Below are 55,902 nucleotides of genomic sequence, written 5' to 3'. Positions count from 1 at the left end.
GGCGGTGCCATCGCTCAGCAGCTTGCGCGGGTCGCGCGTGGTCAACGGCACCACACGCAGTGAAAGGCCAGGCGCTTCGCTTTGCAGCTGCCGTGCGAGCCCGCCCATCAGTTCGGCGGCCGTGGCATCAGCCATGGCCAACACGAAGGTGCTGGTCGCTTCGTGCGGCACGAATGGGCTGGGCACGATGGCCTCTTGCAACTGGCGCAGCGCTTCGCGCACGCTGGGCCACAGTGCCAGCGCGTGCGGGGTGGGCTCAATGCCGTGGCCGTGGCGTCGGACCAGTTCGTCGTCCAAGGCATCGCGCAAACGGCGCAAAGCATTGCTCACGGCGGGTTGGGTGAGCGACAGGTTGTGGGCGGCCCGGGTCAGGCTGCGCTCGGCCATGACTTCGTCAAAAACCCGAAGCAGGTTCAAGTCGAGGGTGCGAAAAGAGGCAGGGATGGAGGGATTCATTCAAACAGCCGATATGTATCACCATTGTGAATGATAAATATCATGAATATAAAGTTGAATAGCATCAGTGAAAACCCTATGATTGCGACATGATTTTGATGATTTGGGTTGCCAAAGCATACAAAATCAATTCAAGGGAACACAAAATGAACACCGCTATCAAATCCATTCTGGGCCAGATGCCCCACAACGCTGCTTCGGCAGCAGCCTCCGCCACGTCCACCAAAACGTTGGCCTCCCTCATGCTGGCCGCAGGTGTGGCTGCGCTGGTGGTCGTCACCGACCAAATGATCGACAGCTGGGCGGAGTCCCATGTGGTGGCCGCATGGCTGGCCTTGTGGGCCGTGGCCGCTGTGGCCATTGGCGTGCTGCGCGGCGTGACCCGTGCATTGGCTCAAAACCTGATGGGCGGCCTGGACGCCTGGTCTGCCCACGTGGCGCGCCGCCGTGCCGACGAACGTCTTTGGGCCATGGCCCAAACCGACAGCCGCTTGATGTGCGAATTGCAAACCGCCATGGACCGCGCCGGTAACGACGCACAGCCAGCGAATGACATCACCACACTGATGACCCGCCGCACCGCCCGCATGCTGCAAAGCCGCATGTACTACATCTGATCTTCAGGCGCTCTCTGGGGCTCGCTCCTTGAACCACAAGGCCTCCTTCGGGAGGCCTTTTGCTTGCTGGCGCCCAGTTCAGGCTTCGGGTGTTGGCGTGGTTTTGCGCGAGGCCAGGTAAATGCCCGGCAAGATCAGCATGGCGCCCATCACATGGTGCCAGCCCAAGGACTCACCCAACACCAGCCAAGCCGTCAAGCCGCCATACAGCGGACCCATGTACAGGCTGGCCGCCACCCGGCTGGCACCCAGCACTTTCTGGCAAAAGCCATAAGCCCAGTAAGCCCCAATGCCGGGCACCAAACCCGCACTCAGCACCAACCAGGTGGCGTGCAGACTCCAGTGCGGGGTGTCAGTTTGCAAGTATTCCCATGTTGCAAACGGCAAAAGCACCAGCACGCCGCCCATGCAGATGGCCGCCAGCCGAGCGGTGGCGCTCAAGGGGCTGGCCCATTTTTTTTGCAGCAAGGCATACCCGGCCCAGGCAGCCATGGCCAGCACAATCCAGCCGTCTCCGGCCACCCATTGCACTTGGTTCAACGACGCCCATTGGCCTTTGACCACCACATGGAACACCCCCGACAAAGCCACGACCACACCCAAGGCCTGACGCCCGGAAAACCGCTCGCCCAGCCAAAGCACGGCACCCAGGGCGATCAGTACCGGCGATGCCGCGTAAATCAGCGCAATGTTCATGGCGGTCGTGGTCCGCGCACCTTGGTAGACCCAAGCACCACAAACCAGCATGCCCAATGCGCCCAGTGCCAGGTATTGCCACGCCACCTTGATGAGGCCATGGCGTTCATGCCAAAGCTCCTTGCGAGCAACCCAACTCAAGACGAAGCCCGCCAAAGCCCAACGGCCCAGCGCCAACATGTGCGGCTCCACCACGCCGGGCGCGGTGCGCGCCACGATGTAATTGACGGACCACAGGGCAGGCGTGATCCAGAGCAGCCAGAGGGCTCGGCGTTCGCGGGATTCGGGGGTGGCTATCGAGAACATGAACCGATTGTGCAGGCAATAAAAAACCGCCCCGGATTGTGACCGAGGCGGTTTGAACCTCAGGCGCCGCTTGGGCGCAGAACCCGATATTTACGCAGCCAAGCGCGCTTCCAGTGCAGCCTTGGTGTCCAGTAGCGCTTTGGGCAGATGGAACGCCAGTTGGGCAAAGTGCTCGTCGTGCAGCTTGAATTCGGCTTGCCAGGCGGCTTTGTCGATGCTGGTGACCGACTTGAACTGCTCGGCGCTGAAGTCCAGGCCGGTCCATGTGATTTCGCCGTACGTGGGGGCCACGCCGAACATGGTTTGTTCGCCTTGGGCTTTGCCTTCCAGGCGGTCAATCATCCACTTGAGCACGCGCATGTTGTCGCCGTAGCCAGGCCAGACAAACGAGCCGTCTTCGCCCTTGCGGAACCAGTTCACGCAGTACATGGCGGGCAGCTTGTGGCCAGCGGCTTCGGCCTTGGCGCCGGTGTCGAGCCAGTGCTGGAAGTAGTCGCTCATGTTGTAGCCGCAGAAAGGCAGCATCGCGAACGGGTCGCGGCGAACCACGCCTTGCGCGCCAAAGGCGGCAGCGGTGGTCTCGGAGCCCATGGTCGCGGCCATGTAAACGCCTTCGGTCCAGCTGCGCGCTTCAGTGACGAGTGGCACGGTGGTCGAGCGGCGGCCACCGAACATGAAGGCGTCGATCGGCACGCCCGCAGCGTCGTCCCATGCAGGGTCGAGTGCGGGGTTGTTGGCAGCGGCCACGGTGAAGCGGGCGTTGGGGTGAGCGGCTTTGGCGCCGGTCTCTTTGGCGATCTGGGGGGTCCAGTCCTTGCCTTGCCAGTCGATCAAATGGTCGGGCAAAGAGCCGGTGTCTTTTTCCATGCCTTCCCACCACACGTCGCCGTCGTCTGTCAGGGCCACGTTGGTGAAGATCACGTCCTTGTGCAGGCTCAGCATGCAGTTGGGGTTGGTCTTCATGTTGGTGCCGGGAGCCACGCCAAAGTAACCGGCTTCGGGGTTGATGGCGTACATCTTGCCGTCGGTGTGCGGCTTGACCCAGGCGATGTCGTCACCAATGGTGGTCACGCTCCAGCCTTCAAAGGCCTTGGGTGGCACCAGCATCGAGAAGTTGGTTTTGCCGCAGGCGCTGGGGAAAGCCGCTGCGACATGGTACTTTTTGCCTTCGGGGTTGGTCACGCCCAAGATGAGCATGTGCTCGGCCAGCCAGCCTTGGTCTTTGCCCATGTTGGAGGCAATGCGCAGCGCAAAGCACTTCTTGCCCAGCAGCGCGTTGCCGCCGTAGCCCGAACCGTAAGACCAGATCTCGCGGGTCTCGGGGAAGTGCACGATGTATTTGGTGGTGGGGTTGCAAGGCCAGCTGGTGGTGTCCTTTTGGCCAGCGGCCAAAGGTGCGCCCACGGTGTGCATGCAAGGCACGAAGTCGCCGTTGGTCCCAAGCACGTCAAACACGGCTTTGCCCATGCGGGTCATGATCTTCTGGTTGACGGCCACATAAGCGCTGTCGGTCAGCTCAATGCCGATGTGGCTGATGTGCGAACCCAGCGGGCCCATCGAGAAAGGCACCACATACATCGTGCGGCCAGCCATGCAACCGTCAAACAGCGGGTTCAGTGTGGCGCGCATTTGCGCGGGTTCCATCCAGTTGTTGGTGGGGCCGGCGTTTTCTTTTTGGGCCGAGCAGATGTAAGTGCGGTCTTCCACGCGGGCCACGTCCGACGGGTCAGAGCAAGCCAGGAAAGAGTTGGGGCGCTTGGCGGGGTTGAGCTTTTTGAAGGTGCCTGCAGCCACCAGTTCGGCGCACAGGCGGTCGTATTCTTCTTGCGAGCCGTCACACCAGTAGATGTTGGCGGGCTTGCACAGGGCGGCCATTTCGGCGACCCAGGCGATCAGTTTCGCGTTCTTGACGTAAGACGGTGTGTTCAGGTTCAGGCCCTGCATCACGGGTGAGTTCATGACTAGCTCCAAGTTTAAAAATCGTTTTTTCAAAACCTCTGCGCAGGTGCTTTGAAAAAACGGCTCTGTGGCTGAGATACTGGCGGTGTTGTGGGCATCCCATCGTGTGCCGTAACCGCTTGGTAACTTGGGGTTTCGATTTTAGGGAGCCTGCCCGGTTCGTGCCTGTCATTTGCGCTCAAAACCCTTTTAAATCTATGCAAAAAACGCATGACGTTATGCCGGTCTTTTGGCCTTCGGTTTTGCCTTGGGGCCGCCGACAGTGGCTGATCGCGGTTTTGGCGCTGCCACAGCAGGCCAAAGCGCAGGCGTCAGCCCGCATCAAGATCGCCGCTGCAAGCAATCTGAAGTTTGTGCTGGCTGACTTGACAAGCCAATACAGGCAACAAACAGGTGTGCAGGTCGAAGTCAGTTTGGGCGCTTCGGGCAACTTGGCGCGGCAAATTTTGCAAGGCCTGCCGGTCGAACAATTCATCTCGGCAGACGAAGACCGGGTGCTTGAATTGGTCAAAGCGGGGCGCACGCTGGATGCCGGACAGCGTTATGCCACGGGTCGGTTGGCGCTGATTTTGCCTAAAAATTCAGCACTTCCCTTGGCACAGGGGCTGGCCGCCGTGGTGCGTGCTTTGAAGCCCGGCGACAAATTGGCCCTGGCCAATCCAGCTCTGGCCCCTTACGGCATGGCGGCGCAGGAGGCCTTGTTGCGTTCGGGCGCGGGCCCACTGCAGGCCGGGCAGAAAGTCCTGGGCGACAACATCGGCCAGGCCACGCAGTTTGTGGCCACTGGGGCTGCACAAGCGGGCATCACGGCACTGGCGCTGGCCATTGCACCCGAGCTGGCTCCGGCTTTGCAGGCATTGCCTTTGCCGGAGTCCTTGCATGCTCCCTTGCACCAGCGAATGGTTTTGCTGCAGGGGGCCAGTCCAGCTGCCATGGCATGGCATCGATTTCTGCTCAGTCCGCCAGCGCAGGCGATTTTTTTGCGGCATGGCTACGCCTTGCCACAATAATCAAGGCCTCACTGAACGATCAACGACCCTGCAAACAGACCCATGGATTGGCCCGCTCTGACCGTATCGCTGACCCTGGCGACCTTGACCACCTTGGTCCTGTTGCCGCTGGGTTTGGCCCTGGCCCGCTGGCTGGCCGTGACCCCTTGGGTGGGCCGTCCCTTCATCGAAGCCTTGTTGCTGTTGCCTTTGCTGTTACCGCCCACGGTGATCGGTTTTTACTTTCTGGTGGCCCTGGGTCAAGGCAGTCCCTTGGGTGCTTGGCTGGTGGCATCGGGCATTCGGCTGGTGTTCACGCTGGAGGGCTTGCTGTTGGTGAGTGTGTTGGTCAATTTGCCGTTCATGGTGCAACCCATCCAGCGCGCATTTGCCGCCGTACCCCACAGCCTGCGTGAAGCGGCCTGGGTCTCGGGACTGTCCACTTGGCAAACGTTTTGGCGCATTGAGTTGCCCCTGGCCTGGCCTGGCTTGCTGGCGGGCATGGCGCTGACGGTGGCGCACACGCTGGGCGAGTTTGGTGTGGTGCTCATGGTGGGCGGCAACATTGAAGGCGAAACCCGCACCTTGTCGGTGTCGCTCTACGACAAGGTGCAGGGCATGGACTTGCAATCAGCCCATGTCATGGCGTTGGTGCTGGTGGGTGTGTCCTTGCTGGCGCTGACCCTGGTCCTGGCATTTGACCGGGTAGGCCAGCGCGGCCGAGCACTGCAGGAGCGTTGATGTCGGGCTTGCAAGTTCAGCTCTACTCGAGCAGTCCGATTCGCTTGCAGGCCGAGTTTGACTGCGGCGCAGGCGAACTGGTGGCCTTGGTTGGTCCTTCGGGCAGCGGCAAGACCAGCATGCTGCGGGCGATTGCCGGTTTGTGGACACCTGCCGATGTGCAGGGGTGCATCCGGGTGGATGGGCAAAGCTGGCTCGACACGGCCGCTGGCGTGCACCTGAGTCCGCAGCAGCGCCGTGCGGGCCTGGTGTTTCAGCATTACGCCTTGTTCCCGCACATGACCGCCCATGCCAATGTCGCGCTCGCCGCAGGACCCGGCTGGTCGACCGCCGACGTGCAGGCTTTGCTCAAGCGCATGGGCTTGGATGCACTCACCCAGCGCAGGCCGGCGCAACTTTCTGGCGGGCAACAACAGCGCGTGGCCTTGGCGCGGGCCTTGGTGCGTGTCATGCCAACACCATCTTCTGCAAAGGCGTCGCCAACGCCACCCGCTGTGCCGGGCGTGCTGCTGCTGGACGAGCCTTTTTCCGCCGTGGATGCGCCCACACGTCAAACCCTTTACCGCGAACTGGCGGCGTTGCGCCAACAGGTGTCGGTGCCCATGGTGCTGGTCACGCACGATCTGGCCGAGGCCCGTCGCCTGGCCGATCGGGTGGTGATTGTGGACGCGGGTCAGACCCTGCAAACGGGCCAACCTTCACGGGTGTTTGCCAGTCCCCGCAACGCACGTGTGGCGGAGTTGGTGGGTATCCAAAACCACTTTGACGGCCGCTTCTACAAAGACAAGCCAGGCTGGGCGCGCTTGCGTTGGACGCAAGCGGGGGGCGGACCTGAAGCCATCGATTTGACGGTGGTGGACAAAAACAAGATCGACGATGACACGCCTGTGACCTGGGTGCTCAATGGCGAACAGGTCGACGTGTTGGCCGATGCCAGCACGCCTGCTTTGGGTGATGCAGGGGCCACCCGGCTGCGCTGCCGCTTGGTCGAGGTGCTGGCCTTGGGCGAAATAAGTTTGTGCACACTCACACCGGAAGCATTGCCGGCGCAGTCCATTACCCTGAACCTGACCACCCGTTTGCTGGAACGGCTTCAGGTCGATGCGGGTGGATGGGTGCAGCTGCTGATTGCGCCCGGCGCACTGCACATCATGCCCGTGCGCGAAACCTTGGCCTGAGTGCAGGCAGGGGGATCACCCAAAACAAAACCCGCAAAGCCGAAGCTGTTGCGGGTTGCAGTGGGTGCTGCCTTCAAAGGCCAACACTTCGGGGTGCAAAAACCTCAGGCCATGAACACGGCAATGAAGGCCAGCAAGAAAATCAACACGGCGCCAGCGGCCGGAATGACCACGGGAATGTGCTTGACCACGTTTTCCACGGGATCGTCAGATGTGTGTGTGTCGTTGTGAGCAGACATGGGGAACCTCAAAACAAGAATGGGCGTATTGTAGCCAAGCCCGGCCAGCGCTTGTCTTACATCAGGGCGTAGGTCGTGCTGGCTTTGAAAACGCTCTTGCCGTCATCGGCCCCGGCCAGGTCGATCTCGCCAAAAGCCATGGCCTTGCCCGCCCGCAGCACCCGGGCGGTGACCAGGGCATCCTGCCCAGACAGCGGCCTCATGAAGGTGCTGGACAGCTGCACCGTGCTGCAAGGCCGGAATGCGCCGAAGTGGTTGATCAGGGCCAACACCATGGCCGTGTCGGCGGCGGCCATCATGGCCTGGCCGCACAACATGCCGCCCACCCGCGAAAGCTGATCGCTTTGGGGCAAACGCAGGGTCACACTGTCGGCGGCAACATGCTCGACTTTCAGATTCAGGGCCTGCACCCAAGGGGCGAACAGGTCGGACAAGGCTTGTTGGAGGGGGTAGCTGGTCATGGTGTGGTGGTCTCGTCAAAGACCCGTGAGCGCAAAACCCCATTTTGCAGCCCAACGGCAGCTGGGGTTGGACGTGAGCGCGATGCCCAAACGCCTTTAGGATGGATGCCGGGCGTGTTGCGCGGCACGCGGTTCTGCACTTTTTTCTTGCTTTCAGGAATTCACCATGTATTACGAACCCGGTGTCACACCCCATGGCTTGCCCCATGACCCCTTCAAATCCTGCGTGGTGCCGCGCCCCATTGGCTGGATCTCTACTGTGGACAGCCACGGCCGTCACAACCTGGCGCCTTACAGCCAGTTTCAAAACGTGACGTTCAACCCGCCCATCGTCATGTTCTCGGCCAACCAGAACACGGGCGGTCAACGCAAGGACTCGGTGCGCAACGCCGAAGAAACCGGCGAATTCGTCTGGAACATGGCGACCTACGCGCTGCGCGATGCGGTCAACAAGTCGGCCGAGGAATTGCCGCATGGTGTCGATGAATTCGAGCATGCCGGGCTCGTCAAGCTGCCCTCGCGCAAGGTCAAACCCATGCGGGTGGCGGGCTCCCCCATCCAGTTTGAGTGCGTTTACCTCAATACCCTGCGTTTTCCGGGCGTGCCCCCCATGGGCACCGCCGATGTGGTGTTCGGCAGGGTGGTGGCCATCCACATCGACGACGAGGTCATCGACGGCCAAGGCATGCTCGACATCCTCAAGATCCAGCCGCTGGCGCGCATGGGTTACTTTGACTACACCTTTGTGGACAACAAATTCGAGATGGTGATCGGCGGTAACAACAGCGCCTTGCTGGCGGGGCTGGAAGGCTCACCTGACAAGGCCAAGGCCGCAGCCCAGCGCTGATTCGGTCTTGCCGCCATTGGCGGTTTGTGTGTTCGGGCTTAGGGGTTTGCACGGTGGAAGGATTAATTGCATTACGCCCATAATGCAATTTTGATACCTACATTCCGACGCCCACAGCATGAGCCGCACACTGCATCAGATCAAAAGCGAACAGACGCGAGAGCGTTTGCTGGATGCCGCTTTGGGGCTGATGCACACCAAGGGTCACGGCCAAGTGTCGGTGCACGAAGTCGCCCGTGCCGCAGGCATGACCGCAGGCGCGGTGCAGCACCACTTCACGTCCAAGGCCGCTTTGATGCTGGAGGTGATCACACGCCTGATCACGCAGCTCGAAGAGGCCAGCGATTTCTGGCCGCCCGCGCACTGGGCCCTGAAGCGACGCGCCGACCATTTTGTGCAACAGGCCTGGGTCACCTTGTATGGTCAGCCGCGTTTTACCGTGGCCTGGTCGGCTTATCTGGCCGCGCGTGATGACGAACTGATGGTGGCCCACATCATCGAGCGTCGCGGTTGGTTGACGGCCAGCCTGCACCAGCGCATGGCGCAAAGTTTTCCCGAAATGTGCCAAGGGCCCCAGGCCGTGGCGCGCGTTCAGTTTGTCTTGTCTGCTTTGCGCGGCATGGGCCTGGTCGCACCGTTTTCCCCTGCAGCGGCCATGCCAGCGCAGCTGCAGGTTTTGTCGCAATACCTTCAATCCTTTCAGTCCCAGGAGACCTGACATGAAAAAGACCCTGTTGGCCGCAGCACTGTGCGGCGTTCATTTTTTGGCGCAAGCGGCGTTTCCGGACAAGCCGATCACCTTGATCGTGCCCTACCCACCCGGCGGGGCCACCGACATCCTGGCGCGCAAGCTGGCAGGTCCCTTGGGACAGCGCTTGGGGCAAACGGTCATTGTTGAAAACAAGGCCGGTGCAGGCACAGCCATTGGTGCCACGGCCGTGGCCAAGTCGGCACCCGACGGCTACACCTTGTTGATTTCGTCCAACACCACCTTCACCGTCAATGCCGCGCTGAAGAAAAATTTGCCCTACGACCCGCAAAAGGATTTCGAATCGATTGGCCTGATCGGCAGTTCGCCATTGGTGCTGTTGGCCCACCCCAAAGTGCCCGCCAACAACGTGAAAGAACTGTTGGCGCTGGCCAAAGCGGACCCCAAGGGTTTGAATTTTGGCTCGTTCGGTGTGGGCACATCGGCCCACCTGGCGGGCGAGATGTTCAAGGTCATGACCGGGGCCAACATGGTGCATGTGGCTTACCGTGGCAGTGCGCCCGCCATGACAGACCTGATAGGCGGGCAGATTCCTTTGAGCTTTGACACCAGCGTGGCGGCCATGCCACAAATGGCCACTGGCAAGGTCAAGGCGATTGCCGTGACCACACGACAGCGCTCACCCCAGATGCCGCAGGTGCCCACCGTGGCGGAGGCTGGTTTCCCCGACTACGAGATGGTGCCCTGGATTGGTTTTGTGGGGCGCCGCGGCATGCCTGCCGAGGTCAGTGGCAAATTGACCAAAGCCCTGAAAGACAGTCTGAACGATCCTGCCGTCAAGGCGGATTTGCAAAAAGTGGGCCTGGATGTGCTGTTCCAGCCCGGCAGCGTGTACGACACCAAGGTGGCGCAAGAGCTGCCCTTGCTGCGGGCCTATGTGCACCGCGCCAACATCCCGGTGGAGTGAGCTCCATGGCGTTGGTGGAACACAGTGCGGTTGAACTGCGCCGCCAGATCGGCGAAAGAGAAATCTCGCCCGTCGAGCTGATGCAGTCCTGCATCGACCAGATTGAAAAATACAACCCGGCCGTGAACGCCATTTGTGCGACCGACTACGAACGCGCATTGGCCTCGGCCCGCGAAGCCGAAGTCCAGGTCATGCGCGGTGATGCTCTGCCTGCACTGCACGGTCTGCCGCTGGGCGTGAAAGACCTGCAGGCCACGGCCGGGCTGCTGACCACCAGCGGCAATGTGCGGCTGCGCGGGCATGTGCCCGAGCGCGATGTGTCTTATGTGGCGCGCATGCGTGCGGCTGGTGCCATCGTCACGGCCAAGACCAACACGCCCGACATGGGCGCAGGCGCCAACAGCCGCAACCCGGTGTGGGGCGCGACGGGCAACCCGTTCAATCCGGCACTCAACGCGGGCGGTTCATCCGGTGGCTCTGCTGCGGCGCTGGCCTGCGACATGCTGCCGCTGTGCACAGGCTCCGATACAGGCGGCTCACTGCGCATCCCGTCGGCTTTGTGCGGCGTGGTGGGCTTGCGGCCATCGCCAGGGTTGATTGCCAACGACATGCGCCCGCTGGGCTGGTCTGCCATTTCGGTGCTGGGCCCGATGGGGCGTGACGTGGCCGACACCGCTTTCATGATGCAGGCCAGCGTGGGCCCGCACCCGATGGACCCGCTCAGCCTGGGCGTGCAGCACGAAGCGTTTTGGCCCGTTCAGCCTGTTGATTTGCGGCCACTGCGCGTGGCCTACACCGAAGACTTTGGCGCTTGTGCGGTGGACCCGATGATCCGCCGTGCATTTCGCGAAAGGGTGCAGGCCTTGTCGCGTGAGGTGGCCGTGTGCGAACCGCTCGATTGGGACCTGGGCGACGGTCACCGCTGCTTTGATGTGATCCGTGCCGAGAGTTTTTATGCCGCCTTTGAAGAGGTCTACCGCACCCAACCCGACACGCTGGGGCCCAATGTGCGGGCCAATGTGGAGATGGCCGCCAGCATCACGCTGGCCGACCGCGCCTGGGCGCACTTGGCGCAGACCCGCATCAATCGGCAATTCCAAGCGGCGTTTGAGCACTATGACCTGATCCTGTCGCCCGTCACGCCGCTGTCGCCCTTCCCTTGGACACAGCTGTACGCCGAGGTGGTCGACGGCCAGAAGCAGCGCAACTACTACGAGTGGCTGAGCCTGACCTACATGGTCACGCTGGCCACCAACCCGGCCTTGTCTTTGCCGCTGGGCTGCGACGAAGCGGGCATGCCGTTTGGGCTGCAGATGATCGGGCCGCTGCACCGCGATGCGCACCTGCTGCGCATGGCGGCGGCGCTGGAGCAATGGGGCAAAACGCAAACAGGTTTGCACAGACCCCGGCCTGACATGGCGGCGTTGCAGCAGCCGCGGCCTGAACTCAAAAGCATCGTGACGCACCCGCCTGTTCTGGCCGGTGGTGCTATGGTGGACAGCCGTAACGCTGTTTGAAATGCCATGACTTCCTCTATCTTTGTTCTCGGCGCTGGCATGGTCGGCACTTGCACCGCCTTGCATTTGCAGCAACGCGGTTTCGATGTGGTGCTGGTGGACCGGCGCGAGCCCGGCCAGGAGACCTCGTTTGGCAATGCTGGCCTGATCCAGCAAGAGGCGGTTGAGCCCTATGCCTTTCCGCGTGAGCCGGGTTTCTTGTTGAACGTGGCCTTGGGGCGAGGGGCCGAGGTCCATTGGCATGCGCGGGGTTTGTGGCAAATGGCCGGGTCGCTGTTGCGCTATTTGCGCCATTCACACCCCAAGCGCCATGCGCTAGCGACAAAAGCCTACAGCCGCCTGATCGCCCACGCCACCCATGAACACGATCTGTTGATGGCTGCTGCGGGTGCGCAAGATCTGGTGGCGCGTGAAGGCTTTCGCTTTGTGTTTCGCACGCCAGAGGCATTCGATGAGGCGGCGCAGCGGGCGTCGGCTTTGCAAGACCGTTTTGGCGTGCGTTACCAAGCCGAAAACACCACCCAGCTTGCGCAGGCCGAACCCGCTTTGCAAAGGTCCATGGCGGGTGCCGTGCATTGGCTGGACCCGTGGGCGGTGAACAACCCCGGTGCCTTGGTGCAGCGCTATGCCGACTTGTTTGTGGCGCGGGGCGGGCGCGTGTTGACCGGCGACGCCGCCAGCCTGCAACCCCAAGGTGCTGGCTGGTCGGTGCAAACCACCGAGGGCCGTGTGGATGCCGAGCAAGCGGTGTTGGCTTTGGGCCCTTGGGCCGACGGTTTGATCCGCACACTGGGCTATCGTTTTCCGCTGTTCATCAAACGGGGCTACCACCAGCACTACACCTCGCCCGCACAGGTGCGGCAACCGCTGCTCGATGCCGAGCGCGGCTATGTGCTGGCCCCCATGCAACGCGGCCTGCGCCTGACCACGGGTGCCGAATTTGCGCCCATCGATGCCCCGCCCACGCCGGTGCAACTGGCCAAGGCTGAGGCGCTGGCGCGTGAATTGGTGGACCTGGGCCAGCCCTTGCCCGAGCCGCCCTGGCTGGGCGCTCGCCCTTGCACCGCGGACATGCTGCCCGTGATGGGTCCAGCGCCGCGCTATAAAGGCCTGTGGTTTAACTTCGGCCACGCGCACCAAGGCTTCACGTTGGGGCCGGTGGCAGGGCGCTTGCTGGCCGAGATGGTGCATGGTCAGCCAACTTGGGTGGACCCGACGCCATATTTGCCCGCACGCTTTGTTTGAAGGCTGATCAGTCCATTAACCAAGATAGGGCCGTTTAAACTGCCGTCAGATTCAGTTGCCGGACCCCCCATGCTTTCCACCCAAGACAAAACCCGCATCGACGACACCCGCATTGCGTCGGTGCGCCCCCTCATGACGCCGGCCTTGCTCGAAGAGCGGCTGCCCGCATCGCCCGCGCACTTGGCGCTGGTGGAGCGTTCGCGCCAGGACATCTCGAACGTGTTGCAAGGCCAAGACGACCGCCTCGTCATGGTGGTCGGGCCGTGCTCGATCCATGACCACGATCAGGCCATTGCCTACGCCAAGCTGCTCAAGGCCGAAGCCGACAAGCACGCCAAAGATTTGCAGATCGTGATGCGCGTGTATTTTGAAAAACCCCGCACCACCGTGGGCTGGAAGGGCTACATCAACGACCCGCACTTGGATGGCAGCTTTGCCATGAACCAGGGCCTGGAGATGGCGCGCAAGTTGTTGCTGGACATTATCGATCTGGGCCTGCCCGTGGCCACCGAGTTTCTGGATTTGCTCAGCCCACAATACATCAGCGATCTGGTGACTTGGGGCGCGATCGGTGCCCGCACCACCGAAAGCCAGAGCCACCGCCAACTGGCCAGCGGCCTGTCCTGCCCGGTGGGTTTCAAGAACGGCACGGACGGCGGCGTCAAGGTCGCAGCCGATGCGGTGGTGGCGTCCAAGGCCCCGCACGCTTTCATGGGCATGACCAAAATGGGCCAGGCCGCGATCTTCGAGACGCGCGGCAATCAGGACGTGCACATCATCCTGCGCGGCGGCAAAGTGCCCAACTATTCGGTCGCTGACGTGGATGCCGCCTGCAAGGCGCTAGAGGCTTCGGGCATCGCGCCGCAGGTCATGGTGGACGTGTCGCACGCCAACAGCAGCAAGCAGCACAGCAAGCAAATCGAGGTGGCGCACGACGTGGCCGCGCAGGTGGCAGGCGGTGACCGCCGCATCATGGGCCTGATGATCGAAAGCCATTTGCAAGAAGGCCGACAAGACCAAAAGCCCGGTCAGCCCTTGCAACATGGTGTGTCCATCACCGACGCCTGCATCAGCTTTGCGCAAACCGTGCCGGTGCTGCAGGCGCTGGCGCAGGCGGTGCAACAGCGCCGCAGCCGTGCGTGATGGCACGGCAAAACATGTAACAGTGCCTTGACCGCCATCGCCGGTCGGGCTTGTCATTTTGGGGGCGGTTTTGACCGCTGTACCTGCTTCGAGGCGTTCTCGTATCCTGCTGCCAATGCCCATCAAGGCTCGTGCTGCGCCAGGTACATGCCCTCAGGCTGTTCGCCGGGAGTGAACATGGGTGAGGTTCTGGCACTTTCCATGTCGATCCCGACGCGCAGCGCTTCGGAAAGCCCGTTCAATTCATCGGCGATGCTGACCAGTAAATCGTCAACGGACAGCAGGCCCATGAGGCGCCCACCGGGTTCGGTCACGAAAACACGCCGCACGCCGTGTTGGTGCATGGCTTGCACGCCTTCGTAAACGCTCGAAGTGCCAGGCACCCGGATCAAATGCACGCTGCTGAAAGCACCCACATTTTGTTCTTCCGGTGAACAGCCTTGTGCCAGCAAATTGACCACCAGATCCCGGTCGGTCACCACGCCCATCACCCGTGTCGGGTCTTCAGGATCGGTCAGTGCCAGAGCCCCGACATGGTGAACGCGCATCAGCTCGGCGGCTTTGTGTACCGAGGCTTCCGCGCTGACAGAGATGATTTCGCGCCGACACAGGCTGGCCAGATTCATGGATCGCTCCCCCCAAAAAAAGATCAACCCACCTTAATCGGCCGGTCGGATCTTTTCTGTGCGCCAATGCACCGCTTCAATTTTGGGGTGATTTGATCCAGTTGCCAATCAGCTGGACGGCCTCTTTTTCATGGTTGATGAAGCCGTGCCAGTGCAGTGCATCGCAGGGGTCTCCTACGGGATCTGAGCCGCCTTCGACCATGATGAATTTCTTGATGGGTGCCGACTTGAGGCCGTCAGTGATGCGGGCCGCTTCGTGGGGTAAGCAGATCTTGCAGGCATCTTGCTTGTGGTGAACAACCAACGTGGGCACCGCAATTTTGTCAATGGCTTGCGTGGCAATGGCGCCAACCTTGTTGGATGTCACGCTGGAGGTGAGGACCAGACCTTGTACCGTGCCTTGGGGCCAGGCAATCGTGGCCGCCGTGCCGGACACTGTGCCTCGGCTGGTGCCCACAAGCCACACGGGCGAATCGCTCAGTTGTTTGGCATGGCGCACCACCGCGGCCAGCTCTTGAATGTGCGTTGGACTGACGCGGTAGTCGTAGTCCAGGCGTTGCAAATCAGAAGCTCTGAAGACCACGATCACGTTGAACTGCTGGGCTGCAAACAGTGTGCGACTGCGCACCAGGAAGTTCTTGCTGGTCGGTTGGCCATCGACGATCTTGCCTGTGTTGGCATCGCCGCCGGGCAGCAGCACCAAGGTGGCCTTTGCCTGCGGCTGTGTCATCACATAAATCGGCAAATGGCCATCGGCTCGACCGATGTCGAGCTTGACCATTTTTTCTTCGGCATAGGCACTCAAGCCGCTCAAGCACAAAAGCAGGCACACCAACAAACGTTTCATCAGATGACTCCGGGTGGGTGTGAATTATTTTGCCTCAGTGCAATGAGGACAAAAACTGCTGCAGTTCAGACGTCTTCGGGTTGGCAAAAAGTTCGGCCGGTGCGCCTTGCTCATGCACCAAGCCTTGGTGCATGAAGACCACCCGGTCACTCACCTTGCGGGCAAAGTTCATCTCGTGCGTGACCATCAAGAGCGTCATGCCCTCTTGCGCCAGCGACTCCACCACGGCCAGCACTTCGCCCACCAGCTCGGGGTCGAGCGCCGAGGTGATTTCGTCGCACAGCAAGATGCCCGGTGACATGGCCAGTGCCCGGGCAATCGCCACGCGTTGCTGCTGCCCGCCCGAGAGTTGATCGGGAAAGGCGTCGAACTTTTCGGCCAAACCCACACGGGCCAGAAGACGGCGTGCCGTGGCTTCGGTCTCGGCGGCAGGCAGCTGCTTGACCAGACCGGGCGCGAGCTGGATGTTTTTGCCCACAGTGAGGTGCGGAAACAGGTTGAAGGACTGGAAGATCATGCCCACTTGCTGGCGTAAGGTCCGCATGGCCGCAGGGTCGTCGTACACCAAGGGCTGGCCTTGCACGGTCAGACTGCCGTGCTGAAAGGTCTCCAGCCCGTTGATGCAGCGCAGCAGGGTGCTTTTGCCCGAGCCGCTTTTGCCGATGATGGCGATCACCTCACCCGGTTGCACGTTCAGGTCGATGCCTTTGAGGACTTCGTTGTTGCCATAAGACTTGCGCAGCCCCGTGATGGCGACGGCGGCGGTAGATGCGTTAGCGTTGGACATGGAATCGACCTTCGAGAGAGCGTGCATACAGGCTGATCGGGTAGCAGATCAGAAAATACAAAACAGCCACACAGCTGTAGACCACAAAGGGTTTGAAGGTGGCGTTGGTGATCATGGTGCCGGCCTTGGTCAGCTCGACAAAGCCAATGACCGAAGCCAGCGCTGTGCCCTTGACCACCTGCACCAAAAAGCCCACGGTGGGTGCGACCGCAATGCGTGCGGCTTGCGGAAAGATGACGTAGCGCAGTTGCTCGCCAAAGTTCAGTGCCAGGCTTTGCGCCGCCTCCCACTGGCCTTTGCCAATCGATTTGACGCAGCCGTGCCAGATCTCGGCGAGGAAGGCGCTGCTGTACAGCGTCAGGGCCACGGCCGCTGCCGTCCAGGCGGACGTCTCTACGCCCAGCATGGCCATGCCGAAGTAGGCCAGAAACAGCTGCATCAGCAAAGGCGTGCCCTGAAAGACTTGCACATACACGGCCACCGCTTGTTGCAAGCTGCGGTTGTGCGTGGTGCGGGCCACCAGCAGGGCCAGGCCCACCAGGCCGCCGCCCACAAAAGCGATCAGCGAGAGCACCAGCGTCCAGCGTGCGGCCAGCAAGAGGTTGCTGACGATGTCCCAAAGAGAAAATTCAACCACGGCGGCCTCCGAACAAGAAGCGTTGGCCGAACCAGTTCAGCGTGGCGCGGGTGGCGATCGACAGCAACAGGTAAATGGCGGTGGCGACGATGAAGGCTTCAAAGGCGCGGAAGTTGCGGCTCTGGATCAGGTTGGCGGCAAAGCTCAACTCTTCGGTCGAGATTTGTCCGCACACCGCCGAGCCCAACATCACGATGATGATCTGGCTGACCAGCGCAGGCCACACGCGCTGCAGTGCAGGCGGCAGCACCACATGGATGAAGGTCTGCATGCGCGAGAGCGCCAGGCTCATGGCCGCTTCGATCTGCCCTGCAGGCGTGGTCTGGATGCCTGCCCGCACGATCTCGGCCGAATAGGCCCCCAGGTTGATCACCATGGCGATCACCGACGACCATTCGGGGCTCAGGCGCACACCCATGGCCGGCAAGCCAAAGAACAGGAAAAAGAGCTGAACGATGAAAGGCGTGTTGCGGATCAGCTCCACATAGGCGGCCACGCCAGGGCGGCTCCAGCTCGGCCCCTGGGTGCGCACCCAAGCGCAGCCAATGCCCAGCAGCACGCCCAGCACCGCGGACACGGCCGTGAGGCCGAGTGTCCACGCCACACCTTTGACCAGCAAAGGCCACTCGGTCAAAACCGCCGCAAAGTCCAGCTCAATCGCCATGGCGTCAGCCTTTCAAGTGCTTATTCGGGCAACTGGCCAGCAGGGCGGCCCAGCCACTTTTGCGCCATCTTGTCGATGTCGCCCGACTTTTTGGCCTCGGCAATGATGGCGTTGACCTTGGTGCGCAGCGCGTCTTCGCCCTTGCCCACACCGATGAAGTTGGGGCTGTCTTTGAGCAACAACTTGTATTCGGTGTTGAGTTGGGGGTTCTTTTGCATCATCACGCCTGCGACCGACACGCCCGTGGCCAGCAATTGGGTTTGGCCCGCGACGAAAGCGGACACGGTGGCGTTGTTGTCTTCAAAGCGTTTGATTTCTGTGCCCGCCGGGGCCACCTTGGTCAATTCTTGATCTTCCAAAGCGCCACGAGTGGCCGCCACGGTCTTGCCCGCCAAATCGGCCATGGATTTCACGTTGATGGTTTTGGGGCCATAAATGCCCTGGAAAAATGGCGAGTAAGCCGAGGTGAAGTCGATGACTTTTTCACGCTCGGGGTTCTTCCCCAGGGTGGAGATGACCAGATCGGCCTTCTTGGTCTGCAGGTAGGCGATGCGGTTGGCGCTGGTCACGGGCATCAGCTCGATCTTCACGCCCATTTTGGTGGCGATGTAGTTGGCCATGTCGATGTCCAGGCCTTGGGGTTTGAGGTCGATGCCCACAAAGCCATAAGGCGGAAAGTCGGTCGGGATGGCGATCTTGATCAGCTTGGCTTTCTGGATGTTGTCCAGCGCGGCTTGGGCGTGGCTGGCACCTGTCAAAGTCAACAGGCTGGCGGCGACGGCAACAGACAGCACAAGGCGTTTCGAGAGTTTCATAGCAAGGCTCCTAGGTAGGTGGAAGGTGAGGTGGATGAAGAGGGTTTGCTGGCTGCGCTCTTGGCCTGTTTTTTGGCCATGGTGCTGGCGGGGTTCATGGGTGCCAGTGCCAAACGCAACTCGGCCAGCGGGTCTGCGGGTGTGGCGTTGATCTGCAATGCCGATTGCACCTGGCCAATGTGCTCGGCCATGAGCCGCTCGGCCGTTTCCTTGTCGCCGCGCTCCAGCGCTTGCACGATGTCGATGTGTTCCTGGCAGGACTTCACCGCGTCGTGGCTCGACTGGTAGAGCATGGCGATCAGCGTGGTGCGCGCCGTGAAGTCGCGCAGCGTGTCGGCCAGCAGCTGGTTGCCCAGGCACTCGGCCAGGCACACATGAAAATCACCGAGCAAAAAGCTGCGGCGCCCCACGTCGTCTTGTTTGAGCGCGGTTTTCTCTTGCTGGATGTGTTGTTTCAGGCGCTTGAGCGTGGTTTTGTCCATGGCTCCGGCGCTGCGGATCAGGCCGGTTTCAATCACTTTGCGGGCTTCAAAGGCTTCGCGGGCTTCGGTCTTGGAGGGCTGCACCACAAACCAGCCCCGGCGCGAGCTGACCTGCACGATGCCGCGTGCGGCCAGTTGCATCAGCGCTTCGCGCACCAGAGTGCGGCTGCAGTCAAACAGCATGGACAAAGCCTGCTCGCCCAGGCGTGCGCCGGGCATCAGCTTTTGGGCCAGGATCGCTTCCACGATCCGGTCGGCAATGTCTTTGGAGTTCACAACCAGGGATTCCTTTGCTTGAACCTCTAGCGAATACCGTGCCACTTGTTTTGGCATCTTGTATGCAAGATTTGTGCATCATAGGTGTGCGCAAATCATTTTTGACTCATGGATTTCCCTTGCTTGGTGCGTGGGTGTGCACCAATTTGCGTTGCGTCGAAAAACTGTGGCCCAGAAAAAAGGGCCTGGCAGGTCAACACCTGTCAGGCCCTTGTCGGGGGGGGCTTGCTTAACCCGCCAGCCCCACAAACACGTTTTGCACGTCGTCGTTGTTGTCAATGGCACCCAAGAAGGCTTCAACCTCTTCCAATTGTTCTGGGCTCAGGTTGACCGGGTCGACCGGGTTCTTGGGTTTGTAGCCCAGTTTGGCCGACACCACGGTGAAACCGAAGTTGGGCAGAGCGCGGCTGACCAGGTCCAGGTCGGTCGCTTCGGTGATGAACACGGTCACGCCGTCTTCATCGGCGGGCTCAAAGTCCTGCGCACCGGCTTCGATGGCGGCCAGTTCGGCGTCCGCACCGGCTTGGGCAGGTTCCGCCTCGATCATGCCCACATGGTCAAAGTCCCACGAGACCGAGCCCGAGGTGCCTTGCTGGCCTTTGCGGAACAACACACGCATTTCAGACGCCGTGCGGTTCACGTTGTCGGTCAGCACTTCGATCATCACCGGCACTTGGTGCGGCGCGAAACCTTCGTAAATCACGCGGTCAAAGCTCACGGCATCGCCCAAAAGGCCAGCGCCCTTCTTGATGGCGCGTTCCAGCGTTTCTTTGGGCATGGACACTTTGCGGGCCTGCTCGACCACCAGACGCAGGCGCGAGTTGGCGGCCGGGTCGGCACCGTTGCGGGCTGCGATCATGATGTCCTTGGCCAGACGGCCAAACAATTTGCCTCTGGCGTCTGCGGCTTGTGCTTTGCCTTTGGCTTTCCATTGCGCGCCCATGGGTGTATTCCTAGGTTGGGGGCCGCGCTCAAGGGGCGCTGGCCGGGTAAGGGGACGCCAAGTCCGGTGATTTGGCGTGTGTCTAAAGGGGTGTCAGTTTAATCGCCTGGCTGTTTGCCTCCCAAGTTGGCCTGTGCGCAGGCGTTGGCTGCGGCACCACGTAAGCAAAACAGGGGTGCATTTGAGATAAAGTCACGGGTTAAACCACCTTAAAAGGGCGGTTTCCGAATCCGTTCGACGTACCGCCGGACGACGTATTCCTTTTTCCACATCCCTGATAACGAGAGTACCCATGGCTGCAGACAAATCCAAGATCATTTACACCCTGACAGACGAAGCCCCTTTGCTGGCCACAGCCTCGTTCTTGCCGATCATCCGCACGTTTGCAGCCCCTGCTGGCATCGAAGTGGCCGAGAGCGACATTTCTGTGGCTGCCCGTATCCTGGGTGAATTTTCTGATTTGCTGCCTCCTGAGCAGCGTGCGCCAAACAACCTGGCCGAGCTGGGCAAACTGACGCTGAACCCTTCTGCCAACATCATCAAGTTGCCCAACATCAGCGCTTCCGTGGGTCAGCTGGTCGCCGCCATCAAGGAACTGCAGTCCAAGGGCTACGCCTTGCCCGACTACCCTGAGAACGCCAAGACCGACGAAGAAAAGGCCTTGAAGGCACGCTACAACAAGTGCACCGGCTCGGCCGTGAACCCTGTTTTGCGCGAAGGCAACTCGGACCGCCGCGCGCCCCGCGCCGTGAAAGAGTTTGCCCGCAAGAACCCGCACAGCATGGCCGAGTGGAGCCAGGCCTCGCGCTCGCACGTCTCGCACATGCACGCTGGCGACTTCTACCACGGTGAAAAGTCCATGACGCTGGACCGCGCCCGTGACGTGAAGATGGAGCTGATCACCAAGAGCGGCAAGGCCATCATCCTCAAACCCAAAGTCTCTTTGCTCGACCGTGAAGTCATCGACAGCATGTTCATGAGCAAGAAAGCGCTGGAAGCTTTCTACGAGCAGGAAATCGAAGACGCACACAAAACCGGCGTGATGTTCTCGCTGCACGTCAAAGCCACCATGATGAAGGTCTCGCACCCCATCGTGTTCGGTCATTGCGTCAAGATCTTTTACAAAGAAGCGTTTGCCAAGCACGCCAAATTGTTCGAAGAACTGGGCGTGAACGTGAACAACGGCATGGCCGATCTGTACAGCAAGATCGCCACGCTGCCCCAGTCCAAGCAAGACGAAATCAAGCGCGACCTGCACGCCTGCCACGAGCACCGCCCCGAGCTGGCCATGGTCGATTCCGCCAAGGGCATCACCAACTTCCACTCGCCCAACGACGTGATCGTGGATGCCTCCATGCCTGCCATGATCCGCAACGGCGGCAAGATGTGGGGTGCCGATGGCCGGCTGAAAGACGTCAAGGCCGTGATGCCCGAGTCGACTTTTGCCCGTATTTACCAGGAGATGATCAACTTCTGCAAGTGGCACGGCGCGTTTGACCCCAAGACCATGGGCACGGTGCCCAACGTCGGCCTGATGGCCCAGCAAGCCGAAGAATACGGCTCGCACGACAAGACCTTCGAGATTCCTGAAGACGGCGTGGCCAACATCACCGACCTGAACACCGGCGAAGTGCTGCTGTCTGAAAACGTGGAAGCGGGCGACATCTGGCGCATGTGCCAGGTCAAGGACGCAGCGATCCGCGACTGGGTCAAGTTGGCCGTCACCCGTGCCCGCAACTCCGGCATGCCCGTGGTGTTCTGGCTCGACCAGTACCGTCCGCACGAAGCCCAGCTGATCACCAAGGTCAAGATGTACCTGCACGAGCACAACACCGCCGGTCTGGACATCCAGATCATGAGCCAAGTGCGTGCCATGCGTTACACCCTGGAGCGCGTGGTGCGCGGTCTGGACACCATCAGCGCCACAGGCAACATCCTGCGTGACTACCTGACCGACCTGTTCCCGATCATGGAATTGGGCACCTCGGCCAAGATGCTGTCGGTCGTGCCTTTGATGGCCGGTGGCGGCATGTACGAAACCGGTGCCGGCGGCTCTGCGCCCAAGCACGTTCAGCAGTTGGTCGAAGAAAATCACCTGCGTTGGGACTCGTTGGGTGAGTTCTTGGCACTGGCCGTGTCGCTGGAAGACCTGGGCCTGAAAACCGGCAACAAAAAGGCCGGCGTCTTGTCCAAGACACTGGATGCCGCGACCGGAAAATTGCTCGACAACAACAAGAATCCTTCGCCTAAAACAGGTCAGCTCGACAACCGTGGCAGCCAGTTCTACTTGGCCATGTATTGGGCTCAAGAGTTGGCCGCACAAACCGAAGACGCAGCGCTGGCTGCTCAGTTCGCGCCCTTGGCCAAAGTGTTGACCGACAACGAGAAGAAAATCGTGGACGAGCTCAATGCCGTGCAGGGCAAGGCGGTCGATATCGGCGGTTACTACATGCCCGACCAAGCCAAGCTGGCCGCCATCATGCGCCCCAGCGCGACCTTCAATGCCGCATTGAGCAGCGTGAAGAGCTGATCGGTCGAAACGGTCTGCGAGCCACTCAGGTGTCATGCCTGAGTGGCTTTTTTGTGCTCGCTGAAAGTCTGTCCGCCCAGCTTAGCTCTCAGATGTCTTCAGCGGCTGTAAGCCAGCCCCAGTGCCACGCCGCCAAACAAATCGCCCTCGATCAGTTTGACCCCCTCAAATTCTGCCTGCAGGGCCTGCTGGAAAGTGCGCAAGGCCGAAGAGCCGCCAGTCAGGTAAATGGCATCCAGCGAAGCGTCGGTCAGACCCGCGCGCTGCACGCATTCACGCGCACAGGCCACGGTGCGGCTTAACAGGTCATGCAGTTGCGCTTGCATGTCGGCGACACCCAATCCGGCTTCCAGACGACTCTCAATGACTGACAAATCAATCCCCGTGTCGGCGTTCTCTACCGAGCAGCGAATTTTGGCTTGCTCGACCTCGTGCGCCATGTGGTGACCGTGCCGCTCGGTCAGCACCTGCATCAAGCGCTCGTGCAGACGAGGCTCGCTGTAATTGGTACGCAGGGTTTTGGCGTGGGCAATGGCCTTGGGCTGGTATTGCCAATGAATCAAGTGCCAAGTGGCCAGGTCAAAAAACACCCGGCTGGGTACTTCACGCTGTTCGGGGCCGATGTGCTTGTAACCCAGCAGCGGCATGACTTGGGCCAGGTTCAGTTGCCGGTCGTAATCGGTGCCGCCAATGTGCACGCCCGTCGTGGCCAGGATGTCGGCACTGCGGTCGTTGCGCTGCATGCGCTCAGGCCCCAAGCGCACCACGGTGAAATCCGAGGTGCCGCCCCCGAGGTCAACGACCAACACGGTGCTTTCCTGGGTCAGTCGCTGCTCGTAATCCAGCGCAGCAGCGATCGGCTCCAGTTGAAAAGACACCTCCTCAAAGCCCACCGATTGCACCGCCTGGCGCAGCGAGGCCTCGGCCAGCGCATCGCGCTCGGGATCGTCGTCCACAAAGTGCACCGGGCGGCCCATCACCACGCGGCGCGGGGCCGTGCCCAAGCTTTGCGTCGCGCGTTCGCGCAGGGTGGCCAAAAAGGTGGCGATGATGTCTTGAAAGCTGATTTGTTGGTGACCGATCTGCGTGGTCTCCAGCAAGAGCGGACTACCAAGCAGGCTTTTAAGCGAACGCATCAAGCGGCCTTCAGTGCCTTCCAGGTAATGCCTGAGTGCATCTCGCCCGAAGTGGGTGCTGCTGTCTTCGAGGTTGTAGAACACGGCAGTCGGCATGGCCAGGGCATCGCCTTCGAGCGGGATCAGGCGTGCACTCCCTTCGTGGCCGAGCCAAGCCATGGCCGAATTGGAGGTGCCGAAATCGATGCCGAGCGTGCCGGCAGGGTAAGAAGTCATGAAGTGAATGCGCAGGGTCAAAAAGTCAGACCCGTTAAAGAGGAGGCAGCGCAAAGCGCAGGCCATGAACGACCGGGCATTCTGCCACTGCAAACCTTGCCAAATCATGGAGAATCAGCGGCTGTATCAAATTTCTGATTTGCACCATGACCGATACCCAAGCCTCACACACCGCCCGCCCCGAACTCCCCGACCATTTGTCGATCGATCCCCGCAGCCCGCACCATGTGCGCGCCGTGTTCGAGCACGACATTGGCATCCGCTTTAACGGCAAGGACCGCAACGATGTCGAGGAATACTGCATCAGCGAAGGCTGGGTGCGCGTGCCCGCTGGCAAAACTTTGGACCGCAAGGGCCAACCCCTGCTGATCAAGCTCAAGGGCAAAGTCGAAGCGTTTTACCGCTGAGTTTGCGCATGAACGCCCCCGCCCGAAAACTCCCGCTCGAAGGCCTGCGCGTCGTCGAGTTCACGCACATGGTCATGGGCCCCACCTGCGGCATGGTGCTGGCCGACATGGGGGCCGAAGTCATCAAGGTCGAGCCCATCGAGGGCGACCGAACTCGGCACCTGCTGGGTTCGGGCGCGGGTTTTTTCCCGATGTTCAACCGCAACAAAAAGAGCATAAAACTCAATCTGCAGTCACCCGAAGGCGCCGAGGTGGCGCGACGTCTGTGCGCCACGGCCGACGTGGTGGCCGAGAACTTCAAGCCCGGCTCCATGGCCAAGTACGGCTTGGACTACGCCAGCTTGTCTGCCAAGCACCCCAAGCTGATTTACGCCAGCCTGAAAGGCTTTTTGCCTGGTCCGTATGACCACCGCACTGCGCTCGACGAAGTCGTGCAAATGATGGGGGGTCTGGCCTACATGACGGGGCGTCCGGGCGACCCTTTGCGTGCAGGCACCAGCGTGAACGACATCATGGGCGGCATGTTTGGTGCCATTGGTGTGCTGGGTGCGCTGATCCAGCGCGGCATCACCGGGCGCGGGCAAGAGATCCAGTCGGCCTTGTTTGAGAACAATGTGTTCTTGGTGGGCCAGCACATGCTGCAGTACGCCATCACGGGCAAAGCGGCCGAGCCCATGCCCAACCGCATCTCGGCCTGGGGTGTGTACGACGTGTTCACTGTGAAAAACGGCGAGCAAATTTTCCTGGCAGCAGTGAGTGACGCACAGTGGGCTGTTTTCTGTGATGTGCTGGGTTTTGCCGATCTCAAGGCTGACCCGCGTTACAGCGACAACAACGCTCGCGTATCGCAGCGCGATGTGATGATGCCCGAGTTGCGCAGCCGCTTAGAGGCCTTTACCGCCGCCGAGCTGACGGCCATTTTTGAAAAAGCAGGTCTGCCCTTTGCGCCCATCGTCAAGCCTGAAGAGTTGTTTGACGACCCGCACCTCAATGCCACTGGCGGTTTGGCCGATGTGCGGCTGAGCGATGGCCCCAAGGCGGGTCAAACCGCGCGCGCCGCGCTGTTTCCTTTCACCATGGATGGGCAACGCTTGGGCGTTCGCCGTCAGCCCCCCATGCAAGGTGAAAACACCAACGAGCTGCTGCAAGGGTTGGGCATGAGTGCGGCAGAAATTGCCCACTTGCGCAGCATCCAAGCGGTCGCTTGATCGCTTTGGTTCAAGGTTGCATGGCCCCAGCCATTGCAGGCACACGTGGGCAGGGTTTTAGCGCTTGACACACTGAGCGCCAGCGACGACCATCGACCCCATGTCCATCCAGGTCTTGATTTTCGGTATCCACCTCGCGCGCAGCACGCGAGGCAAGCCCTGCGCGCCGCCGCAGGCTTCTTAAGCATCCTCCCCCTTTTTGTTTGACCGATTTCAAGTCGGGCCCCGCTCACCCAGCAGCGCGGCCCGGTTCAATGCTGGAGATTTTCATGACCGATTTATTTGACAACCCCATGGGCCTGTGCGGCTTTGAGTTCGTCGAGTTCGCATCCCCTGTTGCCAACACCCTGGAGCCCTTGTTTGAAAAAATGGGCTTCACGCTGGTGGCCAAACACCGCTCCAAAGACGTGGTGCTTTACCGCCAGGGCGACATCAACTTCATCGTCAACCGCGAGCCCAAAAGCCTGGCCGGTTTCTTTGCCGCCGAGCACGGCCCTTGTGCCTGCGCCTTGGCTTTTCGGGTGAAGGATTCGCACAAAGCCTATGAACGCGCATTGGAGATGGGTGCGCAACCGGTGGAAGTTCCCACCGGACCGATGGAGCTGCGCTTGCCCGCCATCAAGGGCATTGGCGGTGCGCCTTTGTATTTGATTGACCGTTTTGAAGACGGCAAAAGCATTTATGACATCGACTTTGAATTCATTGAGGGCGTAGACCGCCACCCACCGGGCCACGGCTTCAAGCTCATCGACCACCTGACGCACAACGTCTACAAAGGCCGCATGGCGTTTTGGGGTGGGTTTTACGAGAAGATCTTCAACTTCCGCGAAATCCGCTACTTCGACATCCAAGGCACACACACGGGCCTGACCAGCCGAGCCATGACCGCGCCCGATGGCATGATCCGCATCCCACTCAACGAAGAGTCGGGCAAGACCGGTGGCCAGATCGAAGAGTTCCTGATGCAGTTCAACGGCGAAGGCATCCAGCACATCGCGCTGCTCACCGATGACATCTTGAAGAGCGTGGATGCCTTGCAGATGGCGGGCATCCCCCTCATGACCGCGCCCAACGACATCTATTACGAGATGCTCGAAGAGCGCCTCAAGGGCCACGGCGAGCCCGTGCCCGAGTTGCAGGCGCGCGGCATCTTGATGGACGGGTCGACGGCCAATGGCGAAAAGCGCTTGCTGCTGCAAATCTTCAGCCAGACGCTGCTGGGGCCGGTGTTCTTCGAGTTCATCCAGCGCAAAGCCGACGAAGGCTTTGGCGAGGGTAACTTCAAGGCGCTGTTTGAAAGCCTGGAGCGCGACCAGATCCGGCGTGGGGCGATTCAGGTCGACGCCTGATCAAGCTGCCCCGTTGCACACCCGCAGCACCTGCTCGCCATAGGCTTCTAACTTTTTCACGCCCAGCCCGCTGATGCCTTGCAGGTCGCTCAGACTTTGCGGGGCGCTTTCGGCAATGGCGGCCAGCGTCGCGTCGTGGAAGATCACATACGCAGGCAGGTTGTGCTCTTTGGCCACTTCGGCGCGCCAAGTTTTGAGGTTGATGTAGCGCACCATCGCGTCCTGGCCCAAGTTGGCGGCTGCTGGGCCAGGTGCACTGCGTGTGCGGCTCTTTTTGTCGGCGCGCTGGCTGGTGCTTTCGCGCAGCTGCACTGGCACCTCGCCTTTGAGCACGGCGCGTGATGCCTCGGTCAGGTGCAGGGTGCTAAAACCCTCTTCGGTGTGCACATGCAGCGCACCAATCGCGATCAGCTGGCGCATCACGGCGCGCAGTTGCTGCTCGCTGTAGTTGGCACCCAAGCCAAAGGTGCTGATGCTTTCGTGACCGCGTTGCACCACTTTCTCGGTCTTCTTGCCGCGCACGATGTCCATGGTGTGGCCCGCGCCAAAGTTGTGGCCACTGCTTTGCTGCGTGCGGTACACGGTGGACAGCAGTTTGCGCGCCGCATCGGTACCGTCCCACACATCGGGTGGGTTCAGGCAGTTGTCGCAATTGCTGCAAAACGGCATGTACACGCCAGCTGAGCTGTCGGTTTGCCCTTTGTAGGTTTCGCCAAAGTAGCTCAACAAGCGCACGCGGCGGCAGTCGGTCGCCTCGGCCAGGCCCAGCAATGCATCGAGCTTGCCGCGCATGACCTGCTTGAATTCTTCTTCGGCCGGGCTTTCGTCGATCATGCGGCGCTGGTTGACCACGTCTTGCAGGCCGTAAGCCATCCACGCGTCAGACGCCAGGCCATCTCGCCCGGCGCGGCCTGTCTCTTGGTAATAGCCTTCGATGTTCTTGGGCATGTCCAGGTGCGCCACAAAGCGCACATCGGGCTTGTCGATGCCCATGCCAAAAGCGACGGTAGCCACCATCACCACGCCTTCTTCGCGCAGAAACTCGTTTTGGTGGCGCTGGCGCATGCCTGCATCCAGGCCCGCGTGGTAGGGCAGCGCGTGGATGCCCGCTTCGCACAACATGGCCGCGATCTCTTCGACCCGCTTGCGCGACTGGCAATAGACCACGCCCGCTTCTTCGGGGTGTTCCCGCTCAATGAAGCGCAGCAATTGCGTGCTGGCGTCTTTTTTCTCAACGATGGTGTAGCGGATGTTGGGCCGGTCAAAGCTGCTGATGAACAGCTCGGCGCTTTCCAGCTGCAGGCGTTCCACGATGTCGGCGCGGGTCAGCGCATCGGCTGTGGCCGTGAGCGCCACACGCGGCACGCTGGGGTAGCGCTCGTGCAGCACCGACAGGCCCCGGTACTCGGGCCGGAAGTCGTGGCCCCATTGGCTCACGCAATGCGCTTCGTCGATGGCAAACAAGCTCAGCAGCCCGCGTTCGAGCAGCGAATCCATCTGCGCCAAAAATCGACCGTTGGTCACGCGCTCAGGCGCGGCATACAGCAGCGTGATCTCGCCGCGCATCAGTCGACGCTCGATGTCGCTGGCTTCTTCGCTGGTGAGGGTGGAGTTGAGGAAGGCGGCGCTCACGCCCGCTTCGTGCAGTGCACCCACTTGGTCGTGCATCAGCGCGATCAGGGGCGAGACCACCACCGTGATGCCGTGCCCAGCACGCTGGCGCGCAATCGCCGGAATCTGATAACACAGCGATTTGCCCCCGCCCGTGGGCATGAGCACCAGCGCATCACCCCCAGCCGCCACATGGTCGATGATGGCTTGCTGCGGGCCGCGAAAGGCGTCGTAGCCAAAAACTTCGCGCAGGATGGGGAGGTGGGGGGACACGTGGGGTGAGACAGCTTTTTGAAGTGGTGATTGTCCGCTATTGAGACGTGGCTCATTGAGGGGTGAGTGGAGAACCTTTTAACCTGTCATACCCGCGAACGCGGGTATCCATGGCCAACGAAGCCCTGGACCCCCGATCAAGTCGGGGGTGACAAATTCAAATCGTTCCGGGGTAATTTTCAAATCGTTCCAAGGTGATGCCCCAATCGTCACCTCGTGCCCGCCGCTCCCAAACTCACCCAGTACCGCTAACATCGCAGCCCATGCACACCTCCGCCCTCGTCCTGTTTTCTGGTGGTCAGGACTCCACCACCTGCCTGGCCCACGCTTTGTCACGTTATGAACGTGTCGAAACCCTGGCTTTTGACTATGGCCAGCGCCACAAAGTCGAGCTGGACGCCCGGTTGAACGTGCTGGCTGCGATCAAGGCGCGCTTTCCGCAATGGGCCCCCAAAATGGGCGAGGACCACCTGCTGGACGCTGGCATCCTGGGCCAAATCAGCGAAACGTCCCTGACCCGCGATACCGCCATCGAGATGGAAAGTTCGGGCCTGCCCAACACCTTTGTGCCGGGGCGAAACCTGCTGTTCCTCACGCTGGCCGGCGCTTTGGCCTACCGCCGGGGTTTGCAGGTCATCGTCACGGGGGTGTGCGAGACCGATTTTTCGGGCTACCCCGATTGCCGCGACGACACCATGAAGGCCATGCAAGTGGCCTTGTCGCTGGGCATGGACCGTAAGCTGTTGATCGAAACCCCGCTCATGTGGATCGACAAGGCCCAGACCTGGCAATTGGCGCACGACCTGGGCCAAAAGGTCGACCCGGCGCAAGGTGGCCAGGCGCTGGTCGATTTGATCGTGGAACACACCCACACCTGCTATCTGGGTGACCGCACCCAACGCCACGACTGGGGTTATGGCTGCGGCCAATGCCCGGCTTGCCAGCTGCGGGCGGCGGGGTTTGCACGCTACGCCAAGCCTTGAGGGGTGGTCGCACCACCATGGACCCCGGGTCTTCGCCCGGGGTGACATTTTGAGAAATGCCCGGGGTGAAATTTTGAGCAATGCCAGGGGTGATACTTTGGGCAATGCCAGGGGTGATACTTTGGGCATCGCCCGAACTTGATGGATGTCATCCCGGACTTGATCCGGGATCCATGTCGGCTCGACCATGATCTTTTTACAATACACCCCATGAAATCCCTGACCTACACCCGCGCCCAAGCGCTGCCCGAGATTCTGAAAACCCGCATCGCCATCCTCGACGGGGCCATGGGCACCATGATCCAGCGCTTCAAGCTGACCGAAGCCGATTACCGGGGTGAGCGTTTCAAGGACTTCCCCAAAGACGTCAAGGGCAACAACGAGCTGCTGAGCCTGACCCGCCCCGATGTGATCCGCGACATCCACGAAGGCTATCTGGCCGCTGGGGCCGATCTGATCGAGACCAACACCTTTGGCGCGACCACGGTGGCCCAGGCCGACTACGACATGCAGCATCTGGCCCGCGAGATGAACTTGCAGTCCGCCAAATTGGCCCGCGCTGCCTGCGACAAGTTCTCCACCCCCGACAAGCCCCGTTTTGTGGTCGGCGCTTTGGGCCCCACGCCCAAGACCGCCAGCATCAGCCCCGATGTGAACGACGCGGGTGCCCGCAACGTGACCTTTGAAGAGCTGCGCGTCGCCTATTACGAGCAGGTCGAAGCTCTGGTCGAAGGCGGCTCGGACGTGTTGCTGGTCGAGACGATTTTTGACACGCTCAACGCCAAGGCCGCGCTGTTCGCCATCGAAGAATTCTTTGAAGCCAGTGGCCAGCGCCTGCCGCTCATCATCAGTGGCACCGTGACCGACGCCTCGGGCCGCATTTTGAGTGGCCAGACCGTCACCGCCTTTTGGCACAGCGTGCGCCACGCGCAGCCCCTGGCCATTGGCCTGAACTGCGCCCTGGGTGCCACGCTGATGCGCCCCTACATTCAAGAGCTCAACAAGGTTGCTGGCGACACCTTCATCAGCTGCTACCCCAACGCCGGGCTGCCCAACCCCATGAGCGACACCGGCTTTGACGAAACGCCCGAAGTCACCAGTCGCCTCATCCACGAATTTGCTGCCGAAGGCTTGGTCAATATCGTGGGTGGTTGCTGCGGCACCACGCCAGATCACATCGGCGCGATCAGCCGTGCCGTGGCTCCGCTGGCTCCGCGCGGTGTGCACGGCGGCTTCTTCTACAAAGAAGCGGCCTGATCAGGCTTCCAGCAGCATCCGCTTGAGCTCTGCCAGCTCTTGCGGGCTCAGGCCAATGGCCCCGTTCAAATAGTGGGCCATGCCGCCATGCTGTGCATCCACCGCTTCAAAAGCGGCATGCAAAAACTCGGGCTGCACCTGCCACAGCACCTTCATCACATGGGCTGGGCCTTTGCCTTCCAGGCGGGCGTCACGTTTGTACAGTTGGTTGGTGAGCAGGTAGTCGTGCTCGATGGTGGCACGGTCCACCCCCAGCGCTGACAACAGCAGCGCCGCGGCAAAACCCGTGCGGTCTTTGCCAGCCGTGCAGTGAAACACCTGCGGTGTGGGCTGCTCCAGCACATGCTTCAAAAAACGGCCGAAAGTGTCCGCGTTGTGGTTCACAAAATCGCGGTAGGTCTCGCGCATCAGCTCCACCGTTTCTTCGGTGCTGGGCACAATGCCTTGCGCCACCAGCGCCTGCATGCGCGCGATCACCGTGGGCTCAATCGTCAGGGCCACGCGTTCGATGCCTGCAATGGCGTAAGGCGTGGCGGTGTATTCGGCCACGCCCCGAAAGTCCAGGCTGTGGCGCACACCCAGCGCTTGCAGGCGGGCCACATCACTGGCGGTCAGCCCCGCCAGATGGTCCGAGCGGAACACCCGACCACGCCGCACGCGTTGCCCGTCAGCGGTCAGGTAACCGCCGACATCGCGGAAGTTGGAGGCACCTTGGAGAGGGGCGAATGAATTGGGTATGAGTGTCATGTGCGTTTTACAAGGGATCGTCTCATTGTGCGGTTTTCAAACCGGCCAACCTGTCATCTTGGTGCAAAGAGGGGGGCGATCTTCCCTTTCGGGCCTCCGGTTAAAATCTCAACCTTCCCAAGGAGCGTTGCAGCCCGCCGCCTTTAAGGCGCAGCAGGTCAGGCTTGGGGCCGTTCAATGTCTGAATGATCTTGCACAACGACGCTCACCTGTAAGCCCAAGGTGAGCCTGTGTCTGTTGTCGCGTCCAAATCCGTTTCTGTGCCCCCCATGAAGTTGTCCGGTCTGGAGCCTGTCTCCATCGGCACGGGGTCGCTGTTCGTCAACGTGGGTGAGCGCACCAACGTGACCGGCTCCAAGGCCTTTGCCCGCATGATCTTGAACGGCGAGTACGAGCAAGCCTTGGCCGTGGCGCGTCAGCAGGTCGAAAACGGTGCACAGGTGATCGACGTGAACATGGACGAAGCCATGCTCGACAGCCAAGCGGCCATGGTGCGCTTCTTGAACCTGATGGCCGGCGAGCCCGACATCGCCCGTGTGCCGGTGATGGTGGACTCGTCCAAATGGACCGTGATCGAAGCCGGTCTGCGCTGCATCCAGGGCAAGGGCATCGTCAACTCGATCAGCATGAAAGAGGGCGTGGAAGAGTTCAAGCGCCAAGCCAAGCTGGTCAAGCGCTACGGCGCGGCTGCGGTGGTGATGGCGTTTGACGAAAAAGGCCAAGCCGACACCTACGAGCGCAAGATCGAGATTTGCGAACGCGCTTACCGCGTGTTGGTCGATGAAGTGGGCTTCCCCCCAGAAGACATTATTTTTGATCCGAACATTTTTGCGATTGCCACCGGCATCGAAGAGCACAACAACTACGCGGTGGACTTCATCGAAGCCACGCGCTGGATCAAGCAGAACCTGCCCGGTGCCAAGGTGTCGGGCGGTGTGTCCAACGTGAGCTTTTCATTTCGGGGCAACGACCCGGTGCGCGAGGCGATCCACACCGTGTTCCTGTACCACGCGATCAAAGCCGGCATGGACATGGGCATCGTCAACGCGGGCATGGTCGGCGTTTATGACGACCTGGAGCCCACGCTGCGTGAGCGTGTCGAAGACGTGGTGCTGAACCGCCGCCCGGACGCAGGCGAGCGTTTGGTCGAAGTGGCCGACAGCGCCAAAGGCGCGGCCAAAGACGAAAGCACCAAGCTGGCCTGGCGCGGCACGCCCGATGCGCCCGTGAACGTGGCGCAGCGCTTGAGCCACTCGCTGGTGCATGGCATCACCGACTTCATCAGCGACGACACCGAAGAGGCCTACCGCGAGATTCTGGCCAAAGGTGGGCGCCCGCTGCATGTGATCGAAGGCCCGTTGATGGACGGCATGAACGTGGTCGGTGACCTGTTCGGCCAGGGCAAGATGTTCTTGCCGCAAGTGGTCAAGAGCGCCCGCGTGATGAAGCAGGCCGTGGCGCATTTGCTGCCTTACATCGAGGCCGAAAAACTCGCACAAGAGGCGGCAGGCGAAGACGTGAAAGCCAAGGGCAAGATCGTGATCGCTACCGTCAAGGGCGATGTGCATGACATCGGCAAAAACATCGTCACAGTGGTCTTGCAGTGCAACAACTTTGAAGTGGTCAACATGGGCGTGATGGTGCCCTGCCACGAAATTTTGGCCAAGGCCAAAGAAGAAAACGCCGACATCATCGGTCTGTCGGGGCTGATCACGCCCAGCCTCGAAGAGATGCAGTACGTGGCGGCCGAGATGGAAAAAGACCCGTACTTCCGCGAGCGCCAAATGCCGCTGCTGATTGGCGGCGCCACCTGCAGCCGCGTGCACACCGCTGTGAAGATCGCGCCTAACTACAGCGGCCCGGTGGTTTATGTGCCCGATGCCTCGCGCAGCGTGGGTGTGGCGCAGGGCTTGCTGTCCGAGCAAGCGGCCAAATTCATCGCCGACCTGAACACCGATTACGTCAAGGTGCGCGAGCAGCACGCCAACAAAAAACAAACCCCGATGTGGACGCTGGCGCAAGCCCGCGCCAACAAGACGCCGATCGACTGGTCACAAGGTGTGCCCGCCGCGCCCAAGTTCATTGGCCGCCGTGTGTTCAAGAACTACGACCTGGCCGAGATCGCGCAATACATCGACTGGGGCCCCTTCTTCCAGACTTGGGATTTGGCCGGGCCATTCCCCGCGATCCTCGACGACGAGGTGGTGGGCGAGCAGGCGCGAAAGGTCTATGCAGACGGCCAAGCCATGCTGCAAAAAATCATCGACGGCCGCTGGGTCACGGCCAATGCGGTGCTGGGCCTGTACCCCGCCAACACCGTGAACGATGATGACATCGCGCTCTACACCGACGCCTCGCGCCAGCAAGTCGCCATGACCTGGCGCGGCCTGCGTCAGCAGACAGAAAAGCACATGATCGATGGTGTCATGCGCCCCAGCCGTTGCCTGGCCGACTTCGTCGCGCCCACAGGGCAAGACCATGTCGGCGTCTTCGCCGTCACGGCAGGCATTGGCGCTGACAAACGCGCCGAGGCTTTTGAAGCGGCGCACGATGATTACAGTGCCATCATGCTCAAGTCTCTGGCCGACCGCCTGGCCGAAGCATTGGCCGAGTGCCTGCACAAAAAAGTGCGCACCGACCTGTGGGGTTACGCGGCTGGCGAGGCGCTGAGCAATGAAGAATTGATCGCTGAAAAATACCAAGGCATCCGCCCCGCACCGGGCTACCCCGCCTGCCCCGACCACAGCGCTAAAGAGGCGATGTTCGAGCTGCTGCAATGCGAGGACATTGGCATGGGCCTGACCGAGAGCCTGGCCATGACACCGGCGGCCAGCGTGAGCGGCTTCTACATTGCCCACCCCGAGGCGCAGTATTTCAACGTCGGCAAGGTCGGCGACGACCAGGTTCAAGACTTGGCGCTGCGCAGCGGGGTTGAGGTCAAGGATTTGCAGCGCTTGTTGGCACCTAATCTCTAAATAGCTGGGTATGTCTTGAGAGACATCACCTCTGAAAGAGGCGGTAGGCGTCAGTTGACCTCGTGGCTTCATCGAAATTTTGACTCCATTACATGCCATGAAATCTGAAACCTTGATTCAGCCCGCCTTGATATTTAACCGGCGCCAAAGCCTGACTTTACTGGCTGTTGCGATGTCGTCATGTGTTGCCCAGGCCCAAAACACCACTTGGCCCGACACCCTGCGCGCCGCACGCGGCCAAACGGTTTACTTCAACGCCTGGGCTGGCAGCGAGCGCATCAACGCCTACTTGCAATGGGCAGCGGCCGAGTTGCAGCGCGACTTTGGCGTCAAGCTGCAGCACGTCAAGATCAGCGATGCGGCCGATGTGGTCAAACGCATTCGCGCCGAAAAGCAAGCTGGGCGCAAAGACACCGAGGGCACGGTGGACCTGGTCTGGATCAACGGCGAAAACTTTGCCGCCATGAAGCGCGACGGTTTGTTGTCTGCGCCCTTCGCACAAGCCTTGCCCAATTTCCAGTGGGTGGACACGGTGGGCAAGCCCACCACGCTGGTCGATTTTTCGGTGCCCACTGAGGGTCTCGAATCGCCCTGGGGCATGGCCCAGCTCACGTTTTTGGCCGATACCCAGCGTCTGCCCAAACCACCACAAAACATGGCCGAGTTGTTGGCCCTGGCCCGCAGCCAGCCAGGGCGCATCACCTACCCACGCCCGCCCAACTTTCATGGCACCACCTTCGTCAAGCAGGCCTTGATCGAACACGCGCCGGACGTGAAAGCGTTGGCCCAGCCTGTGACGCCTGCGGCTTTGGCGGCGCAGGCTGCGCCGCTGTGGCGCTTTTTGGATGCGCTGCACCCGCACTTGTGGCGCGGTGGCAAACAGTTCCCGCAAAACTCGGCCGCCGTGCGCCAGATGATGGCCGATGGTGAGTTGGTGATGGCCTTGACCTTCAACCCCAATGAAGCGGCCAACGAGATCGCCGCCAAACGCCTGCCCGCCACGGTGCAGAGCTGGCAGTTCGCCAAGGGCACGATTGGCAACACGCACTTTGTGGCCATTCCGTACAACGCGCCCAGCAAAGCGGGTGCGCAGGTGGTCGCCAACTTTTTGTTGTCACCCGCCGCGCAAGCACGCAAGGCTGACATTGATGTGTGGGGCGACCCGACGGTGCTGGACGTGGCCCGCCTGCCTGCGGCTGAGCGTGCACGCTTTCAGTCGGCCTCACGTCCCGGACAAGTGGCCGTGACGGCCCCCGTGCTGCCCGAGCCGCATGCGTCCTGGGTCGATGCACTCGAAAAAGAGTGGACCCGCCGTTACGGCGTGTGAGCTTCTTGCCCACCTTTTCGCTGGCCTTGATCGCTGCCCTGCCCATGGGCTGGGCGCTGTGGGCGGCCGCTTCGCAAGCGCTGGATGTCAGCGCTTGGCAGGCCTTGTGGGCCGATCCGCAAACGCTGCGTGCTTGGGGCATGACGCTGTGGACCGGGCTGGCCTCCACGGTGCTGGTGTGGTGGACCGTGGCGCGTTTGTTGGCCCATGGTTTCATTCGGCAGCAATTGGCCCGCTGGCTCACCCATGTGCCTGCCTTGCTGGCCACGCCGCACGCGGCCATGGCCATTGGCTTGGTGTTGTGGCTCTCGCCCAGCGGCTGGGCTTTGCGCCTGGTGTCGCCGGGCCTGTCGGGTTTTGATGCGCCACCGCCTTGGGTGACCACACAAGACCCGTGGGGCTTGGGATTGATTTTGGCGCTGTGGCTCAAGGAAGTGCCGTTCTTGCTCTGGGTGGCGGCCACGCAATTGCAACGCGAAGACCTACGCCGAAGATGGCAGGCCGAATTTGCACTGGCCCAAACTTTGGGCCACACGCCCACAACCGCCTTTGCCCAAGTGGTCTGGCCACAGCTGGCACCGCGCTTGCGCTGGCCACTGCTGGCGGTGTTGGCCTATGGCCTCACGGTGGTGGACATGGCGCTCATCATTGGCCCTGCGACGCCACCCACTTTGGCCGTGCTGGCCTGGCAATGGCTGGGTGATGCCGATGCGGCCATGCAGGCGCAAGGCGCGGCAGCGGCGGGGTGGCTGACGGGCAGTGTGGCGATGTTGGCGGGGGTGACCGTCATGGTGCTGCGCGCATGGGCGCGTCTGCGCAAATCTGCAAGCAGCCCCCTGTTGTTGCAGGGTGATTCGCCCTGGGTGGGCTTGGTCATCGGTGGGGCATATCTGGCCGTTTGGTGGGCCTTGGCGGTGGGCAGTGTGTTTGGCGTCTGGCCTTTTCCGCAGCTTTGGCCATCGCTGTGGACGGGTGATGCCTGGGCGCAAGTGATCGCCAGTGCCCCCACGGTGTGGACCACCTTGGGTTTGGCGGCGGCCTCTGCCAGTGTGTGCCTGGTTTGGTCGGTGGCCTGGCTGGAGCTGACACCGCGCCGCTGGCAACAGGCTTTGCGACCTTGGTGGTTGCTGCCGCTGGTGTTGCCCTCGGTGCTGTGGGTGGTGGGCCTCTACAGCGTGGCGCTGCAGTGGCGACTGGAGGGGCAGTGGCTGGGCCTGCTTTTGGCGCATGCGGTCATGGTGCTGCCGTATGTGCTGCTGGCCTTGGAGCCCGCCTATTTGGCGGTCGATCCGCGCCAATCGGCCGTGGTGGCCAGCTTGGGTCAGAGCCGATGGACGGATTTGCTGCGCATCAAATGGCCGCTGCTCAAACGCGCCATCGCCTCGGCCTGGGCGGTGGGTTTTGCGGTCAGTGTGGCGCAGTATTTGCCCACTTTGTATGTCGGGGCGGGGCGCTTTGCCACGGTCACCACCGAGGCCGTGACGCTGGCGTCTGGCGCGCAACGTTCGCTCATGAGCGCTTATGCCGCCTTGCAGATGCTTTTGCCCGTGTTGGCCTTTGCTTTGGCCGCTTACTTGGGCAGGCCACGCCAATTTGAGAAGATCGGGCCGATGAAAGACAACACATGAACGCGGGACTTCAGATCGATATCGAACGCTTGGGCACGGTGGCGCAGACCTTGGTGCAAGACCTGCACCTTCATGTGCCCGCAGGCGAGATCCTCACGCTCATGGGGCCGAGTGGTTGCGGCAAAAGCTCGGTGCTGGCCGCCACGGCGGGCACGCTGGCCAGCGTGTCCGAAGGTTTGCAGCCTTTGCAGTTTGACGGCCGCGTGCAGCTGAACGGCCGTGACCTCACCACCTTGCCCACGCACCTGCGCGGTGTCGGCTTGGTGTTTCAGGATGCTTTGCTGTTTGCGCACATGACGGTGGCCGAAAACCTGCTGTTTGCCGTGCCCCGCACCTTGCCGCCTGCGCAGCGTCAGGCGCGTGTGCAGCAAGCGCTGCAAGAGGCGGAGTTGTCGGGCATGGGCGAGCGTGACCCGTCCACGCTCTCGGGCGGGCAACGCGCCCGCGTCGCGCTCATGCGGGCGCTGCTGGCCGAGCCGCAAGCGCTGCTGCTGGATGAGCCGTTCTCCAAACTAGACGCCGCCTTGCGCGCCCAGCTGCGCCCGTGGGTGTTTGCACATGTGCGCGAGCGGCGCATCCCTGTGGTGCTGGTCACACACGACGAACAAGATGTCGCCGACCCGCGGCGCGTGGTGCACTTGCGCGCCACCGAAGAAAGCAGCAACCATGTTTGACCGCCACGCCCAAACCCTCTTGCGCCCCGCGCTCAACACCGCCGCACGCGGCTTGGTGCGCGCAGGCGTCAGCGCCGACGCGCTGACCTGGCTGGGCTTTGCCATCGGCATGGCCGCCGCCGTGGCCATTGCGCTGCAAGCGTGGTGGTGGGGCTTGGCGCTGCTGCTGGCCTCGCGCTTGCTCGATGGCCTAGACGGCAGCGTGGCCCGCCTGACCCAGCCCACCGACGCGGGCGGATTCTTGGACATCGCGCTCGACTTCGTGTTTTATGCCTCCATCCCCCTGGCCTTTGCCGTGGCCACCCCCAGCACCAACGCACTGCCCGCCGCAGCTCTGCTGGCCAGCTTCATCGGCACCGGCAGCAGCTTTTTGGCATTCGCCGCACTGGCCGAAAAACGCGGCCTGACCGACACCGCCTTGCCGGGCAAAAGTTTCTACTTCTTGGGCGGTCTGACCGAAGCCACCGAGACCATCACCGTGTTTGCTGCGATGTGCGTGTGGCCTGAACACTTTGCGGTGTTGGCTTATGGGTTTGCAGGGTTGTGTGCGGTGACTACGGGGATGCGGGTTTGGTGGGGGTATCGGCGGCTTCAAGCCAGGGCAAACTCCTGACGCTGGCTGTAACCTTTCACCTTGTGGCGGCGAATCAACAAGCAGCTGTTGTTCATTTTTAATTTTTTTTGGCCATCCTGGAGTTTTCCACTCATGCGCTTTCGTCAATCCCTCTTGCTGCTCTTGCTGGCGCTGGCCATCGGTGCCTTTGTGGCGCTGGACCTGGGGCGTTATCTGAGCTTTGAACAGCTCAAGGCCAGCCAAGCCAGTTTTGACCAGCTCTATGCACAGCAGCCTGTGATGGTGGCCGCCGTTTACTTTGGGGTGTACGTCTTGGCCACGGCGCTGTCGATTCCGGGCGCGGTCATCATCACTTTGGGCGGTGGGGCTGTGTTTGGCCTGTGGCAAGGTTTGCTGCTGGTGTCGTTTGCTTCTACGCTCGGTGCCACTTTGGCATTTTTGGCCTCGCGTTTTGTGCTGCGCGAGTGGGTCGAAGCGCGTTTTGGTCAGCGCTTGGCCGACATCAACGCGGGTGTGGACAAAGAAGGCGCGTTTTATCTGTTCACCTTGCGCTTGATTCCGGTGGTGCCGTTTTTCCTGATCAACCTGCTCATGGGCCTGACGCGCATGAAGACCTGGACGTATTACTGGGTGAGCCAGTTGGGCATGCTGGCGGGCACCGCGGTGTATGTGAATGCGGGCACGGAACTGGCGCAGCTGGACTCGGTGCGGGGCATTCTGAGCCCGGCGCTTTTGGGCAGCTTTGTGTTGCTGGGCATCTTCCCTTTGTTGACGCGGCGTGTGGTCGCGGCCGTTCAAAAGCGCAAGGTCTATGCCCGTTGGGCCAGCGTGCGCCCCAAGACTTTTGACCGCAACCTGATCGTGATCGGCGGTGGCGCGGCAGGTTTGGTGTCGGCCTACATTGCCGCCGCCGTCAAAGCCAAAGTGACTTTGATTGAAGCTCACAAGATGGGCGGCGACTGCCTGAACTACGGCTGCGTGCCGAGCAAGGCCTTGATCAAGAGCGCCAAGCTGGCCCACCAGATGCGCCACGGCGCGAAGTACGGCCTGAGCGACACCGCGCCCAGCTTCAGTTTCAAGGCGGTGATGCAGCGTGTGCACGACGTGATCAAAGCCATCGAGCCGCACGACAGTGTGGAGCGCTACACCGGCTTGGGTGTGGAGGTGCTGCAGGGTTACGGCAAGTTGGTGAACCCTTGGACCGTGGAAGTGACCTTGAACAACGGCCAGGTGCAGCGCCTGACAGCGCGGAGCATTGTGATTGCAGCAGGCGCACGGCCTGTGGTGCCGCCTTTGCCGGGCCTCGATGACGTGGGCTATGTCACCAGCGACACGCTGTGGGACGAGTTTGCCAAGCTCGACGACATTCCGAAGCGCATCGTGGTGCTGGGCGGCGGGCCGATTGGCTGCGAGCTGTCACAAAGCTTTGCCCGTTTGGGCGCACAGGTCACGCAGGTCGAGATGGGCGATCGCATCATGGTGCGCGAGGACGAAGAGGTGTCTGCGTTGGCACGCGACGCGCTGCAGGCCGACGGCGTGCAGGTGCTCACCGGGCACAAGGCGCTGCGCTGCGAGCGCCAGGGTGAGGACAAAATTTTGGTAGTTTCTTCCCAAGGCCAAGAGGTGGAAATCGTGTTTGACGCCTTGGTCTGCGCGGTGGGCCGTGTGGCCCGCCTGCAAGGCTATGGCCTCGAAGACATTGGCGTGCCCACGCACCGCACCGTCGAGACGAACGAGTATCTGCAAACGCTCTACCCCAACATTTACGCCGCAGGCGATGTGGCCGGGCCCTACCAGTTCACCCACACGGCCGCGCACCAGGCTTGGTATGCGGCCGTCAACGCGCTGTTTGGTGACTTCAAATCCTTCAAGGTCGACTACCGCGTGATCCCGTGGGCCACCTTCATCGACCCCGAGGTGGCGCGTGTGGGCCTGAACGAACAAGAGGCCAAAGCCCAAGGCATCGCGTATGAGGTGACGAAGTACGGCATCGACGACCTGGACCGGGCCATTGCCGACAGCGAAGCCCACGGCTTTGTGAAAGTGCTCACGGTGCCGGGCAAAGACCGCATTTTGGGTGTGACCATCGTGGGCTCGCACGCAGGTGACTTGCTGGCCGAATACGTATTGGCCATGAAGCATGGCCTGGGCTTGAACAAGATTTTGGGCACCATCCACACCTACCCGACCATGGCCGAGGCCAACAAGTACGCGGCCGGTGAATGGAAGCGGGCGCACGCGCCACAAAAGTTGCTGGCTTGGGTGGAGAAGTTCCACGATTGGCGGCGCGGATGAATCCTTTGTTGAAACCCATCCCCGCGCTGCTGGCGCTGGGCATGGCCTGCGCCACAGCATCCGCCTTCGCACAAAGCTTGTCGCCTCTGGTGCCCGCCGATGGCACAGCCGCCAGCACTTGGCGCTTTGTGGGCTTTCCCAAGTCCAAGGCCGACATTCCGGCCACCCGCTTCGAGCTCGCTGATGTGCAGGGCGAGCGGGCGCTCAAGGTCAGCACCCGCGCTTCGTATGGCACCTGGGTGCACGACTTGCCCAAAGCCGAGCTGGGTCGCTTGCAATGGCGTTGGCGCCTCGACCAACCGCTGACCGGGGGGCAAGGCGTGGCCGACATCCAAACCAAAGCGGGTGACGACGCGGCGCTCAAAGTGTGTGTGATGTTCGACCACCCGCTGGACCGCGTGCCCTTTGGCCAGCGCACCTTGCTGCGCATCGCTCGCAGCGTGAGCGGCGAAGACCTGCCCGCCGCAACGCTCTGCTACGTGTGGGACAGCGTTCATCCTGCAGGTCTGCAAGGTGCCAACCCCTACACCCAGCGCGTGCGCTTCATCACGCTGCAAGGCAAGGGCGCGCCTTTGGCCCAATGGCAAAACGAAACCCGCGATGTGGCCGCCGACTTTGCCAAGTTGTTTGCGGACGAGCTGCCTGCCGGGGCCGCTGTGCCCAAAGTCCGTGCGGTGCTGGTGGGTGCCGACAGCGACAACACGGGCAGTCAGAGTGTGGGCTGGGTTCAGGCGCTGGGCTGGGTGAAGTGAGGCATGGGTCGAGAGATGTGTATGGCGGTTCAGGCGTGGGAGGCGTTCAGGTTTTCAGCAGCACCGGCTCGATGGCATCGCCTTGCACGGTAATGCGGCCGATGATGGTGGTGTGCACGTAGCCCGCGGCTTGCAAAGCCTGCACGCAGGCCGCCGCTTGCGCTGCAGGCACACTGGCCAGCAAGCCACCTGCAGTTTGCGGGTCAAACAGCAGCGGGTAACGTGGGTCGCCCACGAACTCGTCGGCATTGCGCAGCGCGCGGCGCAGGCGCACATTGGCGGGCTGCAACGAGCTGACGATGCCCGCCTTGACGCAGTCCACTGCGCCGTCCAGCAGGGGCAGGGCGCTCATGTTCAGCTCGGCATCCACACCTGAAGGTCGAGTCATCTCGATCAAGTGGCCGAGCAAACCGAAGCCGGTCAGGTCGGTGCAGGCAGTGGCTCCATGCGCTTGCAAAATTTGGGCCCCCGCCTGGTTGGACTGCAACATCGATTGCAGCGCGGCATCGATCCAGCGGCCCTTGGTGGCGTGGCGGGCATGCGCCGCAAACAGGGTGCCGGTGCCGATGGGTTTGGTCAGCAACAGCACATCGCCTGCTTGCATGCCGCCCTTGCGCATCACGCTGTCCATCTTCTCGTCGATCAGGCCGTTGATGGCAAAGCCCAGGGCCAGCTCGGCACCTTCGCCCGTGTGACCACCCACCAAGGCGCAGCCTGCGGCATTGAGCACTTCGATGGCGCCGCCCATCATCTGCGTCAGCAGGTCTTCGACTTTGCTCTCCAGACCGGGTGGCACTGTGACCACGGCGGTGGCCGTTTGGGCTTCGGCCCCCATCGCAAAAATATCGCCCAGCGCGTGGTTCGCCGCCACTTTGCCAAACAGATAGGGGTCATCGATGAAGGCCCGGAAAAAGTCCACGGTTTGCACCACGGCCATGCCCGGCGGCACACGCACCACAGCCGCATCGTCCGGCGAATGCAGGCCGATCAGCACATCTGGTCGTGCCACCGGCTTCAAGTGCTCCAAGGCGCGCGACAAAATAGTGGCCCCGACTTTGGCCCCGCAGCCACCGCAACGCATGGCGATGGCCGATATGGCTTGCTGGGACTCTTCTGCGCTCAATGACAAGTGAGTGGTTGGCGCTTTGCCCTGAGCCCGGATGTCTTTCAACAACTGGCCCATGGACTGGATCGCGGTTCTGACATGTGCGCCCGGGCGGCTGGTGTCCATGACCGGCAAATCGGTGAAGCGGCGCATGAAGTGGCGGTCAATGCGGTCTTTCCAGTGCCAGACCCAATCGCCTGCAAAACCCAAGGCACCGCGCGACGCCACGGCGTAGCGGTTGCCTGTTGAAATCAAAGCCAGCCAATGGCGTTGCGGCTTGTAGGTGATCAGACCCTGGCCACGCAAGCTGCGGCGCAAATTTTCGGTCAGGGGTTTGCCCATTCGCACGGCAAACACGCCCGCTTTTTCGAGTGGGCGGTCTATAAAAGAAGCGATGTCCCCGGCCGCAAACACCAGTGGATCGTTGACCGTTTGCAGTTGTGCATTGACCTGGATGAAGCCTTGCGCATCCAGCGCCAAGCCGGTGCTTTGCAACCATGCGGGGCCACCGGCTTGGGTGACCCACATGGTTTCATCGGCGTCGTGCGTGCGGCCGTTCTTGGTGTGCAGACAGCCGGGTGAGACTTGCACCACCTCGGCCTGTGTGTGCACTTCGATGTTGCGCTCACTCAGCACCTTGGCAAAACGTGCACGCACGCCCGGGTTGTGTGTCGGCAAGATCGTGTCAGCCGCGGTCAGCAACACGAACTGGAGATCTTCGGGGTTGCGCCCCAGCGCTTTGAGCTCGTTGCGCAAGCGGTATTGCATGGACAACACCAATTCCACGCCGCCCGCGCCACCGCCCACCACCGCAATCGTCATGCGGCCCCGGTGCGAGGGCCACTGCCGCGCTTTGTCGAGCAGGGCCAGCCAGCGCTGGTTGAACTGCGCAATGGGCTTGACCGGCACGGCCAGGGTTTGCGCACCTTCGACTTGCTGCATTTGCGGGGTCGAGCCGATGTTGATCGAGAGCACGTCATAAGCCACTGCCGGGCGGTGGCGGCAGATGACCTTTTTGTTTTGGCGGTCGATGCTCACCACCGCATCGTGGTACAGCCGCGCACCGGCAAAGGCGCACAGGCGGCCCAAATCGATGTGCACTTCGTCAAAGCTGTAGTGCCCCGAGATGTAGCCCGGCAGCATGCCCGAGTAAGGCGTGTCGATGTCGGTGCAGATGACGGTGATGCGCACACCGGGTTCGGGGTTCATGGCGAACATGCGCAGCACGCCCACATGGCTGTGGCCGCCGCCGACCAGCACCAGGTCGCGCAGCACGGGTTGATTGGAAGATTGCATCAAGGTGTCCAGAGGTCTTGCACCCATTGGTGCAAGGCAGTGCGTTCGGCCTGCGGTTCAAACAAATGTGCGCGCGATGCGCACTGATGGCTCAAGTGTGCCATCAGCGGGTTCTGATGGGTGTGGACACGGCAGCGCAGCAGCAAATCCACCAAGCTCGGTGCATCACCGGCCTCGAAAAGACCGTCGTAGTCCTCCCCCAAAAGACCCAGGTTGCCATCGATGCGTGAAGCCAACACGGGCGTGCCGCTGCAAATCGCCTCCATCAGAACATGAGCGCCGCCTTCCAGTCGGCTGGTGTGCACCAGCAGGTGGGCGCGTTGAATGCGTTGCAGGGTTTCACGGTGTGACAGCGCACCCAACCAGCGGTAATGGGGACATCGCGCTTGTGTGGCCCGTGCCGCCTGCCCCAAGGTCGGATCGAGCGGCGCACCAATGTGGTCGATCAGGATGCCGCTGCCCGGGCACAGCAGACACGCTGCTTCCATCAATGTGCGCGGATCTTTTTCGTCGCGCAAATGCCCCACCATGACGATGCGCAGATGCCGGGTGGTTTTGGGCAAGGTCTGACGGGTGCTGCTGGATTGGTAAATCACCCGGGTTTTTTCTTGGTGCTGGTGTGGCAAGGATTTGGGACCCAGCCCTTGCAGCACCACCAAGGACTTGGCCAAAGTCAAAGACCGTTGGGCATGTGGGTCGTGCGCAATGTCTCTGTACAAGTCGGTGCCGGTCAAGGCCAGACCCAATCCGCGTTGGCCATGCTGTGCGTACCAGGCTTGTACGGCCTCGGCCGAACGCCGGGCGTGCAGGGCCAGCATCACCTCGTCTTGCCTGGCTTGTGCATGGGCGGCTGGGTTGTCGCCGGGCCATTGCCGCACGATCCGAACCTGGTGCGGGGCCAGCAAGCGTTGCCATCGGCGCGCCGTTTGCCAGTTGCCATTGTTGGCATCGGCCAAGGCGGGGCTGACGATGACCACACGGCGTTTTTGCATGGCCGGGTTATACCTGAATGGTTGTACCCGAGCGTTGCCCAGGGAAGCGCTTTGGGTGTCAGAGCTTGAAGCCCAGGGCCTGGCCGGAATGCTTGCCGGCCCGTGCTCTCATTTGGCCATCGAGCAATGCCCACCGCTCGTGGCTTGACCTGAGCCTGCCGCGATCAGTGGCGGTTCGTTGCGCAGGTCAACTGGGGTAGAGGTCTTGAAGTCCCAAGCCAAAAAGGCCGCCAAGCTCAGCCAGAAAACCGCTTGCAGTTGGTGCGTGGTGGTCATGCGGTCTCCTTCAGAACTGGTAATGGCGGCGCACGCGCACACCGATCAAGGTGCCTGCAAAGGCCATGGGCACCCAGATCCAGCCGTGCAGGCTGCCGGTGGAAATGCCGCTGAGCATGGCGCCGATGTTGCAGCCAAAGGCCAGGCGTGAGCTGTAACCCATGACAAAACCGGCCACCAAGCCAATCACCCATTGCTGCGTGGTGAGGGGCTTGCTGTCGGCAGGTGCCTTGGCCGACACCCACAGTGCGCCGCCCAAGATGCCGATGTTGGTGATGGTGGTCACGTCCATCAGCACGGTTTGGGTCAGGCGCTGCGCGTTGCCCGCTTGGCCCCAGAAACCGTTGCCTGCAGGATCGAACAGACCCAGCGCCACCGCCCCTTTGGCAGCCCACAGGCCAAAGCCATAGACCACGCCCCAAGGTTGCCCCGCCAGCAGCAGGTTGATCGTGGCCAACACGGCCAGCGCCACGGCGCCCACCATCCAGCGCTTGTCGAACCAGGTCTGGTCTGCACCCACCCACAGGCGGGTGGCCACCAGCACAGCGGCCAGCAGGGCCAGCGTCAGGCCCAAAGCGCCGCTGGTGCCCAGCTGGTCGGTCAGGCTGATGGGGGCCATTTGGCCCAGAGCCAGCCAGCTGTCCAGATGCACCGAGCCCAAAAAACTGCCCAGCGCAAACAGCGGCAAGATGCCCATGTTGAGCGGCACGCCCAAGCCTGCTTTGTACAAAGTGCCCGAGCCGCAGCCGTCGGCAATTTGCATGGTCAGGCCAAACACGAAGGCACCCACCAGCAAGCTCACGCTGGGTGGCCCCAAGGCAGCGTGCAGTTCAGAAAACTGGCCTAGCAGCGGCAGCGCAGCCAGGCTGGCCAGCGCCAGCAGCAGCACTTGGCCGGTCACGCCTTGCGGGTTGCGTTGTTCGATGAGCTGACGCCAACCGGTGGTGAAGCCAAAGCGGGCCCCGGCCAAAGCCGCGCCCATGCCCACTCCGACGAGCAGCAGCACCGATTGGCGCACCGAGACTTCGAGGATCAGGAAGATGAAAAAAGCGGCCAGGATGGCCGCTAAAGGGAGTCGTTTCATGACCGGTATTGGACCATTATTTGAAGGTTTTGGCTGTCCAGGCTTTGGCGTCTTGCAGCAACTGGCCGGTGCGGCTGGGCACGTTGGCCATGGGCAGGCCGTTGGGGTCTTGTGACCATTCGACCATGGAGCCCGCGTAGAGCTTCACGTTTTTCTGGCCCAGCACTTCGGACATGGCAAACCAGTTGGTGGCTGCCCAGTGGCCGGTGTTGCAGAAGGACACGGTTTCTTTGGCGGGGTCGATCGGGCTGGCGGCGGCGATCTTTTTGGCCTGGTCGGCGGGCACAAAGGCCGAGCTGCCGGGTGCAAACCATTTGTCGTGTTGCAGGTTCACCGCGCCGTCCAGGGTGCCGGCCACTTTGGCGGCAGGCGCTTTGGTTTCGCCGTTGAAGAAGGCTGCAGGGCGGGCGTCGATCAGGGTGGCGTCACCGGCCTTGACGCGCTGGACCAGCTCTTCCTTGGAGGCGATCAGGCTGTTGTCCAGTTTGGGCTGGAAGTTGCTGGCGGCGATTTTGACCGCGTCGGCGTTTTGCGTCAGTCCGGCTTCGCTCCAGGCTTTCAGGCCGCCGTTGAGCAGGGACAACTCTTTGAGGCCAAGCACTTTGAGTGTCCAGTAGACACGGGCCGTGGCGCCAAAGTCGGTGGCGTCAGCGCCGCTCGACACCACCACCGCATGGGTGGCGGGTGTCAGGCCCAGGCTTTGCACCAAGGCGGTCAGTTTGGGCAACTCGGGCAGTTCGCCAGGGTTGTGCGCAGGTCCGCGCCAGCTGGCATAGGGGGCGTTGACCGCACCGGCGATGTGCCCAGCGGCGTAGGCCTTGGCGTCGCGGATGTCGATGACCCGCACTTGCGGCAGTTTCGCTTGCAATTCGGCAGGACTCAACAGCGGTTGTGCGGCAAAGCTTGCCGCACTGAAGGCCAGGCTCAGGATCAGGGCGGTGGTTTTTTTCATGGCAGGTTTCGAGGTCTGTGGTTCAAGATGCGTGCATTGTGAGCAAGCACATCAGATCTGGAAACGATTATTTAGTTGGTTATATATAACCAAATCCATATAAAAAGAACCATGGAGGGTGGCTTCGTTGTCCGCCAAGCTGGGTCAATGTCTCAGTTTCAGGGCTTGGTTTTGGGCTCTCCACAGTGCTGCGGTGCCCAGCAAGCTGGCCAGCAGCAGCCACCACAGTGCCAAGGTGTAGCCATGCTCGGGTGACCAGAGTAGCCCGAGTGTGAGGGGCGCTGCCGCCCGGGCCAGCGCAATGGGCAGTCCCAGCAAACCATTGAGTTGTCCCACATGGGTGCGGCTGACGTATTGCGCCATGGCCGTGCCTTTGACGATGGTGTTCATGCCATTGCCCAAGCCATAAAGCACCACAAACACCAGAGAGGCCAAGGGGTTCAAACCCCCGAGCAACAAGACCAGCACGCCCGCAGGGATCAGGGTGGGAATCCAGCGGTTGGCGGCGTGCACATCCCAATACCGCTCAAATATAAACAGCAACAGTCGGCCTACCACCTGAATCACGCCGATCGCTGCAGGTATGGCGATGACCCAAACAGGCGGCAGCCCCGACTCCTGCAAAAGCGCAATCATGTGTGCGGGCAGTGCCGAGGTGACCGACATCATGAGCACCATGAACAAAGCCAGCAACCAAAACGGGGAGCGGCGCAGGTGTTCCCGCACCGACAGGGGCTGGCGTTTGGACTCATCTGCTGGGCGTGCAGCATGGCTTGGGCTGCGTGGCGCACCGTGCAGCAGCCAGCCATGCAAGGGAACGCACACCAGCAGTTGCAAAGCCGCCAAGGCCCACAGGGCGTGTCGCCAGCCCCACAGGTCCATCCACCAGGCAAACAGCGGAATGAACACCGTGCTGGCCAGACCACCCAAAAAAGTCAAAGTGATGATGGCCCGGCGAAAGTCTTGCGGAAAGCGCCGGGTGACGACCGCAAACGCGGGGGTGTAAAGCGTGGCGGCCAAGCCCAGGCCCAGCCAGCCCCAGGTGCCGTAAAACCCCAGTTTCGAGGTGACGAAGCTGTGGGCCAGCAAGCCCATGCCGATCCAGACAGAGCCCAATGTCATCACCACACGCTCGCGTCCTGCATCGATCCAGCGCCCCACCAGGTAAGCCATCAAGCCTTCAGCCAACAAAGCCAGACTGAACGCCAGCGAGGATTCCGCACGTGTCATACCCAGCTCGGCTTCGAGCGGGGTCATGAGCAATGAGAAGGTGTAAAACACGCTGCCCCAGGTGATGAGCTGGGGCAGGGAGAGCCAGAAGCTGAAAGACGCCAGAGAAGGCAGAGCCCGGGGAGAAGCCTGTTGCATGGACCCATTATCAGGGTCGTCCACAGGCAAAAGGTCGCGCGTTGTTCAGCGCACCGTGACCAATTGCCAGCCCTCAGGGCAATAAGACGTGTTCGGATAGAACTGGCCAACAGAGCTGCAGTAATAGCTGGCGCTGGCAGGCGGTGGCGGCGGCACATAAGTCACCGGAGGCGATACATAAGTCACTTGGGGTGGTGGCGAGTAGCTGGGCTGGTTGGCCGCCGCGCTGATGGCCGCCCCTGCAATGCCCAAGACGATCAGGGGACCTAGCCAGTCAGAAGAGCGGTGTTGATGGCCTGTGAACTGGCGCTGTTGGTAGCCACGTGGGCCATCTGCCAATGCATGGGTGCTGATGGCACTTGCGGACAGCGCGATGATCAAGGTGCCGAGTATTTTCTTCATGGGGAGCCTCAGGGTAGACCGTGTTCACCCATAACGCGATGGCCTGCCAGACGTTGACATCATTTGCTGGCTGGCTTCGGTCAGTTGTAAGCAGCTGTGACGCAGCAAGTCAGTGCTCCTTGAGGATGCGCCGGTACTGCACCGCTTCGGCCACATGCGCGGCTTCGATGGTGTCGCTGCCAGCCAGATCGGCGATGGTGCGGGCCACCTTCAGACTGCGGTGGACGCTGCGGCCGCTCCAGCCCAGTTTGGCCGCCGCTTTTTGCAGCAAGGCGGTGGCGCTGTCATTCAAGCGGGCTTGGGCGTCGATGGCCTGACCTTGCAGGTCGGCGTTGGCGCAGCCCTGGCGTGCCAGGGCACGTTCGCGGGCGGCCAGACTGCGTGCGGCGATGGCTTCGGTGCTTTCGCCTGGTGGTGAAGTCAGCAGATCCTGCGCAGGCAAGCTGGGCACTTCGATGTGCAAATCGATCCGGTCCAGCAGTGGGCCGCTGAGCTTGCCTTGATAGCGGCTGACCTGGTCGGGCGAGCACCGGCAAGCTCGGGTGGCGCTGCCCAGATAACCGCAAGGGCAGGGATTCATGGCGGCAATCAATTGGAACCGTGCCGGAAACTCGGCGCGCCGGGCGGCCCGGGCGATGGTGATGGTTCCCGTTTCCAGTGGCTCGCGCAGGGCCTCTAATGCGGCTCTTGGGAACTCTGGAAGTTCGTCCAGGAAAAGCACACCATGGTGGGCCAAGGAAATTTCGCCCGGGCGCGGCGGTGAGCCGCCGCCGACCAGAGCCACGGCGCTGGCCGAGTGGTGTGGCTGGCCGGTCGGGCGTTGCGCCCAGCGCGAGAGGTCAAAGCGCCCCGCCAGGCTGGCGATGGCGGCCGATTCCAGTGCATCTTCGATGCCCATGGGTGGCAGCAAACCCGCAAAGCGTTGCGCCAGCATCGATTTGCCCGAACCGGGTGGCCCCACCATCAAGAGCGAATGTCCACCAGCGGCAGCGATCTCCAGCACCCGTTTCACGCCCGCTTGACCTTTGACATCGGCCAGGTCGGCATACAGCCCAGGGGCCGAGGGCGTGGTGGGCGCCACGCGAGCCCAACCATCGCTGGGCTCGGGTGGGGGCTCGTTCGAGGGCGGTAAGAACTGCTGCACCACATCAAGCAAGTGGCGCGCCCGAAAGACTGCTGCATCGGGTACCAGCGCCGCCTCTTCGGCGCTGGCCGGTGGCAACACCAAGCGGGTTCGCACCTGTTGCTGACGCAGCACCAAGCTCATGGCCAAAGCGCCGCGAACCGGTCGCAGCTCGCCCGACAAGGACAACTCGCCCGCAAACTCATAGTCGGCCAGTTGGCTGGCGTCAATCTGTCCGCTGGCAGCCAGAATGCCCAAAGCAATCGGCAGGTCGAGCCGCCCGGAGTCTTTGGGCAGGTCGGCCGGGGCCAAGTTCACGGTGATGCGTTTGTTGTGCGGAAACTCAAGCCCGCTGTTTTGCAAGGCCGAGCGCACGCGTTCGCGCGCTTCCTTGACCTCGACATCGGCCAAGCCCACCAAGGTGAAGCTGGGCAAGCCATTGGCCAGATGCACCTCAACGGTGACGGCAGGCGCTTGCAGGCCAACCAAAGCGCGGCTGCGCACCAAACTGAGACTCATATTCACTCCCTGCCCCATGCTGGTGCATGGTGTGTGTTCGTGTGCGCAGACTTGACGCACCGGACTTGTTTGAATGCCATTCAACCATGCACAGAGTAAGAGCGCACTGGTAAATGCCCTTGTAAAGGGCCATCTGCCAAGGTTGGCACGCTATCTGCATGAGGGCATTGTCTTTTCTTCACTTCTTGGAGTTCCTCATGAAAAAAATCCTCGTTCCTTCCTTGATCGCCTTGGCTTTGGGTTCCGTGAGCGGTTTGGCTCAAGCGCAAGCAGCTGCAGCACCTGAAAGCAGCCTGTCGTTCAACGTAGGCGCCACCACCGATTACCGCTACCGTGGGATTTCGCAGTCACGCCTGAAGCCTGCCTTGCAGGGCGGTGTGGATTACGCAGACAAGAGCGGTTTCTACGTGGGTGCTTGGGGTTCGACCATCAAGTGGATCAAGGATTCCGGTGCCAGCAAAGGCACGACTGAAGTCGACCTGTATGGCGGCTACAAAGGTGCGATGGGCGATGTGTCTTACGACGTGGGTGTTTTGCGTTACCAATACTTAGGCAACACGCTTGGCGACGTCACAGGTTTCGCCAATGCCAACACCACAGAGGTCTATGGCGCAGTGACTTACAACGTGTTCACGGCCAAGTACTCGCATGCCTTGACCAACACATTTGGCAACGTCAACAGCAAAAACAGCTACTACCTCGATTTGAGCGCCACGTTCGACTTGGGTAACGGTTTTACATTGACCCCTCACGTGGGCCGTCAGATGATCAACAACACCCCGTTGGCCTCTTACAACGACTACTCACTCACTTTGGGTAAAGATTTGGGCAACGGTTTGAGCGCTTCTGCGATGGCTGTGGGTACCAACGCCGACACAGGTCCTTACACACTGGCAGGCAAGTACAACGGCAAAGACGCTTTGGTCGTGGGCCTGAAATACGCCTTCTGATCTCACCCATTCAAAACAAGGAGCCATCATGAAACTGGTGACCGCCATCATCAAACCCTTCAAGCTGGACGAAGTGCGTGAAGCACTTTCGGGCATCGGCGTGCAGGGCATCACCGTGACCGAAGTCAAAGGCTTCGGTCGTCAAAAGGGCCACACCGAGCTGTACCGTGGTGCCGAATACGTCGTGGACTTTTTGCCCAAAGTGAAGATCGAAGCCGCTGTCTCTGACGAGCTGGTCGAGCGCGTGATCGAAGCCATCGAATCCGGTGCCCGCACCGGCAAGATCGGCGACGGCAAGATTTTCGTTTACGACCTTGAACAAGTGGTCCGCATCCGCACCGGTGAAACCGGCGGCGAAGCCCTCTGATCCAAAGAAAGAGAGTCATTCCATGAAAAAGCTACTCGCTACTCTGGCCTTGGGCCTGAGTCTGGGTTTGGGGGTGTTCGGCACGGCTTCTGTGGCCACTGCCCAAACTGCCCCGGCCGCTGTTACGGCCACTGCCGAAGCCAAGCCTGCCGAAGCGGCTGCACCCGCAGCGGCTCCCGCTGCCGCTGCTCCTGCTGCCGCCGAAGCTGCACCTGTGCCCGTGCCGAACAAAGCCGACACGGGTTGGATGATGCTGTCCACCATCCTGGTCATTTTGATGGTCATTCCGGGCCTGGCCCTGTTCTACGGTGGTCTGGTGCGCAGCAAAAACATGTTGTCCGTGCTGATGCAAGTCGTGGTGACTTTCTCGCTGATCACCGTGCTGTGGTTCGTTTACGGCTACAGCTTGGCCTTCACCGAAGGCAATGCCTTCATTGGTGGTTTTGACCGCTTGTTCATGAAGGGCATCTGGGACAACGTTGCAGGCACTTTTGCCAATGCAGCCACCTTCAGCAAAGGCGTTGTGATTCCTGAAATCTCGTTCGCAGCCTTCCAGGCCACGTTCGCAGGCATCACTTGCGCTTTGATCGTCGGTGCATTCGCTGAGCGCATCAAGTTCTCTGCCGTGCTGGCCTTCATGGTGCTGTGGTTTACTTTCAGCTACCTGCCTGTGGCGCACATGGTCTGGTTCTGGATGGGTCCTGACGCTTACGCTTCCAAAGAAGTCGTGGACGAAATGACCAGCAAAGCCGGTCTGCTGTGGCAGTGGGGCGCGCTGGATTTCGCTGGCGGCACCGTGGTGCACATCAACGCCGCTGTCGCTGGCTTGGTCGGTGCCTTCATGGTTGGCAAGCGCGTGGGTTACGGCCGTGAATCGATGGCGCCTCACAGCCTGACATTGACCATGGTCGGTGCATCCCTGCTGTGGGTGGGCTGGTTCGGCTTCAACGCTGGCTCCGCCCTCGAAGCCAACGGTTTCGCAGCCCTGGCCTTCATCAACACCTTGATCGCGACAGCTGGTGCTGTGTTGGCCTGGTGTGTGGGTGAAGCGCTGATGCGTGGCAAAGCCTCCATGTTGGGTGCTGCTTCGGGTGCTGTGGCCGGTTTGGTGGCCATCACGCCAGCAGCGGGCAACGTGGGTCTGGGCGGTGCTTTGATCATCGGCTTCATCGGCGGCTTCGCTTGCCTGTGGGGTGTGAACGGCCTGAAGAAGATGCTGGGTGCAGACGATTCCTTGGACGTGTTCGGTGTGCACGGTGTTGGCGGTATCGTCGGTGCCTTGTTGACCGGTGTGTTCAATTCGCCTTCGTTGGGTGGCCCGAGCGCCATGGGTGACTGGGTCACGATGACGATGATCACACCCGACGCTTACTCCATCGCTGCGCAAGTCTGGACCCAGGCCAAGGCCGTGCTGCTGACCATCGTGTGGTCGGGCGTGGTCTCGGTAGTTGCTTTCAAGATCGTTGACCTGACCATCGGTCTGCGTGTCACCGAAGAAGAAGAGCGCGAAGGTCTGGACATCTCCTCGCACGGCGAGTCTGCTTACCACGGCTGATGCCCTTAACTTCAGGTGACGTGACCGTCACCTGTCGTCCAAAGCCCGCAGTGCTTGCGCTCTGCGGGCTGTTTTATTTGGGGTACCAAAATGTCCGAGCGTCCTGAAAACCCGGGTCGCAGAGGCACAATGCCCGGATGAACACAGCCCCCACCTGGATCGCCATCACCACAGAACCCGACGGCCTGAGCGAATCGCCGTTTTGGCACCCGCAGGAGCAACGCCTGTATTGGGTGGATATCCCTGGGCGGCGCCTGGCACGTGTATTGGTGGACGGGTTACAGGCGCAAGGCGACGTCGAATACTGGCCCATGACGCAAGAGCCGGGCTGCATCGCGCCCGTGCAAGGCGGTGGTTTGGTCATGGCTTTGCGCGATGGCATTTACCTGGCCCGTGAATGGGGCGGCCCCTTGCAGCGGCTGGCGGCAGCGCCCTACGACACAAGCAAACTGCGCTTTAACGATGGCAAATGCGATGCACAAGGCCGCTTTTGGGCGGGCAGCATGTATGAGCCCAAAGACCAAGCATTGGGCACGCTCTACATGCTGGACAGCCAAGGGCTGCATCCCGTGATGGGTGGCGAAAAAGATGGCGTGGTGACGGCCAACGGCCTGGCTTGGTCCCCCGACGGTCGCACCGCCTATTGGGTCGATACGGCAGCTCACCAGGTGAGGGCGTTCGACTTTGCCCCGCTGACCGGTCGACTTTCAGCCGGACGCGTGTTCCACCAAATGTCCCTCAAACCTGCTGCTTGGACTTGGGGAGATACCTCACCCTATGGCGGCCGTCCTGATGGTGCAGCCGTGGACAGCGAAGGCTGCTACTGGAGCGCCCAATACGAAGGGCAACGCCTGCTGCGTCTGTCGCCCAGCGGTCAAGTGTTGTCCGAAGTGAAAACGCCCGTGCCATGCCCCACCATGCCCTGCTTTGGTGGAGCCGACCTCAAAACGCTGTTCATGACCAGCTCTCGCCAGGGCCGCAGTGCACAAGAGCTGGCCCAGTACCCTCAGGCGGGTTGCTTGTTTGCGATGCGGGTCGAGGTAGCAGGCTTGCCCGTGAATCATTACCGAAGCTGAATCGCCGCATTTTCAACACGGCTTGCTTTCAAAAAATTCACGCCAAGGCGCAAAAGCGGGGGTTACCATCCTTGCCCATGGAAGCTCAACTCAATTCCCTCATCGATGCTGTTCGCCAAGCCGGTGCGGATGGCCGTGTGTTGCGACTGCGCGGCGGTGGCAGCAAAGACTTTTGGGGCCAAAGCCTCGCCGGTGAGGTGCTTGACACCCGGGCCTATCGCGGCATCGTGAGCTACGAGCCCAGCGAGTTGGTGGTGACCGTGCGCTGCGGCACGCCGCTGGTCGAGTTGGAAGCTGCCTTGGCTGAAAAAGGCCAGTGCCTGGCGTTTGAGCCGCCGCACTTTGGCGAGGGCGCTACGGTGGGCGGCATGGTGGCTGCCGGTCTGAGCGGCCCCGCCCGCGCCACGGCGGGTGCTGTGCGCGACTACGTGTTGGGTGCCCGTTTCATCAACGGCTTGGGCGAGCACCTGACCTTTGGCGGCCAGGTCATGAAAAATGTGGCCGGCTACGACGTGAGCCGCCTGATGGCCGGCAGCTGGGGCACGCTGGGCCTGATCACCGAAGTCAGTTTGAAGGTTTTGCCTGTGGCCCCAGCCGAAGCGACTTTGATGATCGCGGGTTTGGCCCAAGGTCCGGCGCTCGATTTGTTGCACCGCTGGGGCGGTCAGCCTCTGCCCTTGAACGCCAGTGCCTGGGTGCGTGACACCACCGCCCAACCGGTGGCTGATTATTTGTTTGTGCGCCTGCG

Annotated in this window: 52 protein-coding genes and 1 riboswitch (2 of these 53 only partly in view); of the genes, 28 read left to right on the top strand and 24 right to left on the bottom strand. The window is 61.5% G+C overall.

Translation table 11 applies throughout. The annotated features are described in order from the left end of the window. Nucleotides 1-456 carry the beginning of a LysR family transcriptional regulator gene (locus tag B9Z37_RS06860; RefSeq protein ID WP_205872556.1) on the bottom strand. Its footprint begins 522 nt before the window's first position, so 456 of the gene's 978 nt are visible here — the first part of the coding sequence; it begins with the start codon at nt 454-456; the stop codon falls past the left edge of the window. Between the two features lie 146 nt (nt 457-602). Here B9Z37_RS06860 and B9Z37_RS06855 point away from each other — a divergent pair, with 146 nt between their 5' ends. Next, nucleotides 603-1,073, top strand: a complete 471-nt coding sequence (locus B9Z37_RS06855; protein WP_146179712.1) for a hypothetical protein — start codon at nt 603-605, stop codon at nt 1,071-1,073. Between the two features lie 78 nt (nt 1,074-1,151). Here B9Z37_RS06855 and B9Z37_RS06850 read toward each other — a convergent pair whose 3' ends face one another. Both B9Z37_RS06850 and B9Z37_RS06845 read right to left on the bottom strand, forming a co-directional pair. After that, nucleotides 1,152-2,075, bottom strand: a complete 924-nt coding sequence (locus B9Z37_RS06850; RefSeq protein WP_108312244.1) for a DMT family transporter — start codon at nt 2,073-2,075, stop codon at nt 1,152-1,154. Nucleotides 2,076-2,165: 90 nt separating this feature from the next. Then, complete coding sequence (locus B9Z37_RS06845) at nt 2,166-4,034, bottom strand: phosphoenolpyruvate carboxykinase (GTP) (RefSeq protein WP_108312243.1); 1,869 nt, start codon at nt 4,032-4,034, stop codon at nt 2,166-2,168. 218 nt (nt 4,035-4,252) lie between these two features. Here B9Z37_RS06845 and modA point away from each other — a divergent pair, with 218 nt between their 5' ends. The 3 genes from modA to B9Z37_RS06830 are packed head-to-tail and all read left to right on the top strand — an operon-like array spanning nt 4,253 to nt 6,942. Continuing rightward, the gene (gene modA, locus B9Z37_RS06840) at nt 4,253-5,044 is read left to right on the top strand and encodes a molybdate ABC transporter substrate-binding protein (RefSeq protein ID WP_240606642.1); all 792 of its coding nucleotides are present in this window, start codon (nt 4,253-4,255) and stop codon (nt 5,042-5,044) included. 42 nt (nt 5,045-5,086) lie between these two features. Continuing rightward, nucleotides 5,087-5,764 carry a molybdate ABC transporter permease subunit gene (modB, locus tag B9Z37_RS06835; RefSeq protein WP_108312241.1) on the top strand — a complete coding sequence of 226 codons (678 nt, stop codon included), beginning with the start codon at nt 5,087-5,089 and terminating at the stop codon, nt 5,762-5,764. After that, nucleotides 5,764-6,942, top strand: coding sequence for an ABC transporter ATP-binding protein (locus B9Z37_RS06830; protein WP_108312240.1), 1,179 nt, complete (start codon nt 5,764-5,766; stop codon nt 6,940-6,942). Before modB ends, B9Z37_RS06830 begins: the two co-directional genes overlap by 1 nt. Nucleotides 6,943-7,046: 104 nt before the next feature. Here B9Z37_RS06830 and B9Z37_RS14705 read toward each other — a convergent pair whose 3' ends face one another. Together B9Z37_RS14705 and B9Z37_RS06825 are read right to left on the bottom strand one after the other, a co-directional pair. Continuing rightward, on the bottom strand, nt 7,047-7,181 hold the full coding sequence (locus B9Z37_RS14705) for a hypothetical protein (protein WP_255417455.1): 135 nt from the start codon (nt 7,179-7,181) through the stop codon (nt 7,047-7,049). A 56-nt stretch (nt 7,182-7,237) separates the two neighbouring features. Then, nucleotides 7,238-7,642 (bottom strand): PaaI family thioesterase, encoded by a 405-nt coding sequence (locus B9Z37_RS06825; protein WP_108312239.1) that lies wholly within the window; start codon nt 7,640-7,642, stop codon nt 7,238-7,240. Nucleotides 7,643-7,808: 166 nt separating this feature from the next. Between B9Z37_RS06825 and B9Z37_RS06820 the strand changes: the two genes are divergently transcribed. The 6 genes from B9Z37_RS06820 to B9Z37_RS06795 all read left to right on the top strand — a co-directional run bounded on the left by B9Z37_RS06820 (nt 7,809) and on the right by B9Z37_RS06795 (nt 14,070). After that, nucleotides 7,809-8,489, top strand: coding sequence for a flavin reductase family protein (locus tag B9Z37_RS06820; RefSeq protein ID WP_108312238.1), 681 nt, complete (start codon nt 7,809-7,811; stop codon nt 8,487-8,489). A 118-nt stretch (nt 8,490-8,607) separates the two neighbouring features. Then, nucleotides 8,608-9,207 carry a TetR/AcrR family transcriptional regulator gene (locus B9Z37_RS06815; protein WP_108312237.1) on the top strand — a complete coding sequence of 200 codons (600 nt, stop codon included), beginning with the start codon at nt 8,608-8,610 and terminating at the stop codon, nt 9,205-9,207. A 1-nt stretch (nt 9,208) separates the two neighbouring features. Then, complete coding sequence (locus B9Z37_RS06810) at nt 9,209-10,165, top strand: Bug family tripartite tricarboxylate transporter substrate binding protein (protein ID WP_108312236.1); 957 nt, start codon at nt 9,209-9,211, stop codon at nt 10,163-10,165. 5 nt (nt 10,166-10,170) lie between these two features. Then, complete coding sequence (locus tag B9Z37_RS06805) at nt 10,171-11,682, top strand: amidase (RefSeq protein WP_108312235.1); 1,512 nt, start codon at nt 10,171-10,173, stop codon at nt 11,680-11,682. Nucleotides 11,683-11,688: 6 nt separating this feature from the next. Next, entirely contained in the window at nt 11,689-12,927 is a 1,239-nt protein-coding gene (locus B9Z37_RS06800) for an NAD(P)/FAD-dependent oxidoreductase (protein ID WP_108312234.1), read from the top strand. A gap of 69 nt (nt 12,928-12,996) precedes the next feature. Then, nucleotides 12,997-14,070, top strand: a complete 1,074-nt coding sequence (locus tag B9Z37_RS06795; RefSeq protein ID WP_108312233.1) for a 3-deoxy-7-phosphoheptulonate synthase — start codon at nt 12,997-12,999, stop codon at nt 14,068-14,070. Nucleotides 14,071-14,192: 122 nt separating this feature from the next. Here the strand turns inward: B9Z37_RS06795 and B9Z37_RS06790 are convergent, their stop codons facing one another. From B9Z37_RS06790 to B9Z37_RS06755, 8 genes are all read right to left on the bottom strand, one after another. Continuing rightward, nucleotides 14,193-14,696 carry a CBS domain-containing protein gene (locus B9Z37_RS06790; RefSeq protein WP_108312232.1) on the bottom strand — a complete coding sequence of 168 codons (504 nt, stop codon included), beginning with the start codon at nt 14,694-14,696 and terminating at the stop codon, nt 14,193-14,195. Between the two features lie 76 nt (nt 14,697-14,772). Continuing rightward, nucleotides 14,773-15,543: an alpha/beta fold hydrolase gene (locus B9Z37_RS06785; protein ID WP_108312231.1), complete on the bottom strand. Its 771-nt coding sequence runs from the start codon at nt 15,541-15,543 to the stop codon at nt 14,773-14,775. 34 nt (nt 15,544-15,577) lie between these two features. Continuing rightward, on the bottom strand, nt 15,578-16,330 hold the full coding sequence (locus tag B9Z37_RS06780) for an amino acid ABC transporter ATP-binding protein (protein ID WP_108312230.1): 753 nt from the start codon (nt 16,328-16,330) through the stop codon (nt 15,578-15,580). Next, nucleotides 16,317-16,967 (bottom strand): amino acid ABC transporter permease, encoded by a 651-nt coding sequence (locus B9Z37_RS06775; protein WP_108312229.1) that lies wholly within the window; start codon nt 16,965-16,967, stop codon nt 16,317-16,319. Before B9Z37_RS06775 ends, B9Z37_RS06780 begins: the two co-directional genes overlap by 14 nt. Further along, entirely contained in the window at nt 16,960-17,631 is a 672-nt protein-coding gene (locus B9Z37_RS06770) for an amino acid ABC transporter permease (protein ID WP_108312228.1), read from the bottom strand. The genes B9Z37_RS06775 and B9Z37_RS06770 overlap by 8 nt, the downstream gene beginning before the upstream one ends. Before the next feature lie 20 nt (nt 17,632-17,651). After that, nucleotides 17,652-18,446 carry a transporter substrate-binding domain-containing protein gene (locus B9Z37_RS06765; protein ID WP_108312227.1) on the bottom strand — a complete coding sequence of 265 codons (795 nt, stop codon included), beginning with the start codon at nt 18,444-18,446 and terminating at the stop codon, nt 17,652-17,654. Further along, nucleotides 18,443-19,147, bottom strand: a complete 705-nt coding sequence (locus B9Z37_RS06760) for a GntR family transcriptional regulator (RefSeq protein WP_407067228.1) — start codon at nt 19,145-19,147, stop codon at nt 18,443-18,445. The genes B9Z37_RS06765 and B9Z37_RS06760 overlap by 4 nt, the downstream gene beginning before the upstream one ends. A gap of 286 nt (nt 19,148-19,433) precedes the next feature. Beyond that, entirely contained in the window at nt 19,434-20,147 is a 714-nt protein-coding gene (locus B9Z37_RS06755; protein ID WP_108312226.1) for a YebC/PmpR family DNA-binding transcriptional regulator, read from the bottom strand. Nucleotides 20,148-20,439: 292 nt separating this feature from the next. On the opposite strand from B9Z37_RS06755, the gene B9Z37_RS06750 reads away from it, so the two are divergent. Then, nucleotides 20,440-22,677, top strand: coding sequence for an NADP-dependent isocitrate dehydrogenase (locus tag B9Z37_RS06750; RefSeq protein WP_108312225.1), 2,238 nt, complete (start codon nt 20,440-20,442; stop codon nt 22,675-22,677). Nucleotides 22,678-22,775: 98 nt separating this feature from the next. Here B9Z37_RS06750 and B9Z37_RS06745 read toward each other — a convergent pair whose 3' ends face one another. Beyond that, nucleotides 22,776-24,029, bottom strand: a complete 1,254-nt coding sequence (locus tag B9Z37_RS06745; protein WP_108312557.1) for an Hsp70 family protein — start codon at nt 24,027-24,029, stop codon at nt 22,776-22,778. 146 nt (nt 24,030-24,175) lie between these two features. Here B9Z37_RS06745 and B9Z37_RS06740 point away from each other — a divergent pair, with 146 nt between their 5' ends. From B9Z37_RS06740 to hppD, 3 genes are all read left to right on the top strand, one after another. Beyond that, on the top strand, nt 24,176-24,436 hold the full coding sequence (locus B9Z37_RS06740) for a DUF3297 family protein (protein WP_108312224.1): 261 nt from the start codon (nt 24,176-24,178) through the stop codon (nt 24,434-24,436). Between the two features lie 8 nt (nt 24,437-24,444). After that, the gene (locus B9Z37_RS06735) at nt 24,445-25,644 is read left to right on the top strand and encodes a CaiB/BaiF CoA transferase family protein (RefSeq protein ID WP_108312223.1); all 1,200 of its coding nucleotides are present in this window, start codon (nt 24,445-24,447) and stop codon (nt 25,642-25,644) included. Between the two features lie 269 nt (nt 25,645-25,913). Beyond that, on the top strand, nt 25,914-26,993 hold the full coding sequence (gene hppD / locus B9Z37_RS06730) for a 4-hydroxyphenylpyruvate dioxygenase (RefSeq protein WP_108312556.1): 1,080 nt from the start codon (nt 25,914-25,916) through the stop codon (nt 26,991-26,993). Here hppD and recQ read toward each other — a convergent pair whose 3' ends face one another. Continuing rightward, the gene (recQ, locus tag B9Z37_RS06725) at nt 26,994-28,877 is read right to left on the bottom strand and encodes a DNA helicase RecQ (protein ID WP_108312222.1); all 1,884 of its coding nucleotides are present in this window, start codon (nt 28,875-28,877) and stop codon (nt 26,994-26,996) included. 263 nt (nt 28,878-29,140) lie between these two features. Here recQ and queC point away from each other — a divergent pair, with 263 nt between their 5' ends. Together queC and B9Z37_RS06715 are read left to right on the top strand one after the other, a co-directional pair. Next, the gene (queC, locus tag B9Z37_RS06720; RefSeq protein WP_108312221.1) at nt 29,141-29,860 is read left to right on the top strand and encodes a 7-cyano-7-deazaguanine synthase QueC; all 720 of its coding nucleotides are present in this window, start codon (nt 29,141-29,143) and stop codon (nt 29,858-29,860) included. A 210-nt stretch (nt 29,861-30,070) separates the two neighbouring features. Continuing rightward, the gene (locus tag B9Z37_RS06715) at nt 30,071-31,117 is read left to right on the top strand and encodes a homocysteine S-methyltransferase family protein (protein WP_108312220.1); all 1,047 of its coding nucleotides are present in this window, start codon (nt 30,071-30,073) and stop codon (nt 31,115-31,117) included. Here B9Z37_RS06715 and B9Z37_RS06710 read toward each other — a convergent pair whose 3' ends face one another. Then, nucleotides 31,118-31,864: a tyrosine-protein phosphatase gene (locus B9Z37_RS06710; protein ID WP_108312219.1), complete on the bottom strand. Its 747-nt coding sequence runs from the start codon at nt 31,862-31,864 to the stop codon at nt 31,118-31,120. Nucleotides 31,865-31,977: 113 nt separating this feature from the next. After that, nucleotides 31,978-32,078, top strand: a riboswitch (S-adenosyl-L-homocysteine riboswitch). A 55-nt stretch (nt 32,079-32,133) separates the two neighbouring features. Here B9Z37_RS06710 and metH point away from each other — a divergent pair. The 7 genes from metH to B9Z37_RS06675 all read left to right on the top strand — a co-directional run bounded on the left by metH (nt 32,134) and on the right by B9Z37_RS06675 (nt 42,089). Then, complete coding sequence (gene metH, locus B9Z37_RS06705) at nt 32,134-34,839, top strand: methionine synthase (RefSeq protein ID WP_108312218.1); 2,706 nt, start codon at nt 32,134-32,136, stop codon at nt 34,837-34,839. Between the two features lie 97 nt (nt 34,840-34,936). After that, complete coding sequence (locus B9Z37_RS06700) at nt 34,937-36,166, top strand: ABC transporter substrate-binding protein (RefSeq protein ID WP_108312217.1); 1,230 nt, start codon at nt 34,937-34,939, stop codon at nt 36,164-36,166. Nucleotides 36,167-36,171: 5 nt separating this feature from the next. Then, on the top strand, nt 36,172-37,794 hold the full coding sequence (locus B9Z37_RS06695; protein WP_240606640.1) for an ABC transporter permease: 1,623 nt from the start codon (nt 36,172-36,174) through the stop codon (nt 37,792-37,794). Continuing rightward, entirely contained in the window at nt 37,791-38,468 is a 678-nt protein-coding gene (locus B9Z37_RS06690) for an ATP-binding cassette domain-containing protein (RefSeq protein WP_108312216.1), read from the top strand. Before B9Z37_RS06695 ends, B9Z37_RS06690 begins: the two co-directional genes overlap by 4 nt. Continuing rightward, nucleotides 38,461-39,081, top strand: coding sequence for a CDP-alcohol phosphatidyltransferase family protein (locus B9Z37_RS06685; RefSeq protein WP_108312215.1), 621 nt, complete (start codon nt 38,461-38,463; stop codon nt 39,079-39,081). The genes B9Z37_RS06690 and B9Z37_RS06685 overlap by 8 nt, the downstream gene beginning before the upstream one ends. Nucleotides 39,082-39,174: 93 nt before the next feature. Beyond that, a complete protein-coding gene (locus B9Z37_RS06680) occupies nt 39,175-41,337 on the top strand; it encodes an FAD-dependent oxidoreductase (protein WP_108312214.1) in 2,163 nt (720 codons plus the stop codon). A gap of 8 nt (nt 41,338-41,345) precedes the next feature. Continuing rightward, entirely contained in the window at nt 41,346-42,089 is a 744-nt protein-coding gene (locus tag B9Z37_RS06675; RefSeq protein WP_240606639.1) for a DUF3047 domain-containing protein, read from the top strand. 46 nt (nt 42,090-42,135) lie between these two features. Here the strand turns inward: B9Z37_RS06675 and selD are convergent, their stop codons facing one another. The 8 genes from selD to B9Z37_RS06640 all read right to left on the bottom strand — a co-directional run bounded on the left by selD (nt 42,136) and on the right by B9Z37_RS06640 (nt 51,206). Next, entirely contained in the window at nt 42,136-44,490 is a 2,355-nt protein-coding gene (gene selD / locus B9Z37_RS06670) for a selenide, water dikinase SelD (RefSeq protein WP_108312212.1), read from the bottom strand. Beyond that, nucleotides 44,490-45,482, bottom strand: coding sequence for a selenoneine biosynthesis selenosugar synthase SenB (senB, locus tag B9Z37_RS06665; RefSeq protein WP_108312211.1), 993 nt, complete (start codon nt 45,480-45,482; stop codon nt 44,490-44,492). Before senB ends, selD begins: the two co-directional genes overlap by 1 nt. Nucleotides 45,483-45,590: 108 nt before the next feature. Continuing rightward, complete coding sequence (locus B9Z37_RS14460) at nt 45,591-45,758, bottom strand: hypothetical protein (protein WP_167394335.1); 168 nt, start codon at nt 45,756-45,758, stop codon at nt 45,591-45,593. A 10-nt stretch (nt 45,759-45,768) separates the two neighbouring features. Continuing rightward, nucleotides 45,769-46,842 carry a YeeE/YedE thiosulfate transporter family protein gene (locus tag B9Z37_RS06660; protein ID WP_108312210.1) on the bottom strand — a complete coding sequence of 358 codons (1,074 nt, stop codon included), beginning with the start codon at nt 46,840-46,842 and terminating at the stop codon, nt 45,769-45,771. A 16-nt stretch (nt 46,843-46,858) separates the two neighbouring features. Continuing rightward, nucleotides 46,859-47,794 (bottom strand): sulfurtransferase, encoded by a 936-nt coding sequence (locus B9Z37_RS06655; RefSeq protein WP_108312209.1) that lies wholly within the window; start codon nt 47,792-47,794, stop codon nt 46,859-46,861. 144 nt (nt 47,795-47,938) lie between these two features. Continuing rightward, on the bottom strand, nt 47,939-49,162 hold the full coding sequence (locus B9Z37_RS06650) for an MFS transporter (protein ID WP_108312208.1): 1,224 nt from the start codon (nt 49,160-49,162) through the stop codon (nt 47,939-47,941). 45 nt (nt 49,163-49,207) lie between these two features. Then, nucleotides 49,208-49,564 carry a hypothetical protein gene (locus B9Z37_RS14645; protein ID WP_108312207.1) on the bottom strand — a complete coding sequence of 119 codons (357 nt, stop codon included), beginning with the start codon at nt 49,562-49,564 and terminating at the stop codon, nt 49,208-49,210. Nucleotides 49,565-49,673: 109 nt separating this feature from the next. Beyond that, nucleotides 49,674-51,206 carry a YifB family Mg chelatase-like AAA ATPase gene (locus B9Z37_RS06640; RefSeq protein ID WP_108312206.1) on the bottom strand — a complete coding sequence of 511 codons (1,533 nt, stop codon included), beginning with the start codon at nt 51,204-51,206 and terminating at the stop codon, nt 49,674-49,676. 197 nt (nt 51,207-51,403) lie between these two features. Between B9Z37_RS06640 and B9Z37_RS06635 the strand changes: the two genes are divergently transcribed. From B9Z37_RS06635 to glcE, 5 genes are all read left to right on the top strand, one after another. Next, complete coding sequence (locus B9Z37_RS06635) at nt 51,404-52,156, top strand: TorF family putative porin (protein ID WP_108312205.1); 753 nt, start codon at nt 51,404-51,406, stop codon at nt 52,154-52,156. A gap of 28 nt (nt 52,157-52,184) precedes the next feature. After that, on the top strand, nt 52,185-52,523 hold the full coding sequence (gene glnK, locus B9Z37_RS06630; RefSeq protein ID WP_108285680.1) for a P-II family nitrogen regulator: 339 nt from the start codon (nt 52,185-52,187) through the stop codon (nt 52,521-52,523). A gap of 22 nt (nt 52,524-52,545) precedes the next feature. Next, complete coding sequence (locus B9Z37_RS06625) at nt 52,546-54,078, top strand: ammonium transporter (RefSeq protein ID WP_108312204.1); 1,533 nt, start codon at nt 52,546-52,548, stop codon at nt 54,076-54,078. 137 nt (nt 54,079-54,215) lie between these two features. Next, nucleotides 54,216-55,154 (top strand): SMP-30/gluconolactonase/LRE family protein, encoded by a 939-nt coding sequence (locus B9Z37_RS06620; RefSeq protein WP_108312203.1) that lies wholly within the window; start codon nt 54,216-54,218, stop codon nt 55,152-55,154. A gap of 77 nt (nt 55,155-55,231) precedes the next feature. Beyond that, nucleotides 55,232-55,902 carry the 5' portion of a glycolate oxidase subunit GlcE gene (gene glcE / locus B9Z37_RS06615; RefSeq protein WP_108312202.1) on the top strand. It continues 475 nt past the right edge of the window, so only the first 671 of its 1,146 coding nucleotides appear in the window; it begins with the start codon at nt 55,232-55,234; its stop codon lies beyond the right edge, outside the window.

The organism is Limnohabitans parvus II-B4 (assembly GCF_003063455.1).
In the GTDB taxonomy this organism is placed as follows: domain Bacteria; phylum Pseudomonadota; class Gammaproteobacteria; order Burkholderiales; family Burkholderiaceae_C; genus Limnohabitans_A; species Limnohabitans_A parvus.
Note: the sequence above shows the minus strand (reverse complement) of the source record. Positions and strands in the feature narration are given on the sequence as shown.

Excerpts from the sequence above, each read along its gene's own strand:
- modB (WP_108312241.1), top strand. The coding sequence starts at position 5,087 with ATGGATTGGCCCGCTCTGACCGTATCGCTGACCCTGGCGACCTTGACC.
- B9Z37_RS06855 (WP_146179712.1), top strand. The coding sequence starts at position 603 with ATGAACACCGCTATCAAATCCATTCTGGGCCAGATGCCCCACAACGCT.
- B9Z37_RS06805 (WP_108312235.1), top strand. The coding sequence starts at position 10,171 with ATGGCGTTGGTGGAACACAGTGCGGTTGAACTGCGCCGCCAGATCGGC.
- B9Z37_RS06750 (WP_108312225.1), top strand. The coding sequence starts at position 20,440 with ATGGCTGCAGACAAATCCAAGATCATTTACACCCTGACAGACGAAGCC.
- modA (WP_240606642.1), top strand. The coding sequence starts at position 4,253 with ATGCCGGTCTTTTGGCCTTCGGTTTTGCCTTGGGGCCGCCGACAGTGG.
- B9Z37_RS06830 (WP_108312240.1), top strand. The coding sequence starts at position 5,764 with ATGTCGGGCTTGCAAGTTCAGCTCTACTCGAGCAGTCCGATTCGCTTG.
- B9Z37_RS06765 (WP_108312227.1), bottom strand. The coding sequence starts at position 18,446 with ATGAAACTCTCGAAACGCCTTGTGCTGTCTGTTGCCGTCGCCGCCAGC.
- B9Z37_RS06800 (WP_108312234.1), top strand. The coding sequence starts at position 11,689 with ATGACTTCCTCTATCTTTGTTCTCGGCGCTGGCATGGTCGGCACTTGC.
- B9Z37_RS06680 (WP_108312214.1), top strand. The coding sequence starts at position 39,175 with ATGCGCTTTCGTCAATCCCTCTTGCTGCTCTTGCTGGCGCTGGCCATC.
- B9Z37_RS06820 (WP_108312238.1), top strand. The coding sequence starts at position 7,809 with ATGTATTACGAACCCGGTGTCACACCCCATGGCTTGCCCCATGACCCC.
- B9Z37_RS06660 (WP_108312210.1), bottom strand. The coding sequence starts at position 46,842 with ATGAAACGACTCCCTTTAGCGGCCATCCTGGCCGCTTTTTTCATCTTC.
- B9Z37_RS06690 (WP_108312216.1), top strand. The coding sequence starts at position 37,791 with ATGAACGCGGGACTTCAGATCGATATCGAACGCTTGGGCACGGTGGCG.
- B9Z37_RS14705 (WP_255417455.1), bottom strand. The coding sequence starts at position 7,181 with ATGTCTGCTCACAACGACACACACACATCTGACGATCCCGTGGAAAAC.
- B9Z37_RS06850 (WP_108312244.1), bottom strand. The coding sequence starts at position 2,075 with ATGTTCTCGATAGCCACCCCCGAATCCCGCGAACGCCGAGCCCTCTGG.
- B9Z37_RS06790 (WP_108312232.1), bottom strand. The coding sequence starts at position 14,696 with ATGAATCTGGCCAGCCTGTGTCGGCGCGAAATCATCTCTGTCAGCGCG.
- B9Z37_RS06810 (WP_108312236.1), top strand. The coding sequence starts at position 9,209 with ATGAAAAAGACCCTGTTGGCCGCAGCACTGTGCGGCGTTCATTTTTTG.
- B9Z37_RS06755 (WP_108312226.1), bottom strand. The coding sequence starts at position 20,147 with ATGGGCGCGCAATGGAAAGCCAAAGGCAAAGCACAAGCCGCAGACGCC.
- B9Z37_RS06815 (WP_108312237.1), top strand. The coding sequence starts at position 8,608 with ATGAGCCGCACACTGCATCAGATCAAAAGCGAACAGACGCGAGAGCGT.
- B9Z37_RS06700 (WP_108312217.1), top strand. The coding sequence starts at position 34,937 with ATGAAATCTGAAACCTTGATTCAGCCCGCCTTGATATTTAACCGGCGC.
- B9Z37_RS06825 (WP_108312239.1), bottom strand. The coding sequence starts at position 7,642 with ATGACCAGCTACCCCCTCCAACAAGCCTTGTCCGACCTGTTCGCCCCT.
- B9Z37_RS06780 (WP_108312230.1), bottom strand. The coding sequence starts at position 16,330 with ATGTCCAACGCTAACGCATCTACCGCCGCCGTCGCCATCACGGGGCTG.
- senB (WP_108312211.1), bottom strand. The coding sequence starts at position 45,482 with ATGCAAAAACGCCGTGTGGTCATCGTCAGCCCCGCCTTGGCCGATGCC.
- B9Z37_RS06685 (WP_108312215.1), top strand. The coding sequence starts at position 38,461 with ATGTTTGACCGCCACGCCCAAACCCTCTTGCGCCCCGCGCTCAACACC.
- queC (WP_108312221.1), top strand. The coding sequence starts at position 29,141 with ATGCACACCTCCGCCCTCGTCCTGTTTTCTGGTGGTCAGGACTCCACC.
- metH (WP_108312218.1), top strand. The coding sequence starts at position 32,134 with ATGAAGTTGTCCGGTCTGGAGCCTGTCTCCATCGGCACGGGGTCGCTG.
- glnK (WP_108285680.1), top strand. The coding sequence starts at position 52,185 with ATGAAACTGGTGACCGCCATCATCAAACCCTTCAAGCTGGACGAAGTG.
- B9Z37_RS06845 (WP_108312243.1), bottom strand. The coding sequence starts at position 4,034 with ATGAACTCACCCGTGATGCAGGGCCTGAACCTGAACACACCGTCTTAC.
- B9Z37_RS06770 (WP_108312228.1), bottom strand. The coding sequence starts at position 17,631 with ATGGCGATTGAGCTGGACTTTGCGGCGGTTTTGACCGAGTGGCCTTTG.
- B9Z37_RS06650 (WP_108312208.1), bottom strand. The coding sequence starts at position 49,162 with ATGCAACAGGCTTCTCCCCGGGCTCTGCCTTCTCTGGCGTCTTTCAGC.
- B9Z37_RS06655 (WP_108312209.1), bottom strand. The coding sequence starts at position 47,794 with ATGAAAAAAACCACCGCCCTGATCCTGAGCCTGGCCTTCAGTGCGGCA.
- B9Z37_RS06760 (WP_407067228.1), bottom strand. The coding sequence starts at position 19,147 with ATGCCCGGCGCACGCCTGGGCGAGCAGGCTTTGTCCATGCTGTTTGAC.
- hppD (WP_108312556.1), top strand. The coding sequence starts at position 25,914 with ATGACCGATTTATTTGACAACCCCATGGGCCTGTGCGGCTTTGAGTTC.
- B9Z37_RS06740 (WP_108312224.1), top strand. The coding sequence starts at position 24,176 with ATGACCGATACCCAAGCCTCACACACCGCCCGCCCCGAACTCCCCGAC.
- B9Z37_RS06745 (WP_108312557.1), bottom strand. The coding sequence starts at position 24,029 with ATGACTTCTTACCCTGCCGGCACGCTCGGCATCGATTTCGGCACCTCC.
- selD (WP_108312212.1), bottom strand. The coding sequence starts at position 44,490 with ATGCAATCTTCCAATCAACCCGTGCTGCGCGACCTGGTGCTGGTCGGC.
- B9Z37_RS06620 (WP_108312203.1), top strand. The coding sequence starts at position 54,216 with ATGAACACAGCCCCCACCTGGATCGCCATCACCACAGAACCCGACGGC.
- B9Z37_RS06710 (WP_108312219.1), bottom strand. The coding sequence starts at position 31,864 with ATGACACTCATACCCAATTCATTCGCCCCTCTCCAAGGTGCCTCCAAC.
- B9Z37_RS06785 (WP_108312231.1), bottom strand. The coding sequence starts at position 15,543 with ATGAAACGTTTGTTGGTGTGCCTGCTTTTGTGCTTGAGCGGCTTGAGT.
- B9Z37_RS06625 (WP_108312204.1), top strand. The coding sequence starts at position 52,546 with ATGAAAAAGCTACTCGCTACTCTGGCCTTGGGCCTGAGTCTGGGTTTG.
- B9Z37_RS14645 (WP_108312207.1), bottom strand. The coding sequence starts at position 49,564 with ATGAAGAAAATACTCGGCACCTTGATCATCGCGCTGTCCGCAAGTGCC.
- B9Z37_RS06640 (WP_108312206.1), bottom strand. The coding sequence starts at position 51,206 with ATGAGTCTCAGTTTGGTGCGCAGCCGCGCTTTGGTTGGCCTGCAAGCG.
- B9Z37_RS14460 (WP_167394335.1), bottom strand. The coding sequence starts at position 45,758 with ATGACCACCACGCACCAACTGCAAGCGGTTTTCTGGCTGAGCTTGGCG.
- B9Z37_RS06715 (WP_108312220.1), top strand. The coding sequence starts at position 30,071 with ATGAAATCCCTGACCTACACCCGCGCCCAAGCGCTGCCCGAGATTCTG.
- B9Z37_RS06735 (WP_108312223.1), top strand. The coding sequence starts at position 24,445 with ATGAACGCCCCCGCCCGAAAACTCCCGCTCGAAGGCCTGCGCGTCGTC.
- B9Z37_RS06635 (WP_108312205.1), top strand. The coding sequence starts at position 51,404 with ATGAAAAAAATCCTCGTTCCTTCCTTGATCGCCTTGGCTTTGGGTTCC.
- B9Z37_RS06795 (WP_108312233.1), top strand. The coding sequence starts at position 12,997 with ATGCTTTCCACCCAAGACAAAACCCGCATCGACGACACCCGCATTGCG.